We start from the raw sequence: 57,671 nt of genomic DNA, 5'->3' as shown, positions 1-57,671 counted from the left end.
CAGAAATGCGCCCGAAGCCGCTCCCATGGTCTCTCTGCCCGATTGCGCTCTCTTCTGACCCACAGTCAAACCATCATCTTCGTGAAAGACCTTCAAGGGCGGTACCTCGAGGTCAGTGAACAGTACCTGACCCTCATCGGCGCTCCGGTCGAGATGGTCATAGGAAAGACGGATCATGAGCTATTTCCCCCCGACATAGCGGACAGCTACCGACAACATGATCGTGAGGTCGTACATGCCGGCGAGGCGATGAGCTTCGAGGAGGGCGCACGGCTCAATGGTGATCCTCGCTTCTACGTGGTTCGCAAGTTCCCTCTGCGCGACGAAGCCGGTCGAATTGTTGCGGTCGGCGGTGTGGCAACGGATATGACGGCCCGCTTGCAGGCTGAGGTCGCTCGGCATGAAGCGCAGGATCGCCTGGATTTGGTGCTGGCCGCGACTCAGACCGGTATCTGGGACTGGGATTTGCGGACGAACACAACGTATTACTCCACGCGTTGGAAGTCGAGCCTGGGATATGAGGAGGCGGAGATTTCAAACTCGCCGTCCGAATGGGAATTCCGGCTGCATCCGGACGATAAGCAGCGCGCCTTTGGCTTGGTGGACGATTGCTTTTCCGGCCGGATAGCCTCCTACGAACTGGAACATCGGTTGCGTCATAAAGACGGGACCTATCGATGGATCCATACCTGCGCCGTGCTCCAGCGAGACGACCAGGGGCATCCTCGACGCATGACAGGTTCGCATGTGGACATCACGGAGCGTAAGCGAGCGGAAGAGGCGCTGTCACGGAGCGAGTCCACGCTCCGAAGCTTTTTCGAGAGCGATGTGATGATGATGGGTATTGTGGAATTGCAGGATGGCGATATTCTGCATCTCTCGGACAATCGTTGCGCGGCGAGGTTTTTTGGAACACAACCGGAGTTCATGCAGGGGCGGCTGGCCTCGGACCTCGGGGTTTCGCCGGACGTCATCGCATTGTGGCGTCGATACTACGAGACCAGCAGGGAGAGCGTACAGCCGGTGCGGTTCGAAGGCAGTTATCCGCATCCGACCTCCGGCGCCGAGCGGCGCTTGTCCGTCGCGGTTTGCTGGATTGGTGCCGGGCCTGGCGGCCGGGACCGGTATTCTTATGTGGCCGAAGATATCACGGAAGCACGGCGCACCGAAACGGCGTTGGGTGAAACGGCAGAGCGGTATCGAGGACTTGTGACCGCGCTGGCGGAGGGCGTGCTTCTGCATGATGCGCAAGGATCGATTATCGCGTGTAATCCAAGTGCCGAGCGGATTTTGGGTGTCACACGCGACCAGTTGATGCAGAGCACACCGGTGGATCCCTATTGGCAGGCTATCCATGCTGACGGGCGGCCGTTCGAGCAGGATTTACGGCCTCCCATGGTGACACTCCGAACCGGTCGGCCTTGCGCCGACGTGATCATGGGCGTGTGTCGCCCGAGCGGGGAGCAACGATGGCTCTCGGTTAATACGCAGCCTCTCAAGAAACCCGATGACGAACACCCGTATGCCGTCGTGTCATCATTCCATGACATCACCGACCGCCGCCGGGCGGAACAGGCGTTGCTGGAGGTGCAAAGTGAGCTGGAGCAACGGGTGCGGGAGCGCACCGCGAGGATTCATGAGTTGGAGTTCCAGCGGTCGCAAGCCGAGACGGTCGCGGCGCTGGGTCATCTGGCGGCCGAAATTGCCCATGAAGTCAACAACCCGCTGGCGGGGATCAAGAACGCGTTCCACCTCGTCAAGCAAGGAATCAGCCCCGACCACCGGCACTATCGATTTGTCGAACTCATCGATCGAGAGATCCAGCGCCTCGTCGCGATTATGAAAAAAATGTACACCCTCCATCAGGGTGGGGCTTCGGACCAATGGCAGGCCACGAATGTGGGCGACCTGCTCCAGAATGTTGCGACCCTGCTGGACTACAAGCTGGCGTCACGACGAATCCGGTTGCGGACGGAAATGGAGATTACCTGTCCGGTTGTCGCGTTGCCTCGCGCGGATCTCTTTCAGGTGTTGCTCAATCTCGTGCAGAACGCCATCGATGCGTCCCCTGCCGACACGGACGTGGTGCTTAAGGTGGCCCAGCGCGGTGATATGTTCCATTGGAGCGTGATGGATCAGGGAACCGGAATTGCGCCGGAAGTGTTTCCCCGTATGTTTGAACCATTTTTTACGACGAAATCCGCCGACGATCGTCAGGGACTAGGTCTTGGCCTGTCCGTCTCACGGCGACTGGTATGTGCCATGGGTGGCAGGATTGAGGTCCACATGCAGCCTGCCGGTTGGACAACCTTTACGGTGATACATCCCCTTGATGCCACAGATAGTAAGAAACAGCAGGGTGCATTGCCAGAGATGAACAAGGAGCAGGAAGATGCCGACTACGCAAAAACGCATTCTCATTGCTGATGACGAGGACACGTTTCGGGAATCGACGGTCGCTTTTCTCGGCGAGGCAGGGTATGCCTGCAATGCCGCCCGGGACGCAACCGAGGCTGAGCGGCTCCTTGAAAACGGATACGATTTGCTCCTTGCGGATGTCCGAATGCCGGGAAACTCCCAATTGGAATTTCTTGAGACGGTCTCCAGGCGACATCCCGACCTCCCAGTGGTGGTGATTACGGGATATCCGTCAGTGGGAACGGTGATTGAATCGTTTCGTCTGTCCATTGTGGACTATTTGATCAAACCGGTCGATCTGGATGAGCTCAAGAAAGCCGTGGACCGAGGGCTTCGCCGAAGGAGCATCGCGCGTGCCGTACAGGAGGCCATGAATGAAACCGCAAAGATGGCCGGCATTTTTGAACGTCTGGGGCGATCGATGAGTGAATTCGGGAGCGGGGGAGCGCAGGTGGAATGGACTGCTCAGGAGTATATGGCTCGGGCTATGGGACATATCAGCCAGTTATCGGCCCTGGTCGGTCGAACGCTGGACGCGTCCCGCAGTGCCAAACCGCAAGGTCCTACCGATATCTGCGCCTTTATGAAATGCCCACGACTGGGCCGGTATGAAGCGGCAATTGAAGAGGCCATCGAGGTCATGGAGCGCACGAGAGCTTCTTTTAAATCCAAAGAGATCGGTACATTGCGGCAGCAGTTGGAGAGCGTGTTGCGGGAAGGCCGCCGATAAGCCGGGTTCTCACAGAAATGGCATTCGCTCATGACGCAGGACGGCCCAATACTGAGATGAGTAGCGCGGCCCGCCTGGACGGTAGGAACAAGCCCGCTAGTGGTAAGCGCATATGTTTTTTCGAAAGCAGAGGAATTGTACATCACAGAGGCGCCGGCTGGCGCCATGACTCACCCAGTCTGCTGGCAGACTGGGCCTACCGCTCTATGATCCCGCTGGTCGGCGGGTACGAATAAGGTCCGAAATGGGAAAGCCAAATCGCTTGGCCTGTTCGACCAGGCGTTGGTACGTAGGCTCATCGAGTTGGCGTGAGCGTGAGAGGATCCAGAGAAACCGGCGATCCGGTGTGCCCACCATCGCGGTCTGGTACTCAGGATCAAGCGCAAGAATCCAATAGTTGCCTTCGCGCAACGAGCCGAACAGCCGCGCAAAGAAATTGTCAAACACCACTCTCAGCCGGGCATTCGTGCTCGTATCCACCACTGTCGCCACGCCCTCGATTCGGTCATGCCCTCCCGTATCGGTGATGCACTCATTGCGCACTCCGATGGCGCCATCGGCACGCACCGTGTAAGTGGCTTTCGAGTCTACGCAATGCCGCTGAAACCACATCGGCAGGCGCGCGATCTCGTGCCAGGTTCCGGCGTATCGTGCGAGATCGACAGAGGCCACTGTCAGCAACGTGGTCCCTGGGCCCATTCCGGCACAGGCGGATAAGACCAAGCATAGTGCCGTGGCGGCAAACAGGGTGCGTATTCTGGCCTGACGGGTGAGGATTTGCCGCATCGTCTCATCTGTAATACCAAGGCAGGCTTTAGTTTACATTGGCAACGCATGGCAGGGGAAGGATGAGTGGCGCGTCGGCCTGGTTGACCATGAACTTCCAGAGGATCACATAACCCTGTATTTTCATGCAAGAAAGTTATCGGCGAAAATCAAGCTGCCGCACTGATGTAGGCCTGTGAACTGCCACTCTGCCTGTCGCGCAGGAATGAGGCCTCAGGAATATAAGTATATTCTTGGCCTACCAAAGTTTTCGTCAGCGCCCATCCTCCGGGGAATATTCCACTCAACGACCGTCGAATAATATCGCCCGTGTTTGGGCAGAGGGTATCTATCTCGGTGTATCGTTCATGTTCTTAGAGGAGGGAGCGCATGGCCGTTGTAAGCAGTCCCAAGCAGAATGGTAACAAGTCGGTGGCGGTGAACGTCCGTCTGAAATCGATCGAGGATGCCGACCAGCCCATTCTGGCGAACTATTCGCAAGCGAGTCTCGCACAAGGGTTGGCCTACATTGATTTTGGATTTCTCGAGCCGGGCCTGATCGGTGCGGTCGCTCAGTGTGCACAAAAAGGCGAAGCACTTCCGAAGCAGCTTGTGGGAACCAGAGCCGTTCGATTGGCCTTGCCTGTTGATGCGGTGATTCGCTTGCATCAACAACTTCAGCAGATGGTCGCCAGTCTCCAGCCTGCCCAACAGAAACTGTCCTAAATCATTTCTCGCCATTTCGTCATGGATGTCTCAACTCCCGATCTCGATTCTTGCTCAACGGCGGCACGTCTGCCCGATACGGGTTTACTGTCTCTGCTTCTGATTGCGCGGTTTTATGACGTGCCGATGGATGGTGGCCAGATTCAGCATCAATTCGGCCAGTCCGGGCGGACGTTGACGTCGAACGCATTGTTGCGCGCAGCGAAACACGTCGGCCTCAAAGCCGGTCTTGCGACGTCCTCATGGGACGAACTGGCGGCGACACCGCTTCCGGCGATCGCTCAACGGACTGACGGGCGGCATGTGGTTCTGGCGAAAGTGCAGGGAGAAAAGGTGCTCCTGCAGGATCCGTTGGAGGAGCGGCCGCATATTCTCTCGAAAGAGGAATTCCTCGCGATCTGGAGCGGCAGGCTACTGCTTGTTACGAAACGTGCACGCCTGCGAATAGAAGATCTGACCTTCGACATCACCTGGTTTATCCCTGCCGTGCTTAAGTACTGGAGACTGCTGGGTGAAGTGGTACTGGCGTCGTTCTTTCTCCAGCTGTTTGCGTTGCTCACCCCGCTCTTTACCCAAGTGGTCATCGACAAGGTCCTTGTGCACAAAGGATTCACGACACTGCACGTGATGGCTGTCGGCATGCTGGCTCTCACCCTGTTCGATGCGCTGCTTGGCGGGCTGCGCACCTACCTGTTTGCCCACACCACGAATCGGATTGATGTGGGGCTGGGAGCGCAACTGTTCCGTCATCTGTTAGCGCTGCCGCTGGCCTACTTTGAAGCTCGACGGGTCGGCGAAACGGTGGCGCGGGTACGAGAACTCGAACACATTCGCCAGTTTCTCACCAGCAATGCTGTCACCGTAGTATTAGACCTGGTGTTTATCGTCGTGTTTGTGGTTGCGATGTGGATCTATAGCCCCACACTCACATTGGTGGTGATGGCCTCGCTGCCGCTGTATGCCCTGCTGTCGATGCTGATTACGCCGGCCACTCGCGCGCGGCTCCATGAAAAATTTAACCGTGGTGCCGAGAATCAGTCGTTTCTGGTCGAGGCGGTGAGCGGTATTCAAACCGTGAAAGCGCTCGCCGTCGAACCTCCTCTCCAACGCCGATGGGATGAACAATTGGCCGGGTACGTCCGGGCAAGTTTCCGTGCCACCAGTCTCATGACGGTAGCTGGGCAGGTGGCGACGGGTATTCAGAAATCGACGACCATTGCCATCATGTGGGTGGGCGCCTACCAGGTGATCGACGGCGCGTTAAGCATCGGGGAGTTGATCGCCTTCAACATGCTGTCTGGTCAGGTGACTGGTCCACTGTTGCGTATGGTGAATCTCTGGCAGGAGTTTCAACAAGTCGGCATCTCGATTCAACGGCTGGGAGATGTCCTGAATGCCAAGCCGGAACCGTCCTACAATCCCAACCGCACAACTCTTCCGCAGATTGCCGGACAGATTACATTTGACGACGTGGTTTTCCGGTATCGTGTCGATGGGCCGCCCGTGCTTCAGCAAGTCTCTCTCACGCTGCAACCGGGACAGATCGTCGGCGTGGTGGGGCGTTCAGGGTCGGGGAAAAGTACCATTGCCAAATTGGTGCAACGGCTTTATGTGCCGGAGCGCGGCCGCGTGCTTGTGGACGGCGTGGATCTCGCGCAGGTTGATCCTGCCTGGCTGCGGCGCCAAGTCGGAGTGGTGCTGCAGGAGAACTTTCTCTTCAACCGCTCGGTGCGGGACAATATCGCACTGACCGATCCCGGGCTCTCCATGGATCGTGTCATGCACGCGGCCAAACTTGCCGGCGCCCATGAGTTCATTCTTGAACTTCCGGATGGATACGATACGAATGTCGGAGAGCATGGCTGCGCGCTCTCAGGCGGCCAACGGCAACGCATTGCCATCGCCCGCGCCCTAGTGGCCAACCCTCGTGTTCTCATCTTCGATGAAGCGACGAGCGCCTTGGACTACGAGTCCGAAGCGATCATCCAGCGCAACATGGCCCAGATTTGCAAAGGGCGTACGGTGATCATCATTGCCCATCGGCTCAGCACGGTTCGTCCTGCCCACAAGATTTACGTCATTGATCGGGGACAATTAGTTGAACAGGGCACGCATGATGAATTGCTCACGCGCAATGGAATGTATACGCGACTCCACCAGCATCAGGAAGGACGGGCGGCGTAATGATGAGTGCCCTGCGACGAAATCTTCCAGGGGGGCGAGCCGCTTGGCGCTTACGGTCGGGCCAATCATCTGGGCCCGAAGCCAACGGCCAGGCGCTCGAATTCCTTCCAGCGGTTCTTGAGATTCAGGATGTCCCACCCTCGCCGATCGGCCGCGCCATTCTCTGGACTATCATGCTGGTATTTGCGTCAGCCGTGGCATGGTCTTCGTTGAGTCAGGTCGATATCGTGGCGGTGGCGCCGGGGAAAATCATTCCCAGTGGCTATTCCAAAATCATTCAACCGTTCGAGACCGGCGTGATTGCTGCCATTCATGTGCAGGACGGCCAAGCGGTCAAGCAGGGAGACGTTCTGATCGAACTCGACGCCACACAAAATCGTGCCGACCGTGATCGGTCTTCGAGCGAATATCGAGCCGCTCTGGTTGAGGCGGCTCGTTTGCATGCGCTGATCGCTGGGCAGGGTACGTTCACCGCGCCTGGTGACGCTGATCCAGAATTCGTGTTGTTACAACAGCAGCTCTTACGAGACCAGATGGCGGAATATGCAGCCCGGGTTGATGCCGCACGCCATCTCATCGATCAGCGTCAAGCGGCTGTGGATGCGACGAAAGACAATCTCCGACGCCTTGAAGCCACGGTTCCGATTGAAAATGAGCGGGCCGCGGCCTACCGGGCATTACTGGCACAACAGTATGTGTCGAAGATGGACTATCTCCAATTTGAACAACAACGTATCGATAAGGCGCAGGAATGGGCGGGGCAGAAGAGCAAGTTGCGTCAGGATCAAGCGGCCTTGGCGGAAGCAGAACAGAACTATCACGCGCTCATCTCCGAGTTTCAACAGAGTAAGCAAGCGGAGCTTGCGGCCATGGAGGTGAAAGCCGCATCGCTCATCCAAGAGGTGCGAAAAGCCGGACAAAAAACGGAGCTTCAGAAACTGGTCTCTCCGATCGACGGCGTCGTTCAGCAATTAGCGGTGCACACAGTGGGCGGAGTGGTCACGCCTGCCCAGGCGCTGTTGACGATTGTCCCTCAGGACCACCCAGTTGAGGTTGAGGCGCAGCTCGAAAATAAAGACATTGGGTTTGTGAAGGAAGGGCAGCCGGTTGAACTTAAGATCGAGACGTTTCCGTTTACTCTGTATGGGACGATTCCAGGAAAGGTGTTGACCGTCTCGGACGATGCGGTACCGTTGGATAAAGAGAGGGGCGGTCTGGTCTATGCGAGCCGGGTGAGTATGGATCGAGCCACCATGCAGGTGGAAGGGAAGCACATTCATCTCACCCCCGGCATGGCCGTCACGGTGGAGATCAAGACTGGACAGCGACGAGTGATCGAATTTCTGCTAAGTCCATTATTGAAATCGATGAAAGAGAGTTTGCGGGAGCGGTAGGAGTCACAATGAAGAGGGATGTGCGATGGGATGGAATGAACCTTCAGGAAGAGGGTTATGTATGAAACAGAATAGAAGAATATTGGGCATGTTGGCGCTTACCGGCCTGCTATTGCTGGCAATGACGAGTGCCAGTAGTGCGGGATTATTTGAAAAAGATGAGACAGTTGGTGAGCGCTTTCGGAAAGCTGTTGAGAAGATCAGGCAGAGTTGTGAGAGTCGAAAGCTGGCGCCAGGAGAAGTGTGCGGGGAGGTGGCCAAGCTCAAACCAGCAGATCCGTTAGCGACGGAAGAAGGTAGATTTGCTCATTCGATCAGGATTCCGAATCCTGTGCCAGAGGACAGTGGTTATAGACCAGGGATGACGAGCCAGGAGTATTTTGACCATCTCTGTAAAACCGAAGCTGGGGAATTCATCTACAAGACGGTGGAGAATGTAGAGGGCATCTTCATGATGCGGCCGAGGAGGGAGGCCACAGATTGGGAGCTAGAGCATCTGTATGCGCTGGAGGATCCGTACGGTTATGTCACAGAAGGAAGCGCCGAAACTGGACGAGAATTGCTCGTGAGGCTTGGGGCCTATGTATTTCTTGAAGAACGGTCTCCAGATCTGACAAAGAAAGCAGCTTACCGACGATACACAGCGGAGTATAGCAGCGACAAGAAGACGCTAGTTCGAGAAGACGTTGCAGTCCTTGGGAGTCGATATGGTTACGTTTGGAGGGGGATTACACGACCACATGCCCGCGAACTGGGTATTGCAGGTGGAGAGTTAATCGTTTTCGATACCCAAAGCCATGAAGTAGTGGCGGTTCGTCGTGGGTTCATCCGCAGCGGAGACGTGCGCAACCGCCTAACGGGAGTCTGGTGGCTAGGGGGACACACTTGTCCGAGTGGGAGGCTTGGAAGAACTGATTTCTATACTTATGATTTTCTCGGAGAAGTATTACCACCGCCTAGTTTAAATGTGAAGATGAAGGGACGTCAGAATGCCGCAAAATGACATTTCAAATTGGCTCAGATTCGCGTTGCAACAAATAGCAGCAGAGAGCTATTTGAATAATGTGGATTTAAACAGCCCGGAACAAGTGACTCGACGTTTGCTGCTTGGCAATAATACAGAAGGCTTTCCTGAAATAGGCTTTACCCGCTTTACTGGAACGCTTGCCCAGGGGCAAGCTCACGATTTTGTCCAGCGGTTTCAGATCATTGACCACCACGCCAACGACGCCACAGGGTTCTCCGCGACATTAACCCGCGATACGCTCACCGGCGAGTACACGCTCTCTTTCCGGAGTACGGAGGCTAAACATCAAGCTGCCGGCGGTGATTGGGAGCGGGACGGCTTGCCTGGAGCTGATGGTGAAATTGCAGGGACCGGATTTGCACTGGCTCAATTAGTGAGCATGGAGAAATATTACCAAGCCCTCAAAGCCGATCCTACGAAGTTGCCGCCGGGGGCCGTGTTGAATGTCACTGGCTATTCTTTGGGTGGCCATCTGGCGACCGTGTTTACTGAACTCCATGCCAACGAGATCCAGGCTACTTATACCTTTAATGGGGCCGGGCGTGGTCGGATCAATGGCGGCACGGTCGGGCTTTCCGAAGGTGAACGTATCCGAGAGATGTTGCAGTTGGCCGAGACGCAACTTGATGCTATCGATCCCACTTGGTTTGTCAGTGGAAACACAGGAAATGTATACACAGATGAGCGCTATCGAGACGTTCGACAAGCCACCATCCTCAATTTCGGCACTACCAATTCGTTTCTGCCGCCGGGTGAGATTGGGGCTGGACCGGGTTTTGACAAGATCACTCAGTTGGTGGGGTTAGCGATCCACAACGATCAACCCTATGTGGCCAATTCAGGCATTCACGGTAAACCGACCACCATCTTTATTGAGGATCAGCCGAATGTCGATGGACTTGGAGGGTTGTTTGGGCAGGACGGCAGTTTCGGCACGACTCATAGCATTACGCTCATCATCGACTCGCTGGCAGTCGCGGAAAGAATCCAGGAGTTTGCACCCACTCTCGGTCGAGAAGCCATTGAGCGTTTATTTGCCGCATCGTCCAGCTTCACAGGTTCGGGCTTCGTCGGGGTATCCGGACTTGCGGAAGGTAACTCATTAGAGAATATATTGGACAGTTTGCGCAGAGCGTTTGACCCAAATGCCGTGCCCACTCCTTTTGGTCGCCTGACCAATGATTTCGGTCAGCTTACATTTCGTAATCCCTTCTATGAAAATCTGGACGAGTTGCGAGGTAAGAACGCTCAGCTGATCAGTCTTGTTGATCTTAGTTCGAGTGAAGTCCTTGCAAAAGCAAATAGCGCGAGCCCTGAAGCAATGGCCTACCGGTATGCGCTGCGTGAATTAAATCCATTTGTGATGATCGGCATAGATTACGAGGCCCTTCATAATCAGGACCAGTCACTGGACATGTACGACGCCAATACCGGCGCTGGTGCTTGGACTCAAATGGCCCTGAGTGACCGAGCGGAGCTTTTGGTGGAAAAGTTGCGTTTCAATCAGACCGATGGGACCCCCAGTAGCCCAACTCTCTTTGTCGATGAGACATCCAATTTTAACAATCAACGCGGGGCCACGGCGGCCGAAGCAGTCATATTCGGAGATGCCGAAGGCCGAGAGTATCTGGGGCGTAGAGGGAGTGACCACATCTATGGCGGGGCAGGAAACGATTTTGTCCATGGCGCAGCGGGGCAGGACTATCTCGAAGGCAATGACGGTAATGATGAACTGTATGGCGAAGGTGAAAACGACATTTTGCTTGGACAACAAGGCGACGACAAATTGGATGGCGGCACTGGCGCTGATCGCATGAGTGGTGGCGTCGGCGACGACATCTACATTGTCGATAATTCAGGCGACAAAGTCGTGGAGTTTGAAAATGGCGGACGTGATCAGATTCTCGCTTCGGCCAATTTTTCCCTTGGCGCACAGGTAGAGGATCTGACCCTCACTGGAACCGGAAATACTTCAGGAACAGGCAACAATCTGGACAACAGAATCATAGGCAATAGCGGCAACAATCGGCTGAGTGGCATGGGCGGCAATGACCTCCTCGAAGGCGGCATCGGCTTTGACACGTATGTTTATCATTCCGGCGATGGATTGGATCGGATTGAAGATAGCGATGCGCAGGGGCAGATTATTTTTGACGGCCGTGTGCTGCAAGGCGGTATTCGTCGTGCAGGAGATGCCACGAATACGTATATAAGTCTCGACGGCCGAACCACCTATGTGATGTCAGGAACCGATTTGATCGTCAACGGAGTGCTGATCGTCAACGAGAACTTCCAAAGTGGTCAGATGGGTGTTGAGCTACGCGACGTATCCCAGCTTCCGATCAATACAGGCATGCCATCAGGCCCTTTCGGGAACGTGTTGGTGGGAGATGCTTCGAATGAGACGCTTGTCGCGACCAGTCCGTATTCGTATGCCATGTATGGCAACGAAGGAAGCGATGTGCTTACTTCACAGGTGCCGCTTGCGGTCGATGCATTTGATGATCTTCGTGATGGCGGACCGGGGGATGACATATTAGTCGGTGCTGGGGGGAATGATTATCTTGTCGGCGGCAGTGGCGACGATTATGCCGATGTGTCGGACGGAGATATCTTTCTCGGAGGGGACGGCAACGACATTGCCGTGACGGATACGCGTATAGACAATTACTCATGGAGCTACATCGGCGGTGGCACGCATTACGTGGACGGGGGCGCGGGAAATGATGTGCTATTGGGGGCTCTTGGTGTTGATGTCTTGTTCGGTGGGGAAGGCGATGACGTTCTGAGAGGAGAAAACCGTCCAACCGGTTGGATTGCAAAGGTATATGACACCGACCTCGTCCTGAAAAGTTTCCCCATGCAGGGTTTCGCCTCGACGGTCGGTGCAGATGATTATCTGGACGGCGGCGGGGGCAATGACTTGCTTGTTGGCGATGGCGGGGATGACCTTCTTCTTGGCGGAGCGGGTGATGATCGTTTATATGGCGAATCGGATTTCACTCCAACGATCGCCGGCGATGATTGGCTTGATGGGGGCGAGGGAAACGACTCGCTGTTCGGAGGCGCCGGGGCGGACATGCTTTCCGGAGGTGATGGGGATGACCTCTTGGTCGGCGATTTTTCCGGCGATCCAGGGGCCGCCGATATTCTTGATGGCGGCGCCGGAGCAGATGAGCTGCAAGGCGGCGGAGGGGACGACATTCTGTATGGTGGAATTGGAATGGATCGGCTGGCTGGATTTGCGGGAAATGATTTTCTCGATGGCGGCGCGGATGACGATGAGTTGCAAGGTGGCCTTGGCGACGACACGCTCTGGGGCGGTGTTGGCAATGATCGTATGATTGGGCAGGAGGGCGACGATACGCTCTTTGGTGACGTAGGGGATGATGAACTAGAGGGAGAGGTTGGCAGTGATGTGCTGTTCGGCGGGGATGGGTATGATGCGCTGTTTGGCCAAGATGGGGATGACTTGCTGTCCGGTGATGCTGGGGACGATTTGCTGAACGGAGGGGTGGGAAATGATCAACTCGATGGTGGCGATGGGATCGACGATGTGCAGGGGCGGGAGGGAGATGATTTTCTGGTCGGTGGCGCCGGGAACGATTTCCTGTACGGCGATGGTAACAATCCTACCGTTCTGAGTCTCGCAGGTGGAAACGATACGTTGGATGGCGAAGACGGTGACGACCAGCTGTGGGCTGGTGCGGGGCAGGACCAATTGTTTGGCGGGGAGGGGGCGGACCAGCTCGTCGGGGATGCTGGGGACGATCACCTAGTTGGCGAATCTGGCAATGACATTCTCTACGGAGATTCTCCATTCTTTCCCAGCCAGGCAGGCGCAGATGTTCTTGACGGTGGCGAGGGCGACGATGCGCTCTACGGCGGAGGTGGCGATGATGATCTCCAGGGCGGTGGTGGCGACGATCAGCTGGTTGGGGGAAGCGGACTCGATACGTATCGATTTAACCTGGGTGACGGTACCGATACGATCCAGGATGATGGGGTGCAAAGCAATCGACTCATCTTTGGGGCGGGTATCACTGCAGAATCACTGAGTTTGGATGTAGCATCGGCAGACACTCTAGTTTTGCGCGTGGGAAATGGCGGAGACTCAATTCAGATCACCGGGTTTGGATTGAACGCTCCCGCTGAGTTTCATACCATTCGTCAATTTGAGTTTGCCGACGGGACGGCGTTGTCGGATGGCGAGTTGCTTGCCCGAGGTTTTCAGTTATCCTCCCCAGCCACTGGCGGGTCGCTGCAAGGCACGAGCTTTGCCGATCGTATACAAGGCAGTCAAGTCGCGGATTGGCTGTATGGGCGTGGGGGGAACGATGTGTTGCTCGGTGGGTTAGGCGATGATGTGTTAGAGGGGGAGGATGGTGATGATGAGTTAGACGGTGGCGCTGGGAATGACCGACTGTATGGAAACGAGGGATACAACGTGTTGCGTGGTGGTGAGGGCAATGACATTTTAGACTCGGCGGGTTCCGGAGACCAGCTCTTCGGTGGTGCGGGGGACGATGCGTACCACCTTCGGTCTATGAGCCAAGTCATCACCGAGGATGTGAATGCAGGCCGCGACACGGTGTACCTCACTCCGGCCGAGTCGCTTACATTTCAGGCGCCGGATAACGTGGAGAACGTGAGTATTGAGGACGATGTGTACCTGAGTCCAACGATTCAGGTGAATGTGGTCGGAAATGCGTTGGATAATGAACTGTCTGGCTCCCACCGGCTCGATGGACAGGCGGGCAACGATACGCTAATCGGCACTGGCGACAATACGTTTGTGTTCGGCCCTGGGTATGGGAAGGATGTGGTACGGATGGGAATGCAGATGTATGCCCATTCCGGACTCGACCAAGTGCAATTTCTCGAAGGCGTGGCACCGTCCACTCTCAGTCTCGAGAGGCAGGGGAATGATCTGGTCGTGCAGGTGAACGGAACGGCCGACGAGTTACGTGTGCAATCCTACTACGAGTCTCCCGTGAACATGGTGGATCAATTCGTTTTTTCAGATGGGACCATCTGGACCTCCGGAGAGATTGACGCCCGCGTGCGAACCTTTACCGGCGTCGGGGCTGACGAATCATTCTATGGTTCTACTGGTGACGATACTATTCGAGGTATGGGAGGGAATGATCAGATCCGAGCTGACGCCGGGAATGATGTTCTTGACGGCGGCGTCGGAAACGATTTTCTTGAAGGATACAGTGGAAACGACATCTATGTGTTCGGTCGCGGCTATGGGCAGGATACGATTGATGAGCAAGGTGCGAGCGCGGATATCGATACGCTTCAACTTATCGATGGGATTACGCCTGGCGATCTCACCTTGCAGGCCACGCCTGATTTTGGAACTGATGCCCTTCTGACCATCAAGAATACTGCAGATCAAGTGACCCTCGGAGGATTTTTCTTGTCCGATGGGATGCGCGTGGATCGAATTCAATTTAGCGATGGGACGATGTGGGACTACAGCGCCATGCTGACCCACACGGAAGGCATCAATCTGGTAGGCACCGAAGATACGGACTATTTCTACGGAAGTGTGATGAACGATACACTGTTGGGGTTAAGTGGAGACGACATTCTCTCGGGTGGCGCAGGGAATGACACGCTGGACGGAGGTACGGGCGCAGATAGCATGACCGGTGGAGCCGGAAATGATCTGTTTGTTGTCGACAATGTCAGCGACGTGGTAACCGAGCAAGCCGGACAAGGTGCGGATACGGTGCAGAGCAGCCTGACCTACGCGCTGGGCGCGAATTTGGAAAATCTGACCCTCACCGGCAGCGCCGCCATCAATGGTACCGGCAATGCCTTGAGCAATGTTTTGATTGGGAATAGTGCGGCAAATGTTCTGAGTGGTGGGGCCGGGAACGACACATACGTGGTGGGCGTTGGCGACACGGTTGTAGAGGCGGCGAGTGCCGGGACCGACACCGTCAAGTCTGATATGAGTTGGACGCTGGGCACGAATCTCGAAAATCTCGTCTTGACGGGCATGGCTGCGATCAACGGAGCCGGTAATACGCTTGCTAACACTCTGACTGGTAACAGCGCGGCCAATGTTCTCAATGGAGCGGCTGGGGCAGACACACTCATTGGAGCGCAGGGGGATGACCTGTACATTGTGGACAACGTCGGCGACAAGGTCACGGAGCTACCGGGTGAAGGCCTGGATACGATTCAGAGCTCTGTGACCTATACGTTGGGTGCCAATGTAGAAAATCTTACGCTGAGCGGCACTTCCGCGATCAACGGGGCTGGAAATGGACTGGACAACGTAATGATCGGGAATAGTGCCGGCAATCGATTGACCGGAGGCGCGGGAAACGACACGTACGTTGTTGGCGCCGGTGATACCGTCGTCGAAAGTGTGAATGCCGGTGTTGATACTGTTCAGAGTTCCGTGACCCATACGCTTGCTGCCAATGTCGAAAACCTTACCCTCATGGGCACAGGCGCGATCAACGGGACAGGTAATGCGCTCAACAATGTTCTGGTTGGTAATAATGCCGCCAATACGTTGACCGGCGGTGCCGGAGATGACACCTATGTGGTCGGAGCCGGCGACACGGTTGTCGAGGCAGTGAACGCCGGCATCGATACGGTGCAAAGCTCGGTAACCTGGACGTTGGGAGCGAATGTCGAAAATCTTACTCTCACTGGAATGACCGCCATCAACGGAACGGGCAATGCCCTGGCCAATGTTTTGATTGGCAACGCCGGCAGCAACGTCCTGACGGGTGGGGACGGCAACGATACGTTGTTGGGTGGAAAAGAGAATGATGTGCTCAATGGTGGGGCGGGCAATGACGTGTTTCAACTTGCTCGCGGGGATGGCCAGGACACGATTACAGATGCCAGTGGGACCAGTGATCAATTGAGTTTTGCGTCGGGTATCGATCCTCTGGATCTCATGTTGAGTCAGAGTGCCAACGACTTACGGATTGCAGTGTATGGCTCGACGGATCAGGTGACGATTGCCAATTGGTATGCTGGGGCAGCCAACCAAGTTGAAACGGTCCTGGCGGGCAACGGTCAACAATTGATGAGCACTCAGGTGAATCAACTTATCCAGGCCATGGCCGGATTTACGCAGCAGACCGGGCTAAGCTGGGATCAGGCTATAGCCCAGCGCCCACAAGACGTGCAGCAGATCCTTGCCGCAAACTGGCACTAAAACCGAGCGTTCGTCCCGCAAATCAGGCCGGGGCGAACGCGTGTTTCCCACCTCACGTTCTCCCTTCCCTGAGGGCCATCAATCCATAGCCCATTTTGTGACTCCTTGCGAATAACTAGGCAGCCATCGGTGATGCGTGGCGTGGTGCAGCTGCCCCGTACCGAAGAGGTACCGCCTCCGCGTAATGGCCGAACCGGGGTTCGATGGTACATTCAGAGCATCGATGCAGGCCACATACAGAGCATTGTCATCGCCCCCAACCGATGAGCGCGAGTTTAGGAGGCTTACGATGTCGCAACGCACGGTTCTCTGCTTCACCTTTTTCATGTTGATGGCCGGCGGAATCGAGGGGTGCACAACGATGCAATCCGGCTCTTCCACGACCCTGCCGAGCAGCGCATTTTTCCCGGTCGATGCCTTGGAACTAAAGCCGCTTCAGGCGATTGCCCAGGTGCAGGATGTGCGAATGAAGAATTGCCATAAAGGACCAGCCTGCGAAGATGCGTACTACACGCGGGCTTTGGTGGCGTTGTTTGAAAATCGAGCGGATGCCATCACGGTGTTTCAGGAATTGCGCACCGCTATGCCGAATAGCCGGTATGAGGTGGCGACGATGGGCTGGTTAAATCTGCTTCAGGATGCATCGCTGTCTTCAAACCACAATAAAGCCCTCATGATTCAGTTGAAGCAGGAGGTGCTCCACAACCTGTTAGATCGGTCTGAGATAGCGACGGCGAGACCGGTAAAAGATCATGACCGTCGTGTCGCAGAGCTCGCCCGCTAGCCGCCGTGTCAGCCTGAATCTTCTCCCGCCGGCAAGAAACTTCTTGCCGGCGGACGCTGCTGCCGCAGATTATCCCGCATCTCTCCCAGTCATTCGCCTTTCCCAAGGCACCATCGCGCCACGTCGATATCAACATCACCGGCATCATTCGTGCGCGCCTGTTCATGCAGTTGAGTTTGACGGCCAGCACGGCTACACTTTGCCCGGGCGTGGTGACCTGCCTCTGGATCTATCGCAGATGGGAGGAATGTATGCGACTTTTAAGTGTAACGGCCGTGCTATCTGCCATCTTGCTTGGTGGATCAGGGCTGGCCTCGGCGGGCGAACCACAGGCCGCGGTCAGCGGTACTTCTGCGGAAGATGTGAAAGGAAAGGATGGCGCGCCCATGGCGCTCATTCCGGCCGGGTCATTTACGATGGGGAGTAACGACGGGCTTCCCGCTGAACGACCGGAGCATGTCGTCACGCTTGACGCTTTTTACATCGACCGCTATGAAGTTTCCATGCAGCACTATCGGGCGTTTCTCGTGGGCGCGAAGCACGATGCTCCTCCCACCTGGGATGACGAAGCTGCAGAAACGGTTGGTGATCGTCCGGCCGTAGGAATGGGCTGGGCTGATGCGGGGGCGTATTGTGTGTGGGCAGGGAAACGGCTTCCGACCGAAGCAGAGTGGGAAAAGGCGGCGCGTGGGACTGACGGGCGACGATACCCCTGGGGGCAGATGCAGCCGTTCGTCGACATTGCGAATTACAATCGCGGAGTATGGGTGAGTGAAGCGGTGACCCTAACACGTGTAGGTGGTGGTGTCGAAGGGATGAGTGTTCGCCATGGGCTGAAGGAAGGCGGGCGTAGTCCGTATGGCCTTCACCACATGGCAGGGAATGCCGCTGAATGGGTGGCCGACTGGTATGACCGGGAATACTATTCCAAGAGTCCTGAAAAAAACCCCACTGGTCCGGCGACCGGAGAGAAGAAAGTGATTCGTGGAGGGTCCTGGTCTGATCTGCCGGTGGCGTTACGATCGTCTGCACGGGTCTCAGCGGACCCGGATTTCCAGGATCGGTCAGTTGGATTCCGTTGCGCAATGAATCCAGCCCAGTAGCTGCCGCTGCCTTGGGTCACTATTATCCGGGAAGTGGCCGGCCATGAGGCGCATCATGGCGTGTCTTTTTAATGTCTTTGTAAGGTTTATGGTGCCGGTGCATGTTCGGTCCAAACGATTCCCCGTCGGTCTCGCCATCACATCAGAAACACAAAGCGATTGCCGCATTAGTCGCTGGATTGGTGTTGCTGCTCGCCTTGGTGGGAATTCAAAATGCCCCGCCCCCATCCGCATTATCTCCGGCTGTTCCGAAGATAGATCCGAATATGGTGCCGTTGGTGACGGGGGAGGAGCCGATTCAAGAGCTTTTTGTTCGCGCCGGTTGTGTCGTCTGCCATCGGATTCCAGGTATTGCGGGGGCCGACGGGAAGGTCGGTCCTCCGCTCTGGCTGGGCAAGACCGGAGCGGCTCGTCTGGCTGATCCTCAGTATCGGGGACAGGCTCAGACCGTTCGGGAATATATCGTCGAATCAGTGGTGTCACCGGGTATGTATGTGGTGCCCGGTTTTCCTGCGGACACGATGCCGGTGTGGTATGGAAGGAAATTGACCGCAGGAGCGCTGGCTAAGATTGCCGCGTATCTCGAGCAGACTATGGATGAGCCGTAGCGAAGGTTCGGTTGACCTGGTTGCCCGGTGGTATGCCTGGACCGTCGTTCACCGCTTCTTGCCGCCGCCTTGACTCATCTGCCCCTGGATTTGGAAGCCCTTTTCATCTCTCTCGTTTTTGTCGAGCAAGGCCGCTACCGCGTCGTCGCCTTTCAAGCCCGCCAGTTTAATCTTGAGACGAAGGTTGTTTGCGCTATCAGCGTTGATCAAGGCCTGTTCGATGCTGATTTTGCCTGCTTTGTAGAGTTGCAGGAGAACATGGTCAAAGGTCTGACAACCTTCCTCAATGCCTTGTTCCATCGCTTCTTTTAACGTATCGATTTCCGAACGCTTAATTAGGTCTTTGATACGGGGGGTGTCGAGCATGATTTCCAATGCGGGAACCCGGCGGCCATCGAGGGAGGGGATGAGACGCTGAGAGATGATGGCCCGCAGGTTGAGTGAGAGCTGGAGGTAGATCTGCGCGTGGCGCTCCACCGGGAAAAAGTTCATGATGCGTTCGATGGATTGATTGGCATTGTTGGAGTGCAGGGTTCCGAGACAGAGATGGCCGGTTTCGGCGAAGGTGATGGCGGCCTCCATGGTCTCGGTGTCCCGGATTTCACCGATGAGAATCACGTCCGGGGCTTGGCGCAAGGTGTTCTTCAGGGCGTTTCCGAAGGAATGGGTGTCAAAACCCACCTCGCGCTGGGTCACGATCGATTTTTTGTGGTGATGGACAAACTCGATCGGGTCTTCCACGCTGATAATGTGACCGGCGTGCACGGTGTTCCGGTGGTCGATCATCGCCGCCAGGGAGGTGGATTTACCGGAGCCGGTGGCTCCGACGACGAGGACCAACCCTCGTTTCGTCATGGCGATATCTTTGACGATAGGAGGCAAATCCAACTGCTCGACCGTCATGATCTCCGCTTTGATGTGTCGAAACACCAATCCGACGTTTCCCTTTTGCCGGAAGATATTCACGCGGAACCGTCCCAGGTCTTTGTAATACAGGGCGAGGTTCATCTCCATTTTCTCTTCGAATTCGCCCCGCTGCTGGCCGCGCATCAGAGCCAGAGCCAACGACTCCAATTGTTCATTGGTAAACGGCGGCGCATCCGTCCGATGGGTCGAGCCATGGATGCGATAAATGGGAGGAGCATCGACAGTCAGATACAGATCGGACGATTCCTGTTTGACCATCACTTCGAGGAGCGTGCGAACATCCATGAGACGCCTCTTATCCTGCTATCGGTAGACCGTTAAGATGCACGGGTATGTTAGGCCGCGCCTGCCGCGTTGAAGAGGTTTGGATTCATGCTCCGGGATTGAGCCTCGGCTTTGGTCACCATGCCGCGCGTGGCGAGGTCGACCAGGGCCATATCCATGGTCTGCATGCCGTCTTTCTGACTCGCTTGCATGATGCCAGGAATTTGATGGAGTTTGCCCTCGCGGATCAGGTTGCGCACCGCCGTGGTGCCGACCATGATTTCCACCGCTGCAATCCGGCCACCACTCTTCTTTTTGAGCAGCGTCTGGGTCAGTACCGCTTCCAATGTTTCCGACAGCTGCGCGCGGACCTGCGCTTGCTGGTTCGGCGGAAAGGCGTCGATGATGCGATCAATGGTTTTCGGGGCGCTGGAGGTGTGGAGCGTCGCAAAGACCAGGTGCCCTGTTTCGGCGGCGGTCAAGGCCAGCTGAATTGTATCCAAGTCGCGCATTTCGCCGACGAGAATAATGTCGGGATCTTCGCGGAGCGCGGCGCGGAGCGCATTGGCGAACGACAAGGTGTGCACGCCCAGTTCGCGCTGATTGACGAGGCACTTTTTCGATTTGTGCACAAATTCCACGGGGTCTTCAATGGTGAGAATGTGGCCTTCGAAGGTATTGTTCAGATAGTCGATCATGCCGGCGAGCGTGGTGGATTTTCCGGACCCGGTCGGGCCGGTGACAAGAATCAGCCCCTTTTCGCGGTCACAGAGTTGCCGGAGAATGGGCGGCATACCGAGCTTTTCGAGCGGAAGAATCTCGGTCGGAATGGTCCGGAAGACCGCGCCTAACCCGCGGCCCTGGACAAAGACGTTCACGCGGAATCGAGCGATATCGCCCAGGTCGAAGGAAAAGTCGCATTCGCGGTGTTCTTCAAAGTTCTTGCGCTGTGCATCACTCATCATGTCGTAGATGAGGGCGTGCGTTTCATCCTGAGTCAGCGGCGGATGGTCGAGTTTCTTCAGGTCGCCATGCAGGCGAATCATCGGCGGTTCACCGGCGCTGATGTGACAGTCCGAGGCGCCTTGCTGAACACCAAAGGTCAACAGTTTGGAGATGTCAATCATCGGGTCGCTCCATTAATTACGAATGTAAGCTGATAAAACGAATGTAATTACGGGTGGATGATCAGGGCCCGCTGGACAGTTTCGATCATGCCATAGGAGGGAGAGAAAGCAAGAAAATATCCAGAAGAGGTGACGAAGAAATGTCGGTCGCACACGCTCCGGAAGCGCGTGCGATTGTGATCTGATGAAAACCACGTATGATCAAATGAGATTGAGGGAGCGACCAGCCCGTTCCAACACCGCCAGCGCTCGATCAATCTGCTCATCGGTATGGTCAGCGGTGATGGTCAGGCGAATTCTGCTGGTGGCGGGCGGGACTGTCGGGGGGCGTATGGCGGGTGCATATACGCCTTGCGTGAGGAGGGCCTGTGCTAAGTTCATCGCGCGATCGGGGGCACCGACGATAACCGGTAGGATTGGACTTTCCGATGCAGCCAAGCGGAAGCCAAGTCGAAGGAGCCCTTGCGCAAGACGTTCGCGATTGCGCCACAAGCGGGCGCGCCGTTCTGGTTCCTGCTCAATGACCTGGATCGCGGCGGTTGCCGCAGCCGCGTTGGAAGGTGGAGGGGCGGTCGTATAGATGAAGGCGCGGCAGGTGTTGACCAAATAGGCAATGAATGTGGCCGGACCCGCCACGTATCCCCCCGCGCTCCCTAGCGCCTTGCTCAAGGTTCCCATGTGGTAGCGAACGCGCGATTCGACCTCGCAATGTTCGAGGGTGCCGCGCCCGGTGCGTCCGAGAATGCCTGTGCCATGCGCATCGTCGACATACATCTCTGCGCCGTACCGTTCCGCCAGCTGCGCCATTTCTTTCATTGGCGCAATGTCCCCGTCCATGCTGAAAATCCCGTCGGTCACGATCAGGGTGCGTCGGGCCGCGGGCCGGCGGGCGAGCAGGTGCTCAAGATGGTCCATATCTCGATGACGGTATACGCGAAAGGTGGCTCCGCTCAGACGGCAGCCGTCGATGAGGCTCGCGTGGCAAAGACGGTCGGCGAAGATCACTCCGTCTTTTCCGATCAAGGCAGGAATTGCGCTGATATTTGTCAGATACCCGGCGGCAAAGGTGAGCGCCGCCTCTGTGCCTTTGAAGCGGGCGAGGGTGGTTTCAAGCGTGTCATGAGGCGTCAAGGTGCCGCAGACCAGGCGTGCCGCGCCGGAGCCGGCTCCGTACCGGCGGGTTGCCTCGATGGCGGCATCCACAACAGCCGGATGCGTGGCCAGGCCGAGATAATTGTTGGAGGAGAGAAGAATGATTTCACGGCCGTCCAGTATGACTGTTGGGCCTGTCGCCGAGCTGATCGTCCGAAGCCGGCGCAAGAGATGCTGGTCATTCAATTTTTGAAGATGTTGTTCGAACATGGGCGCCTGGACTTCGGCGGGGCCGAACATTTGACAAGGCTGACTGGTCCCTAGTATAAGGCGCGAGGCCTTGAGAAACGACCTCCTTTTGCAACCGAGACCATTGTTCGACTATGAGTTATCGAATCAGAGTTCCTGAAAAAGTTGACCCGCTCGACGAAGCCCATCTCTTGACCGGGGTTGATCGGTTTCTCCATGTGTTGCAGGAACAACGGCGCGCCGTGTTAGCCGGGCTCGGGGTTGTTCTGGTCGCGGGGGCGGTCGTCGCCGGTGTGATGTGGTACGACTACCAATCTACGTTAAAAGCACGAGAGCTTGATCAGGAAGCCACGCTGCATTACCTCAACCGGCCCGCAGATGATCCAAAGAAAAGCCACGAACAGCTTTCCCAGGCCATTACGTTGTATAAGCAGGTGGTGGATCAATACCCACGAAGCCCTGCCGCGCCCCTGGCCTTGTTCCACCTGGGGAACGCTCAGGTGCTGGCTAATGAAGTTGATGCCGGGATCGAAACGTACAAACGCTTCATGTTGTTGTATGGCTCCAATACTTCGCTCTTAGGATTAGTCCAGCAACGCTTGGCCTATGCCTACTTAGCCAAGGGTGATCGTGACCAGGCGGTGAAGGCCTTTACCGGCATTCTCGATGTCCCCGGGGCCCTCAATAAGGACCATGTGTTGTTCGAGTTGGCAAAAATTGAAGAGTCGCAGTCCCGTCCTGAGGGAGCCCTCGCGCATTACCAGGATCTGATGAAGAATTATCCCAACTCGCCCTTCACCAGTGAAGCGGCGGTGCGGGTGAAAGTATTGGAAGTGAAGAAGACTCCGGAGACCCCGGCGGCGGCTCCCGCATCAACCCCGACCGTCAGCGCGCCTGCCCCTCAGCCTGAACAGCCTGCCAAGACCTCGTCCGGAAAGTCGGCTGCGCCGGCATCCAAGAAAAAGCCGTAGCGGTTCTCCTCGGAACACATGGGAGTGATGCGTCTCGCTAGTGCGCGATCATCAGGCGGCTTCCTGCCTTGATGGTAGGACCCGTCAGGTTGTTATTGGACTTGAGCGTTTTGACGGAGATGTTGAATCGCCTGGCAATTTTCTCAAGGGTGTCGCCGACTCGAACTCGATACCAATGTCCGGATTCTGGTTCTGGCTTGACGCGCCGGCCCTTGACTGGAACAGGTAGCGGGGAAAATTTGTGGGTCGGAGCTCGCCGTAACAACTGTTCCACTTTCTCACTGGTGCCCACGGGGACCTTCAGGCGATATTCTGGATCATCCGGGGGCGTCGCATCACGCCGTAATTCCGGATTGAGCACCTTCAGTTCCTGGTATGAAATTCCAGTGACATTGGCGATGGCTTTGAAGTGGATGGGGCGCCGGACAACCACCTCTTCAAACTGGTGTGGCCGGACATCGTTTTGAGGGAAGCCATAACGATCCGGGTTCTTGGCGATGATGGTCGCCGCCATAAACCGAGGCACATATTCTTTTGTTTCCCGCCGGATGAGCCTGGTTTTCGCAATGTCTGAAAAACTCTCTGCTTGCGCCGTATGCAGGGCCCGCATGACCTTACCCTCACCGGCATTGTACGCGGCCATGGCCAGCGGCCAGGTGCCGAACAAATCGTAGAGGTCGCGCAGATAGCGCGCGGCCGCTACGGTCGACTTCACCGGGTCCCGGCGTTCATCCACATAACTGTCCACTCGCAATCCATAGACCTTGGCAGTGCCTTTCATGAATTGCCAGGGGCCGGCAGCCCGCGCGCGTGAGTACGCGTGCGGATTGAATCCGCTTTCGACCAAGGAGAGATAGATCAGATCGCTCGGCAGCTGAAATTCGGAGAAGATGCTATCGACCAGCGGTCGGTAATGGCTGAGTCTGATGAGCCACTGCTCAAATCGGTTGCGGATCGACACATTAAAGAAACGAATGTGGCCTTGTACGGAAGGGTCGAGCACGATCGGGACGTTGTATTCGGATGCATTGTCCGATTCGGCTGCTTGCTCGGCCGCCGCTTCTTGGATGACCTCTGCCGGAGGCGTCAGCAAGTCGGCAAACCTGGCGGTCGTGCCGCTAAGCGGCTTGAGTTGAAGCAAGGCTTCGGCTGGCGGGACTTCCGTGGATGGTTCGCTGGCAACGGCAGCCGCGGTCTCGGCAACTTCTTCTTCCGCGGCAGCGGTGCGATCCTCTTCTTCTACAACATCGTCAGGTTCTTGCGTAGCGGGCTGGAGGTCTTCTTGTGGCGGAGACTCTAATGTGAGGGCCGGCTCCGGTTGCATCGTGATCGGCGACTCGGCCCCTCCAGATCCAGGCCAAGAAAGACAGAGGAGGCAGGCAAACAGCAGCGAGAGGGGCGGAACGCCAACGCCGGGACAACGTGCGTGCATAAGGTACCCACTAGATGGTTCAAGGAAGGTGAGATGATTGACTCTCGAAGGGTAGCCTATCGAGTAGGTGAGAACTTGTCAAGAAATTGAGGAAGCTGAGTGACCGTCTCAGCGCGTGCAGAAGGCAAGAGCAGAGTCGTTTTCGCGAGAAGGTCCCGGAGGCACCCCTTCATTCAGATGCAGTGAAGTTGCTGAAAAGATAAGCATCTTCGCAGGACGTTACCTTGACACCTCTGGGGGGCTATGGTAGCGTACGCGCCTTCTAAATCCCTGACATTGTTCGTTCCGCACAGCGAGGAGGATCGTCCCATGCTCAAACGGTATTTGCTGGCACCCGGCCCCACCCCCGTTCCACCGGAGGTGCTGCTGGCCATGGCCAGGCCGATGATTCATCACCGGGCTCCCGAGTTCGATAAATTGTTTGCCGAAGTGCGTGAGGACCTGAAGTGGCTTTTCCAGACGCGAAATGATGTCTTGATCCTCGCGGCATCCGGTACCGGAGGCATGGAAGGATCGGTGTCAAATTTTCTCTCTCCTGGTGATAAAGCCCTGACGATCAACGGCGGCAAGTTCGGTGAGCGGTGGACAAAACTCTGTAAAACGTTCGGCGCGCAGGTGACCGAGTTGAAGGTCGAGTGGGGGCGTGCCATCGACCCGCAAGCCGTGGCCGATGCCTTGAAGAAAGATTCCTCGATTAAGGCTGTGTATGTGCAGGCGAGCGAAACCTCCACGGCTGTCGCCCACGATGTCAAAGCCTTGGCTGAAATCGTGAAGCCGTACGAAGACACCATCCTGGTGGTGGATGCGATCACGGCCCTTGGAGTGCTTGATCTCAAGACCGATGCCTGGGGTCTGGACGTGGTCATCACCGGCTCGCAGAAGGCGTTGATGCTGCCCCCGGGATTGGCGTTTGCCAGCGTGAGCGAGAAGGCCTGGCGCCTGGCCGACAAGGCGAAGAATGCCGCCTTCTATTTCAACTTCAAAAGGGAGCGGGAGAATCAGCAGAAGAGCACCACCGCCTATACGCCGGCGGTCTCCCTGATCTTAGGCCTGAAGGAAGTGATGAACATCCTGAAAGCCGAGGGATTGGAAGCGGTCTTCGCCCGTCACGCGATGTTGGCGACGGCCATGCGAGAAGGCGTCAAGGCGGCGGGACTTTCCATTTTCCCGCAGGAGCGGCCAAGCGACGCATTGACTGCCATTTCGGCGCCGCAAGGCGTGGACGGACAGGCGGTGTATAAGAATTTGCGGACGCAATACGGTATGACGGCTGCGGGTGGCCAGGACCATCTGAAGGGCAAGATCTTCCGCATCTCGCATATGGGATATATCGATAGTTTTGACGTTATCACCGCTCTGGCGGCGGTGGAGATGGTCATCAAGGGGCTCGGGTATCCCGTGAAGCTTGGCAGCGGGGTGGCCAAGGCTCAAGAAATTATTATGGGGAAGTCATAGACTCACCTTCAGGTAAGGCGCCACGACAATGAAAATCTTGGTCAGCGATAGTCTTTCGAAGCAGGGTGTAGAGGTATTGGAGAAGGCCGGCTTTACGGTCGTGGTGAAAACCAAGCTGCCTAAAGAGGAGCTGCTGAAGGAGATCAAGGATGCGGACGGCCTGATCGTCCGTTCTGGAACGAAAGTGACGGCAGAACTCATTGCTGCGGCGAGTCGTCTAAAGGTGGTCGGCCGGGCTGGTTCCGGCCTGGACAATGTCGATACCCCCGCCGCAACCCGTCGCGGCATCGTGGTGATGAATACGCCGGGGGGCAACACCGTGACTACCGCCGAGCACACGATGGCCATGATTTTTTCGATGTCACGCCGCATCCCTCAAGCGACTGCTTCGACGAAGGGCGGGAAATGGGAAAAAGAAAAGTTCATGGGCGTGGAGCTGTATAACAAAGTGCTGGGGATCGTCGGCGTCGGACAAATCGGCGGGTATTTGACTAAGCTCGCCCAGGGAGTCGGCATGCAGGTGATGGCCTACGACCCCTATCTCGCGCCCGAGCGTGCGCAAAAAATGGGTGTATCCATTGTGGAGTTGGAGGAATTGTTCCGGCGGGCCGATGTGATCTCCGTTCATACGCCACTGACCCCGGAAACCAAGTCGCTCATCAACGCCCAGGCGATCGCGAAAATGAAAACCGGCGTGATGATCGCCAACTGCGCCCGTGGCGGAATTGTGCACGAAGGGGATCTCTGCGAGGCACTGAAATCCAAAAAGGTGGCCGCAGCGGCGTTTGACGTATTCGAAGATGAACCGGTGAAGCCGGATAATCCCCTTCTGGTGCTGGATAACTTCATTTGTTCCCCGCACATCGGCGCGTCTACGACTGAAGCGCAGGAAAATGTCGCGGTCGGAATTGCCGAGCAGATTGTTGAATACTTTACGAAAGGGATCGCCCGTGGCGCGGTCAATATTCCTTCCGTGTCTCCGGAGCTCTTGCCGCAGCTCCAGCCCTACCTCTCGCTGGGAGAACGGGTGGGCTTGCTGCAGGCGCAATTATTGGAAGGCGGATTAGAGCGGGTGACCGTCGAATATAGCGGCGAGGTGGCTGGATTAAATGTCGCTCCGTTGACGATTGCGGTTCTGAAAGGGCTCCTGACCCCCATCCTCGAAGATCCGGTCAACTATGTGAATGCGCCGGTGGTCGCCAAAGAACGCGGGATCGAAGTGAAAGAAGTAAAGAGCAACGATGCCGGCGATTTCACCAGTGTGATTCGTGTACGGGTTGAGGCCGGGAAGAAATCCCATCAGGTGGCGGGGACCCTGTATCACCGCAAGGATCCGCGTGTCATTGAAATTGACGAGTTCAAGGTCGAAGTGGTGCCGGACAACCATCTGTTATTGATCCTCAATGAGGATCGTCCGGGAGTGATCGGCACGGTTGGGCATATTCTTGGCGACCACAACATCAATATCGCGCGCATGCAGTGCTCACGTGAAGAGCGAGGCGGTAAAGCCCTCTTGATTTTTGGGCTCGATGCGCCTCTGCCTGCGCCGGTGCTCGGTCAGATTACCAACAGCAAGCACATCCTTTCCGTAAAGGTCGCCGACCTGTCGAAAGGTCTGTAGATTGCCCGGCAGTCGATCATGGGCTCCCTTTCGTTGAAGGCCTCTGCTTCCTCCACGTCCCTGGTGGCGGGTCGGGAACGGTCGCTTATTCCGGTTGGAATGAGCACCATCCTTCCTGCTGCTGCGCGACGTATTCGGCATCTTGAGCAGACCCTGCTTTCCGTTCTGGCCCGCGGTGGATACGACGAAATCATCCTGCCGATGTTCGAGTATCTGGACGTCCTCGCGCCCGGTCTTGAACCGGAACTTCTCGAAAAGTGTTATCAACTGGTCGATCGGACGACGGGCCGCCTGATGGTGCTGCGTCCGGACGCAACGGCACAGATCGCCAGAACCGTCGCGATGGGAATGATGGGCGAACGGCTTCCACTACGCTTGTGTTATCGCACGTCTGTGTTTCGGTACGAACGAGAACATGCAGGCCGAGACCGGGAAATTTTTCAAGTCGGCGCTGAACTCATCGGGATCAACGGGGTGGCCGGAGATGCCGAGGTGCTGACACTTCTCCTGGACTGTTTAAGTCAGGTGGGACTCACGTCCTTTAAGGTTGCCGTCGGACATGTCGGGTTCTTTACCGCTCTGCTTGTCCGCTCTGGTCTCTCTGCCGACGGGCAAAAACGCGTAGAGCACGCGGCGGCTCGAAAAGACATTCCGCTCCTCGAAGAATTGCTGGCGCGAGAGGGTGTGAGCCGATCAACAGGGCGCGTCATTCTCGAGGTCCTGGAATTATGCGGCGGTTCGGAAGTCCTGTCGCGCGGACGTAAGCTGGTAGGGCGCGATCGGACGCTGTTGAAACCGCTCGACCGGCTGGCGCAAGTGTATGAACGGTTGGTTTCGCCGGGACAGGAATCGGTCTTGATCGATCTGGGAGAGTTCCGCGGCTTTGAATACTATGACGGGATTGTTTTTGATGTCTTTGCCCCGGGTATAGGGGCGGAATTGGGTGGCGGCGGCCGTTATGACCATTTGATGGGCCGCTTCGGACGCACGGCGGCTTCCTCCGGGTTTGCCCTCGACGTTGACCGGGTGTTTCGAGCCATCGACTCGTCGGTCCGGTCCCTCCCGCCCGAGGCGACGGTATCCGAAACGGCTCGCACGAAATCGACATCTTCCGCGCCGCGACGGACAAGGAGACGGGCATGAAATCGCTCTCGGCCGTTGACCTGACGGCTCCACGACTTCCGCCACAGAACATCGAGGCCGAACAGTCCGTGCTGGGCGGGATACTGTTGGACAACACGGCGATGGCCAAGGCCATGGAAGTCCTGACGGATCAAGAGTTCTATCGGACTGCCCACCGCAAGATTTATCAGGCCATGTTGGAACTGTCCGATCGTGGCGAGGTGATTGATCTGATCACCTTGACGGAATGCCTGAAGGGACGCTCGGAGCTGGATGCGGTGGGCGGATCGGCCTACCTTGCCGAGCTGGTGCAGGCGGTTCCAACCGCCGCGAACATTCGGTATCACAGCAAGATTGTCCGAGACAAAGCCCTGTTGCGGGGACTGATTGAAACCTCCACGGAAGTCATTACTCGCGGGTACGACGGCACGGCGGCAGTCGATGAGTTGCTGGATTTTGCCGAGCGTTCGGTCTTTGGGCTCGCCCAGGGCAAGCTCGATCGCTCTTTTACTCAGGTCAACCACATCATCAAGGAAAGCCTTGATGTTGTGGACAAGTTGTCCAAGCGGAAAGAACGAGTCACCGGGGTGCCGACCGGATATATTGATTTGGATGATCTGACCGCCGGGTTGCAACCTTCGGACTTAATCATCGTGGCCGGACGTCCGAGTATGGGTAAGACCAGTTTGGCTCTTGGCATGGCTCAACATGCCGCTTTGCATGCCGGGACGGTCGTCGGCATTTTCAGCCTCGAAATGTCCAAACCGCAATTGGTGCTTCGTATGCTGAGCTCCGAGGCCCGTGTCGATTCGCACGCGCTTCGTACTGGGAGGCTGCAAAAGGAAGACTGGTGGCGATTGGCCGAAGCAGCGGGCAAGCTTGAGCAGGCGCCCATCTTCATCGATGACTCTGGCGCCGTGACGGTGCAGCAGATGCGCGGAAAAGCCAGACGGCTGAAGGCCGAGCGGGGCCTTGATCTCTTGATTGTGGACTATCTCCAGCTCATGCAGGGGAAGAGTGATTCCGAATCGCGGCAGCAGGAAATTTCAGACATCTCGCGATCCTTGAAAAGTCTGGCCAAGGAGTTGAATGTCCCCGTCATAGCCTTGTCGCAGTTGAGCCGGGCCGTCGAAGCCAGAAAACCGCCGGTGCCGATGCTGGCCGACTTGCGCGAGAGCGGCGCCATTGAGCAGGATGCCGACGTGGTCATGTTCATCTACCGGGAAGAAGTGTATGAGCCGGCCACGGAACGGAAAGGAATTGCGGAGATTCTCGTCAGCAAACATCGCAACGGGCCGATCGGCAAACGGGAATTGTTTTTTCACGACCGGTTCGCCAAATTTGAGAACCTCGAAACGCGTGAGACGGTTTGACGCGTTCTTTCGCGGGCCGGTATAATTCCGCAGCGTTTTCGTGACCTCGACCATTCCCCCTGCAAGTTGAGCGGATGAATTGTGCAACCATTGAGTGAAGAGCGTCGGTATTCCTGCACCCTCCGTGGACCTGTGGGCGCACGTGCTGCGGCTGTTCTCCTGATGGCGCTCTCTTGTGTCACTGCCGCTTGCCAGAGTGCGCCTCCGGCTCGCTCCGCTCCGCCTGTCGTTCCGACGGCTGCGCCGCAGGCGCCTCGCGCGCTGCCTCCCGCGTCTGATTCGCGTGCCTCCTATCACTTCCTGCTGGGATATCAGGCCGAGCTGGAACAGGAGACGGAACAGGCGATCAAAGAGTATCAGCTGGCTCTGCAAACAGACCCTTCTTCGAACTATCTCAAGGCTCGATTGGCGGTGCTCTACTTTACGGCGGGCGACGTGCCGGCCGCGGTGCGATTTGCCGATGAAGTTGCGGATGTGCCGGGCTTAGATGCGCAGATGCTTGGCCAAATCGGGGGGATGTATGCGGCAGCGGGAAAGCCGGACAAGGCCTTGCGGTTGTTCAATCGCGCAATCGAGCAGGAACCGCAACGCAGCGAACATTTTTTTGCCAAAGGGCTGTTGTTGGCAAATCAGAAGCAATACGTCGAGGCCGAAGACACCATTCGTTCCGGGATCAAGGTCAGCCCAGACTCGGCAGTCGGGTATTACTACTTGGGCCGCATCGGTGTCGAGGCCAGGGATTTCGACAAGGCGACGGCGCATTTCGAGCAGGCGGTCACGCTGAATCCGGCATTTGAGCCGGCCTATGTCGCTCTGGGTTCTGTGTACGAAGCCAAGCAGGATCGCGAAAAGGCCATCGATATCTACCGCCGCTACTTGCAAGGCGTAAATCCCAAGAACCGTGAAATCCGTCATCATCTCATTCGTCTTCAGGTATCGGCGAAGCAATATGACGAAGCGTTGCGGGAGTTGCAGGAGATGCTGGCAGAGGATCCGTCCGACCTCGATGCCCAGTTGCGAATGGGACTTGTCTACGGGGAACAAAAAAACTATCCAAGAGCGATTCAACAGTTGAAACAGATTCTCACCGTGCGTCCGTCTGAACTGAAGGTGCGGGATTATTTGGGCTATCTCTACGAGGAGACGAAGGATTACGCCCATGCGATTGAGACGTACCGTCACAACCTCACGTTAGAGCCGTCGTATTTTGAGGGGCATTTACACTTGGGGGTGTTGCTCTATCGAACCAAGCAGTATCCCGAGGCCATCCAGCATCTCCGGGAAGCCAGCCGGTTGAATCCTAAACAACCTGAGGCCCATATCGTGCTGGGGTTGTCGCATTTTCAAGTCGAAGAATATGAACCATCCCTCCAAGCTTTTCTGGAAGGGATCCGTCACAACCCGGAGAATGCCGACCTGCATTTCAACGCGGGAACGGCATACGACAAACTCAATCGTTTTGATGACGTGGTGAAGTCGATGCAGACCACGCTCACCTTGGATCCTCATCACGCGGATGCGCTGAATTACCTCGGGTATAGTTATGCGGAACGAGGCGTCAAAATCGAGGAAGCCATTGCGCTGACGAAGCAGGCCGTTGCGCTCAGGCCGACCAACGGCTATTACGTGGATAGCCTCGCCTGGGCCTTCTTTAAGAAGGGCATGCTGAGCGAAGCTTTGGCCGAAATGAAGCGGGCGGTGGCACTGGTCGGCGACGATCCGGTGATCTATGAACATTTAGGCGAAATCCATTTAAAGCAGCAACATCTCTCAGATGGTCGAGAAGCCCTCCTCCACGCTCTCGAACTCGATCCGTCAAATGACAAGCTCATGCAGCGGTTCCGCGAACTCGGTTTGGGCGATCCCGCCAAAGAAGAACGAATCCGTCAAGCCATCCGGCGTGTGACAGAGCGGAAAATGACTCCCTCGGCTCAGTAGCGTCCCTTCTCTCCCGAGTGAAGTCCTTGTGCCCCTTGCGCCGCAAGGCATGGCGCACGGTTTTTCACCATCTCATCACCTCTCTCATTGATCGCGAAATAGTGGTTCAGAGGTTTGCCCCCGGCAGGTTCTGGTCTGCGTGGCTATGAGCGATGACTGTTCGATTCAGTCAATTTTTGGCATTTTCCCTCATGGGCTGAGCCTTCCTGCCTGAGTGAAGCCTGCCAGGAATTGAAGAACGAGCAAAAATATCCTGTTCTGACAGTAGGTTACGAGGGGATCTCCAACTCGATCCTGTTGTGGCATAGGGCCTGCTTATAGACGACATGTCCGCGGGGCACGGGCGCTCGACAAGGAGCATGTAAATGAGTATCCGGAGCAGAAATGATCGAGCCTCATGGTGACTGAGCCAAAGCAAGCGGGGTTCACGCTAATCGAACTCATGGTGGTGGTGGTGATTGTGGGGATATTGGCCGCATTCGCCATCCCGAACTTTCTTCGATATCGTGCGCAAGCCATGCAAGCCGAGGCACGGACGAATCTGGCGGGAATTTTTGTGGCCGAGATGTCCTTCTTCACTGAACGAAAAGAGTATGGAAACTTCACGGATATTGGTTTCGCAGTGAGCGGGACCGGAACGAATCGCTATACGTATCGAACGGGGCTAGGGCTCGGGGCCGGGCTAGGACCGAATGGAGGCAATCTGTGCGGGTCTGTCAGCAGTTGCGACACAATCCAAACAGAAGCACCGGCAGTAGGCACCATCAGCTTTACCGGAGGCGCAGGTATCGCCACCACGTCTTCGGCAGGGTTTACCGCTACGGCCGCTGCTGATCTCGATGGGGATTCGACGCATGATGGCTGGTACGTCAACGATTCAAAGCTAGGGTTGAGTGCCGCCGACCCCAATGATGTGTCCAGTTAGATGCCGGTGCCGGCGCCAAAACTTGTCACCAGGCGACGGAAAAAGGAATCTGATTCAGATGAACGCCAGAAGCCCCGGATCGATCGCAGGCCTAAATGATTGGAAAATTAATAGAATGATACGCAACTATAGGAAGGAGGTGTTGGGCATAGAACCTGCTATTCCCAAGATCTGTCAGGCGTGAACACGCAGTTCCGAATGAAGTGACAGGAATGAAGAACGTGTCGGATGAAGTGGCAACAATAGGAAAGGGAGGCATTATGTTGAAGCAAGTGAAGGGTCAGAAAGGTTTTACATTGATTGAGTTGATGATTGTCGTGGCGATTATCGGAATCTTGGCGGCCATCGCCATTCCGAACTTCTTGCGCTATCAAGCCAAGTCGCGCCAGTCTGAAGCCAAGACCAACCTGGGCGCAATTTTCGTGGCTGAGACGGCGTACCTCAGCGAAAATTCACGCTACGGCAGCTTCTCCGAAATCGGGTATGCGCTTGCCGGCACCACCAACCGGTATACGTATCGTAGCCCTGCGGTTCTCGGCAACGCTGCTTCGTCCAACGCTGTTGGCGTCGACCAGATTCCCTGTGGCGCTCCAGTTGGCTGCGCGGTGCAAACTGATGCGTCTCCCTCCCAACCGTCCCTCGCCAGCTCGGCGGCGGGTTCGGTCGGCTTCACCGCTTCGGCGGTGGCCAGCATCGACAATGACCCCACCATTGACAGCTGGTTTGTTAATGACATCAAGGGTGGGTTGAGCGCCGCTTTTGTTGACGACGTGATCAGCTAACGATCACGTGCAGGAGTGCTCAGAAGCGGGGGAGGAACGATGTTCCTCCCCCGTGTTCATTTTGGGAGACCTGACGATGCCTGTTCACTGAGTAGCTAGTTGTTGGTTTCGCTCTGTGTCACTCCTGCCGTAGCAGCCAATTTCACTTTCACTTTGCCAAATCGCCGGTCTCTGATAAAGCAGGAGGTATCGGCTGCGTCAAGTCAGTCAAGCACACCTATGCGACTCCTGTCTTTCATGCCACTAGTCGTGATCAGCGCGCTCGTGATCTTTTCGCCGCTACAGGAGGGCGGGACGACGCATCCGGCGCAAATGATCATACGACTTCTCATTGTGGCCTGGCTTGGCGGGGCCCTCATTGAGGGCATCCGAGCAGGCCGCTTGGTTATTCCGAGGCATGGAATCAGATATGCCCTCCTGGCGTTTTGGGGCTTAGCGGTCATGGCCACGATTTTTTCGCCTTATGTCCATCAGAGCCGGCAGTGGCTGGTGATGATCACGGGATATGCGACGTTGTTCTATTTACTTGTCGCCTTCGTGGACCGATGGGAGCGTGTTCGTACAGTGACGATGATCATCGTGCTGATGGGATTGGCCGAGGCTGCCTGGACGATTGTGCAGGGTGTCGTCTGGAATGTCGTCAGGCCCAGCGGTACATTTTTTAATCCGAATTTTCTCGCCGGCTATCTGACCGTCAGCTGGGCAATCGTCTTAGGCATTGCAGTGTATGGATATCGGAAATGTGAAATAGTTTTCTGGCCGCCGCTGTCGCCTGCGTTGTGGCGGCTTGGCATGACTTCGGCACTATGCGCCCTACTTGTCGCGATAGTCCTCACCCAGTCGCGTGGAGGCATGGTCGCATGGCTCGCAGCCACCGTCTGTATCCTGACGGCGCGATATGGCTGGAAAGTGGCCGGTGCCGGCGCCGCTACGATTCTGCTCGCCGTCATTCTATTCCCGACGCCGCTCAAAGAACGGGTGCTGACTGAACATGAACAGAACCCCGTTTCTTATGCCCGTTGGCAGATGTGGCAAGGGGCGGTCGCTCAAATGGCCGATCATCCTCTCGGGATTGGATTGGGACTCTATCAATATACGTATCCGTTGTATGCGTTTCCGGTCGAAGGGGAAATTACTCGATATGGAAAGGTCGCCCAGACTCCTCACAATGACTATCTTCAAATAGGTGTGGAGATGGGAGTCGGGGCGTTGTTTGTCTTTCTGGCCGGCATAGGCCTGGTCATACGGGAGTTCATGCAGCTGCTTCGAGCGAGATTGTTGCGATGGCAGAGGAGCCTCATGCTCGGGGTAGGAGGCGGAGGAATCGCGCTGCTTGTCCATGCCGCGCTGGACTCCAGTTTGCGCGAGTCGGCTCTCGCGATCCTGCTCGTGCTCTGCGCCGGCCTGGTTGTGTCGGCTGCGCGTGTGACCAGCCACAGCACCGATGCCGTACATATCATTCCTATCCGATCTCGCCTGGTGTGGGGAGTGAGCGCCGCCTGCCTGTTGCTCCTGGGGGGCGCGGAAGTCAGCCGGTTGGGGATGGCCTGGCTGACCTTCGACGCCGCATCGCGGCGGGCTGTGGCAGGGGAAACAGATGCCGCCATTCAAGGATTACAGGACGCGATTGCGTTGGACCCAGGCAAATCGCTGTACCACCATGGTCTCGGGTCGGTCTACGCCAGAGCGTTCGACGCATCCCGCGACAAAGAGATGTTCCGGCTGGCGCATGCGGAGTTTAAACAGGCGATAGAGTTAAATCCATTGGACAGTCGGTTATTGGGACTCTTGGCCCAGCTGTATGTGTCGGCGTCGCAGACGTCATCTTCGTCAGGCGCCATCGACGAACAGCAGAAATCCTGGTTGCGTGCGGCAGTGCGCGTGTACGAACGGGCCGTCCGGCTTGCGCCGTTTTCCGCTCCCTACCGATATGAACAAGCACGACTCTATTGGATGCTTAGCGAGCGGGCGGCGGCTGAACAGCAGGCGAAAGAGGCCGAACGGCTGGAACCGAATTTTCTGCCTGCCCGTGCGTTATTGGCTCGTTTGTGGATCGATGCGGGGCAGGTGGAGCAGGCGAGAGATCAGCTGCGTGAAATTCTGACGCGGCAGGCACGGTACAAGCAGTGGAGCAAGAATAGTCTCGATCAGGCATTTTTGAATGTCGATGTAGCTCCGCTCCTTGCCGCGGTCGGAGAAAAGGCGGTGGCCGGATGAAGGTCGTTCGACCCCTATCGACCCTGAAACGGGGGCTGGTCCAGGCCGTCTTTGGGCTGATTCTGCTCGCATGTTCCTCGGTGCTGCTCTATCTCCTGGATGGTCAACGTACTGCGGTTGCGCGAGCTGAACAATTGGCTTACCTCCCGAAGGGGGAGTACTTGAGGCTGGCGGTGCTTGGTTATCGGCAGATCGTCGCCGATTTGATTTGGCTCCAGGCGGTTCAGCATATCGGTGCGAAGCGTGATACGCAGCTGGGCTATACCTGGACGTATCATGCCGTTGACGTGTTGACGGACCTGGATCCCACCTTCATTCCCCCATATCAAGCAACCGGTCTCTTCCTGGGTGTGTTGGTCGGTCGACATGACGAAGGCCTGGCCATCCTAAAAAAAGGAAGTCGGCACAATCCATCGAATTGGCGACTGCCATTTCTGGCCGGATATATCTCGTACTATGAGCGCTGTGATGCGGCTGGAGCGGGAGAGTTTTTTCGCCTGGCTGCGCGGGTGCCGGGCTCGCCTGCCTATCTTCCCCAGTTAGCCGCTCGCATGACGGTAGAGAGCGGGGATCCAAGTGCGGCACTGGAGTTTTTGGACCGCTTCTCCCGAAGCGTAGCAGATGAGCGGGTTCGTGAGGCGTTGTTCCAACGAATGAAAGAGATTGTGCAGGAGCAGGATCTGCGTTTCCTGGAAGAAAGCATCAAGCGATATCGGCTTAAGTATGGGCGGGCGCCGGCGAAGTTGGAAGATCTTATGCTGCATGGAATCATTTCACGACTCCCCGTGGATCCTTTAGGCGGGCAGTATGAAATTGACGGTCTGACCGGTGCCGTCAGTGCGTCCTCAAAACGAGACCGGCTCCGTATCCATGAGAAGGTCGCATGCCACTTGAGAGTTGCGACGACGCCTTCGACACACACCAGTGCAATCGAGACGCTGCAACCCGCTGTGCAGTAAAGACGGAGGAGTGCCGTGGACGATATCGTCACAGAGAATCTCACCAAAACCTACGCGTCCGGATGGCCGGGACGCCCGCCATTCGTGGCGCTGGATGGACTATCCCTTACTGTGGGGAGGGGAGAAATTTTCGGATTCCTTGGCCCGAACGGGGCGGGAAAAACCACCACGTTGAAGATTCTGATGGGACTGGTGCGTGCGACGAGCGGAACAGCCTTGCTGTTGGGACAACCGGCCGGCGATGTGGAAACGCGCCGTCGAATCGGCTTTCTGCCGGAGTCGCCATACTTTTACGACTATCTTACAGCCGAGGAGTTTCTTGGGTTTTACGGACGGTTGGCCGGTTTGAGTCGCGCGGCAATCACTCAGCGGGTGACGGATCTCCTGGAACTGGTGGGGCTCGTGGAGGCACGCACGAGACAGTTGCGGAAGTTTTCCAAGGGGATGCTCCAACGCATCGGGCTGGCTCAAGCCCTCATTCACGATCCTGAATTGATTATCCTCGATGAACCTATGACCGGGTTAGATCCAGTCGGACGCAAACAGGTGCGCGATCTGATTTTGAGTTTGCGCGATTGCGGCAAGACGGTTTTTTTCAGCACGCACATTCTGCATGACGTCGAGATGATTTGTGACCGTGTCGGCATTGTAATGAAAGGGCGTCTCGTCGCCAGCGGGCGTGTCGATGAACTCGTCAGCCAGGATCATACCCAGTCTGTCGAGGTGGTCTGTCAGCAGCTCAAGGTGGAGGGAAATGCATTTATTCACTCGCTGGCCACCCGTGTGTTGCAACAGGGGCAGCAATGTCTGATCGTGTTGCCAAGTCCCGATGCGGTGGATGCACTTGTGGGAGAAATTCGCCGCCAGGGGGGACGGCTACTGTCTGTCACGCCGCACAAGGCCTCGCTGGAAGACTTGTTCTTTCAAGAGGCCGCGCATGAAGGACCGAGGGTGTTGCCGCATATGACCAGTGGGAGGGTGTCCTGACATGGGTGCGATCGGCGTCATTGCTGTCAATGCGTTCCGAGAAAGTTTGCGAGACAAGATTTTGTATAACCTCGTGTTGTTCGCAGGGTTGCTCATCGGGCTGTCCGTGCTGCTGGCAGACCTATCCATTACCGAGCACCACAAGGTGATCGCAGATATGGGTTTGGCGGCGATCAATCTGATCGGCGTCATCATCGCCATTTTTGTCGGCATCAGCCTGGTGAACAAGGAAATCGAGCGGCGAACGATTTATACGATCATGGCCCGGCCCATCAGCCGGACGTTTTTCATCCTGGGCAAGTATCTCGGGCTGGCCCTGACGCTCTTCGTGAATCTGGCCATTATGATGGCGGTATTTCTGCTCACCCTCTGGCTCTATCATGTGCCGGTCGAACGCTCTCTGTTCCAAGCCGTCGAACTCATCTTTGTGGAAATTCTTGTAGTGACGGCGATCGCGCTCTTTTTCTCGACCTTTACCTCCACAACATTGAGCGCCATTTTCACGCTGGGCCTGTATGTCATCGGCCATCTGACGGCGGATTTGCGCTCGATGGTGGTCAACAGTGAAAACGGAACCGTGAAGGCGGTGGTCGATATGTTGTACTACCTCTGCCCAAATCTGGAAATGCTCAATATCAAGGGGCAGGCTGCGGTAGGAATTGTTGTGGCTCCGGAGTATCTCGTTCTGGCCTCGCTATACGGCTTGCTGTATGCCGGCCTCTTGCTGGCCGGAGCGTGCTTGGTATTCCAGCGACGTGATTTTTAGGTTTGTCTTGTGGGCGGCCTGTTCAGCGTAGCCATGAAGCCAGCAGGTCATCAGCGAAGAGTCACTCGTGCTTCCGATCGGGTGTGTGGCACATTTCTCAACTAAAGGCTAGAACATGATCTCCCAGCGATACGGCCTTTCTCCCGTCATGGTCTTCACGAGCATGTCTGCGCATTGGAATCTGATTCGTCAATTGACCAAGCGGGAGATCGTCAGCCGGTATCGAGGATCATTCCTGGGACTGTTGTGGGCATTCCTGCACCCGATGGTGATGCTGACGGTCTACACACTGGTCTTTCGGGGAGCCTTCGGAATGCGATGGGGACAGCAGGAGGAGAGCGCGTTCGATTTCGGACTGCTGCTGTTTGCCGGGCTGATCATCCATGCGTTGTTTGCAGAAAGTATTCACCGCGCGCCTTACTTGATCGTCAACCATAGCAATTACGTCAAAAAAATCGTCTTTCCACTGGAAATCCTGGCGTGGACGTCGCTTGGTTCGGCGCTGTTCCATGCGGCGGTCAGCGCGTTGGTGCTGATCGTTGTGTATGGCCTTCTCCATCATGTCTTGCACTGGACGATGTTGCTGCTGCCCCTGCTCCTCCTGCCGCTGTCGCTCGTGACCCTCGGCGTGTCATGGTTTTTAGCATCCGCGGGAGTGTTCGTGCGTGACATTGGACAAGCGAGCGGGCCTTTGACGACCGTCATGTTGTTCCTCTCGCCGGTCTTCTATCCACCTGCGGCATTTCCGGAGGCCTATCGAGTTTTGCTCTATGCGAATCCGCTGACCTTTCTCATCACGCAAGCCCAGGACCTGCTCATTTGGGGCAAGGCCCCGTCATGGGTCGGAATCAGCCTTTATTGGGCAGCCAGTTACCTCATCGCGTGGTGCGGGCTCCTCTGGTTTCAGAAGACACGGAAGGCGTTTGCCGATGTCCTCTGAGTGGGCGATCCGCGTCAGGCATCTCTCCAAGACGTACCGGCTATACGATCGTCCGCTTGACCGAGGGAAACAATGGATCCTTCCTCCGCTGCAGAAATGTCTCGGTCGATCGCCCTCACAGTATTACCGCGAAGTACATGCCATCGACGATGTGTCGTTCGAAGTCCTGAAGGGAGAAACGCTCGGCATTATCGGTCGGAACGGTTCAGGCAAGTCGACCCTTCTCCAGTTGATCGTCGGCACGTTGAGCCCGACCAGCGGCACAATTGAGACCAACGGTCGCATTGCCGCCTTATTGGAACTGGGTGCTGGATTTCATCCCGAGTTTACGGGGCGCGAAAATGTATTTTTGAATGCCACCTTGCTGGGTCTTTCGCAAACAGACATCGACGCACGGTTGGATGACATGCTCGCCTTCGCCGATATCGGGGCGTCGATCGATCAGCCGGTAAAAACCTATTCGAGTGGAATGGTGGTGCGCCTGGCATTTTCCGTGATGGCGCATGTCAGCGCCGACATACTGGTGATTGATGAGGCGTTGGCGGTCGGGGACGCGTTTTTTGTTCAGAAATGCATCCGCTTTCTTAGGACGTTTATGGAACAAGGCACGGTATTGTTCGTCAGCCATGATTCCGCAGCGGTGTTAAGCCTCTGCCGCACGGCCTTGTGGTTGAAACAGGGGCGGATGGCCGGTAGGGGGGAAGCGAAGGTGATCTGTGATGGTTATCTCCATGAACCGTCCGATCTACAGTCATCGCGGAAGGAAATGGAGAAAGCCGTTGCCTTATCGAACAGAGTCGATCCTGCGACGTCGGTACAGAGTGATTCGTCGAGGCCGGCTGTGCTGCCGCATCAAGAGAGCGTGCCGGGATCACATGGCCGCCAGGCATGGATTGAAACCATGACGCTGCACAACGTTGCAGGGCACACCATTCACACGGTCACGCAACGTGAGCGGATGACGCTTCGTGTCTGCGGTGCAACTTCAGTCGAATTGGCGAGTCCGATCGTCGGGTTCCTGGTACGCAATCGATTCGGCCAATCATTGTTCGGGGCGAATACCTGTGGAGTGAGCAAGATCACTGATAGAGGCGTTGCGCCGGGGACACGCTTCGTCGCCGAGCTGGAGTTTGTCATGCCGATATTGCATCCGGGTGAGTACACCATGAGCATCGCGCTTGCCGACGGGACTCAGGAGGAACATGCCCAGCATCACTGGTTGCATGATGCCTTGGCATTTGCCTCCGCCCCGTCGGAATGGTGCTTTGGACTGATTGCCGTAGAAGTCGTCCGCGCGCAGATCTGCGGTATGGAGGCTCAGGATTCTCGACATGAACAGATCCCTGATTCCATCGCCATGTAAGGTGTGTGGCGGCAGCGCCTTTTCTCATCACGACGTGTTATGGGGCGACTTGATCGACCAGTGGGGTCTCTCGCCTCATGAAGCTGAATATATCAACGTTCAACAGGGAACCGCCTGTACCGGCTGCGGCTCGAATGTGCGGTCCATTGCCCTGGCCGATGCGTTGCTTCGATGGACCCGCGCGACGACGACACTGCAAGAGTGGGTCCATACACCGGTAGCCTGCCGATGCGATGTTTTGGAGATCAATGAAGCTGGATCGTTGACCGGCACGCTTTCGGCGCTTCCGGGACATCGCCTGGTGCGATATCCCGAGTACGACATGATAGCTTTGCCGTTTGAGGACCGCTCGTTCGACATCGTGCTCCATTCCGATACCTTGGAACATGTGCCGGATCTGCTGAGAGGACTGCGGGAGTGCCGGCGTGTACTTCGCCCCGGAGGAGCCTGCCTTTTCACGGTGCCCGTGGTGGTGGGGAGGCTCACGCGAGGAAGAAGGGGATTGCCGCTGAGCGTGCATGGGAGTGAAGGATGTACGGACACAGCCTTGACCGTGCATACGGAATTCGGCGCGGATGTCTGGTGCCAAGTGCTCGAGAGCGGCTTTGATGAATGTCGGATCGTGCCCTATCGGTATCCCGCTGGAATCGCGCTCATCGCAGAGGTAGCCGAATCGAGGCCGGCAAAAGGGGGCCAGTGGTGAACAAGACAGCCAACCAATCGACTGAGCTTGAGGCGACCGGGGAGCGATTTCTTCCTGAGATGCAGGGGACAATCGCACTGGAGCATTTGCATCGCTATGCCTTGGCGAAGGATTTTTCTCCGGGGAAAGTTGTTCTCGATATCGCCTGCGGAGAAGGGTACGGCTCAGCAGTGCTTGCGGGCGTGGCGTCGCGAGTCTATGGGGTAGATATTGCGCCGGATGCGATTGCCCATGCCAAGGCGTCCTATCAGCGGTCCAATCTCGAGTTCCTGATCGGTCGATGCGCGGAGATTCCGCTCCCGGACTGTGCCGTCGATCTGGTGGTGAGTTTCGAGACTATCGAGCACCACACGGAGCACGAGGCGATGTTTGCGGAAATCAAACGCGTCTTGCGACCTGGCGGGGTCATGATCATGTCCAGTCCGGACAAGCTGGAATATACAGAACGGAGCAATCACGCCAATGCCTATCATGTGAAAGAATTGTATGCGGAAGAATTCCAGCGACTTGTTGAGCGCTACTTCAAGCGGGTGGCGATGCTCGGGCAGCGGGTACTGTATGCATCGGCAATTCTGCCTCAAGGGGTGACAGGAGAAGCGGCTCACTACTCCCGAGAACAGGGTTCGGCAGTACAGAAAGCAAGCGGACTCGTGCGTCCCTGTTATCAAGTGGCAATAGCTTCGGACGCCGTCTTGCCTGCAGTAGCCTCCAGCCTGTTTGAACAAATCGGCGAATCAGATCCTGAAATTCATGTGCTCCAACATCAGCTGGAGCATGCCGGCCGGAAAATCCTGGGGCTGGAGGAAGAGGTGGCAGGGTTGAAGACGGCAATCGAACTGATGATGAATTCACATTCCTGGAAAGCGACACGACCTCTTCGCGTTGTCGCAAATGCACTTCGGGCTGTCAGCGGAAGCCGGGCCGAGAAGGAACCGTAGAGTGTTTACACGGAGGCTCATTCGGACTGAGCTTGCCTGCGTCGATCGGCGATCGAGGTAGGGTGGCAGCCGTCTTGCCCACGGTCTTATCATGAGCCCATGAATTATATGATGCAGCGATTGATCAAATCCCTCCGGTTTGCACGATTCTCCATCGTCGAAGGCCTCTGGTGGTATAGACGTCACGGTCGTCTGCCCAGGAGAGCCGAGTGTGCCGATCTATTCCGGAAAGCCTTCTTTCGATTCAAAATACTCGCCCAACGAATATCGCCTGCTCCAAAAACAATTGAGCCGGTGCTCCAGCCTTATGAGGCCTGGTTGCGAGTCAATGTCTGGAACCGGCGGAGGCGTGATGACCTGCTCGACCGCCTGAGCCAACATGCGGGCCGGTTGCCAACGATTTCGGTGGTCATGCCAGTGCACGACCCGCCGCTTGAGTTTCTCACCAGAGCCATAGATTCAGTACGGGCGCAGGTGTGTGGAGAATGGGAACTGTGTATCGCGGACGACTGCAGTACGAATCCAGCCGTGCGGGATGAATTGGAGCGATTCCGCGAGAAAGACCCTCGTATTCGCATTACGTATCTGGAGCGAAACCTCAATATCAGTCTCGCTACCAACCGCGCCGCTGAGCTGGCGACCGGTGAGTTTCTTTTATTCTTCGATCACGATGATGAGTTGACGCCGGATGCTGTCGGCGAAGCAGTTCTGTACCTTGCGGACCATCATGAGACCGATGCGCTCTATTCGGATGACGACAAGATCGACCTGTCGGGACGGCGGTATGCACCACAATTCAAGCCGGACTGGTCGCCGGAGTTGCTGCTCTCCTACATGTACATGAGTCATGTGTTCGTGGTGCGCCGGTCATTATTTGAATCCGTCGGAGGCATGCGGGCGGGATTTGAAGGCGCTCAGGATTATGACCTCGCGCTGCGTGTGGCGGAGCGAACGGGCGCGGTCGGGCATATTCCGAAAGTACTTTATCACTGGCGGGCATTGCCGGGTTCGACGGCCTCCAGCGGCGCGGCGAAGCCGGCCAGCCTCGAGGCAGGCCAGCGGGCGGTTGCCGAGACTTTCGAGCGGCGAGGCATCGCGGCCCGTGTGACGCAACCGGAATTTGCTGCTGCAGGAAACCTGGGTATTTATTGTCACGAATTTCCTGATGATGGACCGACCGTGACGATTCTCATTCCGACCAAAAATCAGGTCGCTGTGCTGCGTCAATGCGTTGAGTCTCTTCGCGCGACCACTTATCGACAGTATGAGATCGTCATCATCGACAATGAGAGTGACGATCCCGAGACGGTGGCCTATCTGCGTTCGCTTCCCCACCGAGTCATTCGCATCGACAATCCGTCCGGACGGTTTAACTATGCGGCAATCAATAATCGGGCTGTAGAGCAAGTAGCCGGCGAGCTTGTCTTGTTTTTGAACAACGATACGGAGGTAAAGTCTCCACGCTGGCTGAGTCAAATGGTGGGATACGCGCAAATGTCGGGAGTCGGCGCGGTCGGGGCCAAACTCATCTTTGCCGACGGCCGCATTCAACATGCCGGTATTGTCCATGGCTTGTACCATGGAATGGCCGGCCCCGCATTTAAGCTGACGCCGTCATGGGAACATGGGTATCTGGCCTATGCCTCCGTTGTTCGGAATTGCTCGGCCGTTACCGCGGCTTGTCTTCTGACATCTCGTCGGCTTTTTCTGGAATTGGGTGGCTTCAATGAGGCGGAGTTCGGCGTCGCCTACAATGATGTGGACTACTGCTATCGTCTGGTGGACCAGAAGTATCGCTGCGTCTACTGCCCCGAAGCGCAGCTCATTCACTACGAGGGTTACTCGAGAGGGTTCCGAGACGATCCAGCGGAGGTCGCCGCATTCAAGCAAATGTACAAACGCCGCCGTGATCCCTGGTATAGCCCGCATTTGTCCTTGGTCGATGAAGGCTTCAATTTTGTGCCGCGCACCATTGCGGCGCGGCGACAGAAGCCGATTCCGATGGTGATGACCGCATTGAGCTTGAACTGCGAAGGTGCGCCCTGGAGCCAATACGAATTGACGAAAGAGCTGGTTCGCCGGAAGGTCATTCAGCCCATTGTATTTTCCCCCGTGGACGGCCCGTTACGGTCACTCTATGAAGAAGAGGGGATTCCGGTCATGGTCGATCGGCATCCGCTTTGGGGTGTGACAACGCTGAAGGAGTATGAAGAGGCCGTACGAGCCTTTTCGTCCAAGTGCCTTTCGTGGGGGGCGGAACTGGCATACGCCAACACACTTCAAAGTTTCTACGCCGTCGCGGCGGCGCATGAAGCCGGATTGCCTTCCGTATGGAATCCACGAGAAAGCGAGCCCTGGCAGACCTATTTTGACTATTTGCCTGACGGCGTTGTCCAAAAGGCCTACGATTGTTTTGCGTTGCCCTATCGCGTGGTTTTCGTTGCTGATGCCACCCGAGACGCCTATGCGGCGCTCAATACGCGCCACAATTTTACCGTCGTTCGAAACGGTCTCGACCGGACGCGCATCGAACAGGCGAGCAGGGAGTGGCTCCCTGCGCAGGCACGCAAGGCCCTCGGCGCGCGTGATGGTGAAGTGGTGATATTGCTTCTTGGAACGGTCTGCCCCAGAAAGGGGCAGCAGGATCTTGTCAAGGCCCTGTCTCAGCTTTCTCCAGATCTCCAGGCGCGGGTTCGATGTTACATCGTAGGGGATCGGCCAAGTGAGTACAGTGTAGCGCTACATGCTCTTGTCGCGGAACTGCCGTCTGAGTTGCGCGGCCGAGTGCATCTCATTCCGGAAGCACGCCAAACCACACAGTACTATCGTGCTGCGGACCTCTTTGTGTGTACATCACAGCTTGAGAGCTACCCACGGGTGGTATTGGAAGCGATGGCCTATGGCCTGCCGATCGTGACGACTCCCGTATTTGGGATCCGCGAGCAGGTTCGAGAAGGAGTGAATGCCTTGTTTTATGAAGCGGGTGACAGCGGCGCGTTGGCCGATCGCCTTAGGAGTGTACTTCTGGATGAGGCGCTTCGGGTCCGATTGGCGTCGAAGAGCGCCAGCGTGCTGGCCATCGGGACTGATTTCGATGAGATGGTCGGGCATTATGCGGACATCTTTGCCGAAGCCTGGCTGAGCGGCGGAGGACTCTTGTCATGACGGCACAGTTTAATCTGGAGACGCCAGGCGGACCGCAGTTGGAGACGATCAACCGGTTCTCTGGTTGGTATATTCCGGACCATGGCCGTCGTCCACAGTTGTACGTGGCCTGCAATGGAAAACGAGCGGCGTCGTTGGAGTGGGGAAGCGTCCGAAGGGATGTGTCGTCGGTCTATTCGAATCACTCGCAAGCCATCATTAGCGGGTTTCAAGGCGATCTCCTCATGGCCGAACAGGATCAGGCACAGGCGGTCGAGGTGGTGGTCCTCGATGCAGCTGGGCAGGATCGGGAATTGTTTCGCCGAACCTATGCCGTCGGGGCCTATCACCCGCCGGTCATGCGCGACCGATCCTTCAATCTGTTTGATCTTCTCGTCTGCCCGGAATGCCGATCTCCTCTGGCGAGCCAGGAACTTGGGTGGGGCTGCCCTCGTTGTGCCAGGCTCGTGCCTCTCAGAGGACGTGTTCCGCACTTTCTTCAGGAGCAGGGAACGCCCTGTCTGCATGTCACGGAGCAGACACACACCCATCCCTATTCTACCGATGTGCTCGAGATCCTTGGCCGCCACCGTGCGGGGCTGGTGCTGGATTTCGGGGCCGGGCACACGCCAAAAGAATTGTTGCGGCCTCATGTGGTCTACCTCGATGCGGTCCAATATGAATGGACCGACCTGGTCTGCACGCGCGCGCGGCTGCCATTTCGCGATCACACCTTCGATGCGGTGGTCAGTCAGGCCGTATTTGAGCATCTTGAGGATCCGCATTTTACGGCGCGAGAGTTGTGTCGTATCCTTCGCCCAGGGGGCATCATTCACCTCGACACCGCCTTTATGCAGCCATTACACGGAGACCCTTGGCATTTTTTCAATATGACCCAGCATGGCCTGCGGAAAGTGATGGCTCCCTTTGAGGAACTCCGATGCGGGATCAAGAACTACCAACATCCCTCAGCGAGCCTATTGATGCAATTCGAGGCGATTGCGCCCTTCATCACATCAAGAAAGTGGCGCAACACGATGGCCAAATGGCGCAAAGAGTTACAGGCTGGAGCAGGGGAGTTCGATGACGCGCTCGGTGAAGCCGGACGAACCATCTTGGCAGCAGGATTCTTTTTCGAAGGACGGCGACCGTAGCGATCGCGCTAGTTCGTCCACACTGAACAATCCCAAAAGGTATCGTCCAGAAGAGCGCATGGATCAGGAAAAGAACTGCAGCGGGAGTTTGACGGGGCGAAATCTCTACGTGGGGATTGCGGGAGAACGGTCTCGTAACGTCGGGCTTGATGCGTGTCGGGCTGTGGCTATTAGCTTGGTGGTGTTCAGTCATGGCGTTGGCTATTTGGAACCACTTATTCCCCATGTGACGGAATCGCTGAAGTTCGGAGGATTTGTCGGAGTCGAGTTGTTTTTTGTGCTCAGCGGGTTCTTGATTGGGCAGATGTTACTCCGCGCTGCAGATGAGTCGCGCTACGGTTGGCTCAAGACATTTTATTTACGGCGGTTCTTCCGGACGCTTCCTAGCTACGTGTTGTTTATGGGAGTCAATATCGTATTCGCACTGCTGGTGATGCGGTCGCCCGTCCCCGATGATCTCTGGAGATACATGATATTTGTTCAAAACATGAGCACACCCCATCCGAACTTCTTTCCAGAGGCCTGGAGTCTCGCGATCGAAGAGCTGTTCTACATCGGGTTCCCACTGTCCTTTCTGATATTGTCTTGGGCGTTGAGCATCAAGCGGAGGGCGGCAATTCTCGTAACGGCGCTCATCGTCATTCTGGGATCGCTCCTCGCTCGCGGGATTCTGGCGTCTGAATCTGTCTCTTGGGATGCGGAAGTTCGAAAGGTTGCTGTCTTCCGGTTCGACAGCTTGATGGTCGGAGTGCTGCTCGCTTGGCTGGATCAGGCTGATGCTAGGATTCTCAGAGAAAAGGCAGTGACACGGTCTCTTATGGTGCTGCTGGTGCTGTGTGGTATCTATGTCTCACTTACACCGATGGAGGTAATGGATGACTCGCATTTCAGCAAGACGGTTCTCTTTACCTTCACGTCCTTCGGTTGCGCGGCCGTGGTGGTTGCATCGCTTCCTCTACAGCTGCCATCCAGCCTGACATCGGTCGTTACTTTGATCGCGAAGATTTCCTATTCAGCCTACCTGGTGAACCTGCCAGTTCTGATCCTGATCAATTGCTTCATCGTAAATGACGGAGTGGACGGAGTGGCATGGTTTCTGATGTTTCATTTTGCAACATTTGCTTCGGCGTTCGCTCTATATCGGTACTACGAAGTCACATTCTATCGGTTACGAGATCGTTATGTCCCTGAGAACGGGCGCACTGATCAGTCGCAGCTTCAACTGGCTGCGTAGGAAACGAGCGAAGGTAAGGATATTGCGTGCGCGGGAGGATGATGTTGGGACCTAGTTTCATGGAACAGCGATTGCGGAGCATGCTGCTCCCAGGAATGAGGCGGCTGGGGCTGGTGCCTCTACTGCGAAAGCTCCGAGCGAGCGTCCGTCCTCCTCACGAATCTGGACCTCTTGCTGCTGGCAATGCTGGGAACGACCAGGACCGGGTATCCGACTATTGGGGACAACAGTTTCAAGCGATGAGAGTGGACAATTCCTACTGGCTCAATAACAAGCTGGTCGAGGAGTCTACCTATCGCCTGATGACCGATACTCCCCAGCATTGGTTGAGGTGGCTGATGAACGACTATTTTTCCGGGCGGACGTTCGACCGGTCCCTGAGCGTGTGTTGCGGAGATGGGGCGCACGAGATCCAACTTTATACATCGGGTAAGGTGCGATTCGTGAGCGGGGTCGATATTTCAGAAGGGGCCATCAAGCAGGCGGCGGCGAGGTTTGAAGCGGCCGGCGCGTCGTCGGAGTGCTACCGATTTGAGGTGGGGGATGTCAACTCGCTGCGCATTGAGGACACCTTTGATCTGATCTTCTCGACCGGCGCGCTGCATCACACGACCAATCTGGAAGGACTTATCTCAACGGTAGAGCGCGCCTTGGCGCCGGACGGATATTTCGTGGTGGTCGAGTTCATCGGCCCCAATCGGTTTCAGTGGACCGATCAGCAGATCGAGATTGCGAACCAGGTGCTCAGCGTCCTCGACCCTGCCTATTTACGGGATGGCAGACAAACCAAGTTCGAGAGGCCGACCATAGAGAGCATGCTCAGGTGCGATCCGTCAGAAGCGGTGCGATCGGCCGAGGTCTATCCACTGGTGAAAAAGTATTTCAACGTCCGTTACGAACGGTTCTATAACGGCACGCTGCTGCATCAGTTGCATCCGCTCCTGCGTACTGAATTGGCGAACCAGGGGAAGCGGGATTTTGATTCGATTGTGAAATTGATTCTTCTCCTGGAAGACCTGCTGATCAAAAGCAATGCCCTGCCGTCAGACTTCGTGTTCCTCATCTGTCAGAAACCGGTGCCGGGCACCCGGCGAACGGAATAACCAGGGACCTCAACGCATGTGCGGCATTGTCGGCGTGTGTGATCGCATGGAGCCACAACAGGCACGCCATGTCCTGTCGCGCATGCTGGCAACGATGGCAGCACGCGGTCCTGACGGTGAAGGCCAGTTCGTTGATCACCATATTATGATGGGTATGCGGCGGTTGGCGGTGATCGATGTCCAAGGCGGTGGACAGCCGCTTCTCAGTCGAGACGGCCAGGTCGTAGCCTTTCAAAACGGGGAAATCTATAACCATGCCGCCCTCCGACGGGAGCTGACACAAGGCGGTGCGGAATTTCTGACGGCCAGTGACACGGAAGTGTTAGCGCACGGATACGATTATTGGGGCATGGATGAGTTGCTGGCACGTCTCGACGGCATGTATGCGATCGCCATTCTTGACCGACGGAATCATCAGCTGCACCTGGCGCGTGACCGATTCGGAGAGAAGCCCTTGTACTATAGTGCCTCAGGCGGCAAGTTCGCGTACAGCTCGAATACGACTGCCTTGGCATGGTTGCCCTGGGTCGATCGTGATATTGATGCGGACAGTGTCGATCGGTACCTCGCGCTGCATTATGTGCCCGGCCGTCGCACGATTTTTAAAGGGATTCAACGTGTCCTGCCCGGCGAACGACTCACGCTATCCCTTGATTCGCTCCGGGTCACCCACGAACAGTATTATCGCCCCGCTGTCGGGCCGGTCGAAACAGTCGATACACGGACGCTTGTCGAGCGGATCGAGGTCGCAGTCACGAGTCGATTGGTCGCGGATGTTCCTGTTGGCGTCTTCCTGTCTGGAGGTATCGACAGCTCGATTGTGGCGGCGGTCGCCGCGAAGCATCATCCCGCAATCGATACGTTCTCGATGGGCTTCAAAGATGTGCGTTACGATGAGTCGCCACATGCTCAGGTGGTGGCGCGCGCCATCGGCTCATCTCATCATCATTTCACTTTTGACGAAGCGGCCTTCCACGAGTTGCTGCCGGCGGTGATTGATGGGCTGGATGAACCGCTCGGTGATCAAGCATTGCTTCCGACCTATTGGCTCTGTCGGGAAGCTAAGCGGCACGTGACGGTGGTGTTGTCAGGAGAAGGAGCCGATGAGTTATTCGCGGGGTATGAGTACTACGGTGCCCTGTTGTCGCGTTGCTCGTGGCGTGCTCGTCTGAGAGCCTGGATGACAGGACGAGTGTCTGCGGTGCCCCTTCAAGAACTCTGCGATAACGTTTGGCCCGTGACGCCGTCCGGATTTCCGCTTGTCATGGATTCGGCGGGAAGGCGAAGGTTGCTTGGCGGGTATGTTCCAGATTCCGATCCCTGGGAAGATGTGTTGCAGTCCACGCTCCAACAGTCGGAGAACTCCCTCCAACGAGCCACCCTTACCGATATCCTGACCTGGTTGCCCGATGATCTCTTAGTTAAGCTGGATCGCATGGCCATGGCGAATAGTCTCGAGGGGCGTGCGCCATTTTTGTCTCCGGCGTTGGTCGAGACGGCCCTTCGGCTGCCTGAATCCCGACGGATGACCTTGACGCACAGCAAGGTCGCGCTCCGCGAAGTTGCCGCCCTGTTGCTGCCCCGCGATATCGTTCAGCGCAAGAAGCAGGGATTTATCTTGCCAATGGCGACGTGGCTGCAGCAATGGTTACGGAGGGTGGGGAACCTGTCTGAGTATTTTGATCTGCAGCGCATTGCCGCCTTCGATGGGAAGGCGGCAGCATCCCTAGTTGAGCGGGAACTGGTCTCCACCTGTCCGAATGAGCGCCTTCTGTTTGCATTGGTGATGCTGGCTGAATGGCATCATTCATTCTTTCGTCGCATTCCTTCCGATTTAAAATTCTAAAGAGCCGGGCTGTCGACCATAGGCGTGGATCCGGCAGGATTTGTGGCCGTACCTCGGCTCTGTCTGATCCGTCAAAAAAATCGAAAAACCTATCCTTGTCTGAGAACTCCGGTACTATTTGACTAGCCGGGTTTCCCTGCACAAACAGTGGATATTGCGAGGCAACGGGACGATAGACGCGCCATGACGGTTACCTATTTTTCCAAAAGCTCGCCCATCGGCCCGAGTAGTCGCTACCGCGTCTACCAATTCTTGCCTCATCTTCAACAGTCGGGCATCGATTGCCATGTAGATCCGCTGTTCGGCGCCACCTACTTCTCGATTCTTCAAGTGCGCTCATCAGTCTTACAAACCTGTCTGAAAATTCCCTATGTCCTGGCCCGCTTTCTCAAACGTTTGGGAACGCTCCTGACTCTGGGGCGACGGGACCTGATCGTGATCGAAGGGCAACTCTTTCCCTATGCGCCTCCCCTGATCGAACGGCTGTTGCGCTGGTTGCGGTATCGGTTGGTGTTCGAAATGGATGACGCCATTTATCTGACTCGTGGCCATGAACGGAAGATGCCTGTGCTCTTCAGGATGGCGATGGGCGTCATTGTTGGAAACGATCGGTTAGCCGCCTACGCCACCCAATATTCCTCTCAAGTCACGGTGGTGCCGACGGTGGTGGACACTGAGCGATTTGCCCCCAGGCCCTTGCGACCGACCGCCGCATCCGATTTGGTCGATGACCCTATCACGATTGTCTGGATCGGCCTGGCTTACAACCTCAAGTATTTGAACGTGCTTGCGCCTGCACTCCGCCGGCTGCAAGAGCGGTATCGCGTGAAGCTTCGCGTCGTCTGTTCTCAGCCACCGGTGCTCGACGGGTTGGACATCGAGTTTCGATCCTGGGAGTGGCGGCGTGAAGTTGAGGATCTTCAGGATGCCACCATCGGCGTGATGCCGCTGGAGGATACAGAATGGGCCCGGGGCAAGTGCGCGCTCAAGCTGTTGCAATATCTCGCGGTAGGGTTGCCGGCGGTGGCCTCGCCTGTCGGGGTCAATCGCGAGATTCTTGTGAATGGGGACAATGGATTTTTCGCCTCGACCGAACAAGAGTGGTATGAGCGCCTCGAATCATTGTGCCGGGACCCACAATTGCGCGCTCGCATGGGACAGGCAGGCCGCCAGACCGTAGAGACGCGGTATTCCCTGGCGGTATGGGGGCCCAGGCTGGCCGATGTCTATCGCACCTTTGTCCAGGGCGAGCCTCATCTTCTGATGCAGCGGCCTGTCGGCCTGCCTCTGTCTGACCGTAGACATTCCACAGGTGCGTGATGATCCTCCTGGCGCTGACATTCCTGGTCGCCGTTTTGCTGTCGGTGTATGGCGTGCCGATTGCGCGCCGGGCCGCGTTGAAGTTCGGCATTGTCGATAGCCCGGATGGCCGGCTCAAGCATCAGGGAGAGCCGGTTCCGTATTTGGGCGGATTGGCGATCTACCTCTCTTTTCTCGTGAGCCTGGCGTTTACCTTCGAGTTCCGGCAGGACGTGCTCGGCATCGTGCTCTCGGGAACGTTGATCATCATGCTGGGATTGATCGACGACTTCGGAGTGTTGTCGCCCGGCGCCAAGTTGGCGGGACAGTTCCTGGCGGTGTTTGTCTTGATCAAGAGCGGCATACGTATCGAGATTGCGTCTCTTCCCGATTGGGTCGATATCCTGCTGACCGTGTTCTGGATGATCGGCATCATCAATGCCTTCAATCTTCTGGACATCATGGACGGCTTGTCGGCCGGGGTTGGCGTGATCAGCGCAGCGTTTCTGTGCGTGGTCGCGATTTTGAACGGTGACCAGACGATCGCTTTTATGCTGGCCGCGCTGATGGGAAGCCTGCTGGGTTTTCTGCGATACAACTGGCGGCCGGCGTCCATTTACATGGGGGATTCCGGCGCCATGTTCATCGGCCTGATGCTGGGTGCCCTGTCGATGATCGGCAAGTACACGGAAGGTCATTCCGTCTCGCTGTTGACGCCGGTTTTGATCCTGGGGATGCCGATTTTTGACACGCTGTTCGTCATGTACATCCGATTCTTGCGCGGATTGCCGGTCTTTCTCGGCAGCCCCGACCACATCGCGATACGGTTGCGTCATTGGGGGCTCTCGGTCACGCACGTGGTGTTGCTCAGTTACCTTGGCGCGGCAATCTTAGGCGGGATCGGATTGCTGGTCATGGCCGTTCCGCAGGATCTCGCCGTGATCTTGAGCGGCGTGACCGTGCTGGGGCTGGCCGCCGCTGCGGTCGCGCTGACGCGGGTGAATGTGTGCAGCGGAGTCGTTGCCGTGAGCCCTGAGGTCGTCCCGGCACGTTCGACAGAAAGGACCGACGCGGTATGATTGTGATCGTCGGGGCGGGGTTGGCAGGGCTCAGCGCGGCCTATCACTTGCGCGGGATGCCGTACAAGATTCTGGAACGGGAACGCGAAGTCGGAGGACTCTGCCGGTCGTACGTCAAAGACGGATTCACCTTCGACTATACGGGACATCTGCTCCACTTTCGCCAGACGGCGATCAAGGCATTGGTGGAAAGCCTTCTCCCCGATCGGCTTCAGCGGCACGCGCGCAAATCCTATGTGTTTTCTCACGACACCTATACGGAGTACCCGTTTCAGGTCAATACGTACGGACTTCCGCCGGAGGTGGTACGTGAGTGCCTGTTGGGATTCATCGCCACACTGACACAGTCCGCATCTACGCCGTCGGTCGAGAGTCCATCGTTCAAACAATGGATCATCGACAGCCTGGGCGAAGGGATCGCCAAACATTTCATGGTGCCATTTAATGAAAAGCTCTGGCAGGTGCCGCTCGATGACCTCACCTCAGACTGGGTGTCGTGGCTCGTGCCGAAACCGGATGTCAAGGATGTGGTCAGCGGGGCATTGGGCATTAAGGACAAGGCATTTGGCTACAACCCATCGTTTCAGTATCCGGTGAGCGGCGGCATTAAGGTATTGCCGGAAGCGTTCCTCCCGTCGGTCGAAAACCTTTCGTACGATTCCGATTTGGTGGAGATCGAAACGGGGAGGCGCCGCGCTATTTTCCGGAGTGCTCAGGGGGAGCGCACCGAGGAGTACGACCGTCTCATTTCGACGATTCCATTGCCGGAGCTGGTGCGGCGGTGTGTTGATCTTCCGGCGTCGATGCGGGAATTGGCCGGGTCGCTGCGTTGGGTGTCTGTGTACAACGTCAATCTGGCCGTCGCCCGGGAACGCATTTCCGACACACACTGGATCTATTTCCCGGAGCACCGGTACCCGTTCTATCGGGCTGGGTTCCCCATGAATTTCTCTGCCTCCATGGGACGGCCCGGATGCAGTTCGCTCTATGTGGAAATTTCGCACCGGCCGACGGAGAAAGAGTCGGAGGCCGCGCTGATCGAGCGGGTTCGCCGCGGGTTGGAAGAGGCGGGCGTGCTGCAGCCGACTGATGAGCTGGTCATGTCGGACGTCAAAGATTTGTACTACGCCTATGTGCTGTTCGACCGGTACCGCGGCCGCGCTGTGAAAGAGTTACTGGCTGAGCTGGAACGGCGCGGCATTTCGTCAATCGGGAGATATGGCTTGTGGGAGCATACGTCGATGGAAGACGCAATCGCCCAGGGGCAGCAGATTGCCATGCGATTGCGAATGAGGGCCGCGGCCTGAGCGCATCAACAGCATGGATGTAATCTGTCACGTCATCACCAAACTCGAATTGGGCGGCGCACAGGAAGTGGCGATGCGGGTGGTGTCGAGTCTGGATCGACGGCGATTCCGCCCGGTGCTCATCGCCGGGCCCGGCGGTTTGTTGACTGAGGAGGCGCATGCGCTCGAAGGCGTCGAGCTTCGTCTGATTCCCTCGCTCGTTCGAGACATTCGCCCCCTACAAGATTTGCGCGCGTTATGGGAACTGGTCGCCACGTTTCGGCGGCTCCGGCCAAAGATTGTGCACACCCACAGTTCAAAAGCTGGTATCCTAGGGCGGTTGGCCGCCTGGCTTGCCGGGGTTCCTTGCATCCTGCACACGATACACGGGTATGGCGTGACACCTGCCCAGCCACTGTGGCTCCAACATATGGTCATCGGGCTTGAATGGATGGTCGGGCGCGTGACTACCCATTGGATTGCGGTCTCTCAGGCCGATCGCCGTCAGGGACTCGAGTGGGAGCTCTTCAGCGCGTCGAAGGTATCGGTGATCAGGCCGGGCGTTGATCCGACAGCATTCGCGGCGCGCATCGAGCCGGCGGAACGAGACCGCCTTCGAGCCTCGCTGGGAGTAGGACCTGAGCAGCTGCTCGTAGGAACGGTCTCGTGCTTGAAACCGCAAAAATCTCCCGAAGACTTTATCCGCGTCGCCGCGATCGTCTGCCAGCGTATGCCTGCAGCCAAATGTGTGTTGGTCGGCGACGGCGCGTTACGGCCGCAGATCGAAGCGATGATCCAAGCGCAAGGGCTTCAGGAGCGGGTCACGTTGCTCGGCTGGCGACGGGATGTGGCTTCATTGCTGAAGGCGTTCGATGTCTTCGTGTTGACGTCTCAATGGGAGGGATTGCCCTGCGCGATTCTGGAAGCGAGGGCGAGCCGGATTCCCATCGTGGCGACCAGAGTAGGCGGCTCCGCCGAAGCGATTGTTGAGGGCATCCAGGGCACGCTCTGTCCCGCGGGCGATGTCCGGGCTATAGCGAGTCGCGTGTGTCAATTACTGGGCGATGAGCGACTTCGTGCGGATCTGCGGAACGGGACGCAGGAATTGCCGGAAGAGTTTACGATTCAGGAAACGGTCAAACAGTATCACTCGCTTTACACGTATCTCCTGCACGCCACGCGGCCGGCAGAAGATATGATGAAGTTGCAGCCCAATCGAATGTGAAGAGGGAACCGGTTAAGACGATGAATATTCCGCTACTTGATCTGAAAGCCCAGTACCAATCCATGCGCAGTGAAATCCTGGCGGCTATCGAGGCCACCTGCGATGAGCAGGGCTTTATCCTCGGGCCGCGAGTGGCGGCGCTCGAACAGGCAGTGGCGGCCTATGCGAACAGTACGTATGCGGTGGGCGTGGCCTCAGGCAGCGATGCCTTGCTGCTTGCGTTGATGGCGTTAGGAGTCAAGGCGGGCGACGAAGTCATCACGGTACCCTTTACCTTCTTTGCGACGGCGGGAGCGATTTCCCGGCTAGGCGCCAAGCCGGTGTTTATTGATATCCGCCCTGATGATTTCAACATGGATCCGAAGCTGCTGGAACGAGCGATCAGCGGACGGACCAAGGCCATTATTCCCGTGCATCTGTTCGGCCAATGCGCGGAGATGGGCGCGATCAACGACATTGCGCGACGACACAAGATCGGCGTGATCGAAGACGCCTGCCAGGCTATCGGCGCCGCGCAACACGGACGGCGCGCCGGTGTGTTGGGAGATGTGGCCTGTTTCAGCTTCTTCCCGTCGAAAAACCTGGGCGGTTTCGGTGATGCCGGCATGGTGACGACCAATGATAAGGAGCTGTCGGAATCCATCGCCATGTTGCGGGTTCACGGGAGCCGCGTGCGGTACGTGCATGAAGCGATCGGCATCAACAGCCGGTTGGATGCCTTGCAAGCGGCCGTCTTGCTGGTAAAGTTGAAACGGCTCGATCAATGGGCCGAAGGCCGCCGGAGGAATGCTGCGCGGTATACACAATTGTTTGCCGACGCGCAATTGACCGATTATGTCACGCTGCCGGTTACACGTCCTGATAACTTCCATGTCTTCAATCAATTCACACTTCGTGTCCAGAAGCGCGATGAGTTGCGGGCATACTTGAAGGATCACGGCGTGGGGTCGGAAGTGTATTATCCATTGCCGTTGCATCTGCAGAATTGTTATCGCGACTTGGCCTATCAGAAAGGCGCGTTCCCGCAATCGGAACAGGCCGCGGAGGAAGTGTTGTCGATTCCGATTTATGCAGAACTGACCGATGAGCAGCTTCAGTACGTCGTGCAGATGATCGCCTCCTTCTACCGCAAACGATAACTCAGGCATGCTTCCTCAGAGTTGAAGGCTCTCCGCTCCAGGCCTCCTCATTCTGATCGACATCAATCATTCTCTGT

The 57,671-nt window shown here is 56.7% G+C and carries 41 protein-coding genes (1 of these 41 running past the window's edge); 36 read left to right on the top strand and 5 right to left on the bottom strand.

Going from position 1 to position 57,671, the window contains the following annotated elements:
• Both GDA65_10005 and GDA65_10000 read left to right on the top strand, forming a co-directional pair.
• Positions 1 to 2,427: the 3' portion of a PAS domain S-box protein gene (locus GDA65_10005; GenBank protein MBA5863027.1), read on the top strand. Its footprint begins 285 nt before the window's first position; the window shows 2,427 of its 2,712 coding nt (coding positions 286-2,712); the start codon falls outside the window, past its left edge; its stop codon occupies positions 2,425 to 2,427.
• Positions 2,393 to 3,148: a response regulator gene (locus tag GDA65_10000; GenBank protein MBA5863026.1), complete on the top strand. Its 756-nt coding sequence runs from the start codon at positions 2,393 to 2,395 to the stop codon at positions 3,146 to 3,148. The genes GDA65_10005 and GDA65_10000 overlap by 35 nt, the downstream gene beginning before the upstream one ends.
• 204 nt (positions 3,149 to 3,352) lie before the next feature.
• Here GDA65_10000 and GDA65_09995 read toward each other — a convergent pair whose 3' ends face one another.
• Positions 3,353 to 3,934 carry a hypothetical protein gene (locus GDA65_09995; protein MBA5863025.1) on the bottom strand — a complete coding sequence of 194 codons (582 nt, stop codon included), beginning with the start codon at positions 3,932 to 3,934 and terminating at the stop codon, positions 3,353 to 3,355.
• 369 nt (positions 3,935 to 4,303) lie between these two features.
• Between GDA65_09995 and GDA65_09990 the strand changes: the two genes are divergently transcribed.
• The 8 genes from GDA65_09990 (at position 4,304) to GDA65_09955 (ending at position 18,934) form a co-directional block, all read left to right on the top strand.
• On the top strand, positions 4,304 to 4,639 hold the full coding sequence (locus tag GDA65_09990) for a hypothetical protein (protein ID MBA5863024.1): 336 nt from the start codon (positions 4,304 to 4,306) through the stop codon (positions 4,637 to 4,639).
• Positions 4,640 to 4,660: 21 nt separating this feature from the next.
• A complete protein-coding gene (locus GDA65_09985; protein ID MBA5863023.1) occupies positions 4,661 to 6,823 on the top strand; it encodes a type I secretion system permease/ATPase in 2,163 nt (720 codons plus the stop codon).
• Positions 6,823 to 8,217: an HlyD family type I secretion periplasmic adaptor subunit gene (locus GDA65_09980; GenBank protein MBA5863022.1), complete on the top strand. Its 1,395-nt coding sequence runs from the start codon at positions 6,823 to 6,825 to the stop codon at positions 8,215 to 8,217. Before GDA65_09985 ends, GDA65_09980 begins: the two co-directional genes overlap by 1 nt.
• A gap of 61 nt (positions 8,218 to 8,278) precedes the next feature.
• Entirely contained in the window at positions 8,279 to 9,220 is a 942-nt protein-coding gene (locus GDA65_09975) for a hypothetical protein (protein MBA5863021.1), read from the top strand.
• On the top strand, positions 9,207 to 16,439 hold the full coding sequence (locus tag GDA65_09970; GenBank protein MBA5863020.1) for a hypothetical protein: 7,233 nt from the start codon (positions 9,207 to 9,209) through the stop codon (positions 16,437 to 16,439). The genes GDA65_09975 and GDA65_09970 overlap by 14 nt, the downstream gene beginning before the upstream one ends.
• Positions 16,440 to 16,728: 289 nt before the next feature.
• Positions 16,729 to 17,223, top strand: coding sequence for a hypothetical protein (locus GDA65_09965; protein ID MBA5863019.1), 495 nt, complete (start codon positions 16,729 to 16,731; stop codon positions 17,221 to 17,223).
• A 251-nt stretch (positions 17,224 to 17,474) separates the two neighbouring features.
• Positions 17,475 to 18,326 carry an SUMF1/EgtB/PvdO family nonheme iron enzyme gene (locus GDA65_09960; GenBank protein MBA5863018.1) on the top strand — a complete coding sequence of 284 codons (852 nt, stop codon included), beginning with the start codon at positions 17,475 to 17,477 and terminating at the stop codon, positions 18,324 to 18,326.
• Between the two features lie 101 nt (positions 18,327 to 18,427).
• Positions 18,428 to 18,934, top strand: coding sequence for a c-type cytochrome (locus GDA65_09955; GenBank protein ID MBA5863017.1), 507 nt, complete (start codon positions 18,428 to 18,430; stop codon positions 18,932 to 18,934).
• 48 nt (positions 18,935 to 18,982) lie between these two features.
• Here GDA65_09955 and GDA65_09950 read toward each other — a convergent pair whose 3' ends face one another.
• The 3 genes from GDA65_09950 to bioF all read right to left on the bottom strand — a co-directional run bounded on the left by GDA65_09950 (position 18,983) and on the right by bioF (position 22,614).
• Positions 18,983 to 20,146, bottom strand: coding sequence for a PilT/PilU family type 4a pilus ATPase (locus tag GDA65_09950; protein ID MBA5863016.1), 1,164 nt, complete (start codon positions 20,144 to 20,146; stop codon positions 18,983 to 18,985).
• Between the two features lie 50 nt (positions 20,147 to 20,196).
• The gene (locus GDA65_09945) at positions 20,197 to 21,249 is read right to left on the bottom strand and encodes a PilT/PilU family type 4a pilus ATPase (protein ID MBA5863015.1); all 1,053 of its coding nucleotides are present in this window, start codon (positions 21,247 to 21,249) and stop codon (positions 20,197 to 20,199) included.
• A gap of 204 nt (positions 21,250 to 21,453) precedes the next feature.
• Positions 21,454 to 22,614: an 8-amino-7-oxononanoate synthase gene (gene bioF / locus GDA65_09940; GenBank protein ID MBA5863014.1), complete on the bottom strand. Its 1,161-nt coding sequence runs from the start codon at positions 22,612 to 22,614 to the stop codon at positions 21,454 to 21,456.
• Positions 22,615 to 22,727: 113 nt separating this feature from the next.
• Here bioF and GDA65_09935 point away from each other — a divergent pair, with 113 nt between their 5' ends.
• Positions 22,728 to 23,564, top strand: coding sequence for a tetratricopeptide repeat protein (locus tag GDA65_09935; protein MBA5863013.1), 837 nt, complete (start codon positions 22,728 to 22,730; stop codon positions 23,562 to 23,564).
• Between the two features lie 37 nt (positions 23,565 to 23,601).
• Here GDA65_09935 and GDA65_09930 read toward each other — a convergent pair whose 3' ends face one another.
• Positions 23,602 to 24,996, bottom strand: coding sequence for a transglycosylase SLT domain-containing protein (locus GDA65_09930; protein ID MBA5863012.1), 1,395 nt, complete (start codon positions 24,994 to 24,996; stop codon positions 23,602 to 23,604).
• A 309-nt stretch (positions 24,997 to 25,305) separates the two neighbouring features.
• Between GDA65_09930 and GDA65_09925 the strand changes: the two genes are divergently transcribed.
• From GDA65_09925 to GDA65_09805, 25 genes are all read left to right on the top strand, one after another.
• Positions 25,306 to 26,451 carry an aminotransferase class V-fold PLP-dependent enzyme gene (locus tag GDA65_09925; GenBank protein ID MBA5863011.1) on the top strand — a complete coding sequence of 382 codons (1,146 nt, stop codon included), beginning with the start codon at positions 25,306 to 25,308 and terminating at the stop codon, positions 26,449 to 26,451.
• Between the two features lie 28 nt (positions 26,452 to 26,479).
• Complete coding sequence (locus GDA65_09920; protein ID MBA5863010.1) at positions 26,480 to 28,072, top strand: phosphoglycerate dehydrogenase; 1,593 nt, start codon at positions 26,480 to 26,482, stop codon at positions 28,070 to 28,072.
• Between the two features lie 18 nt (positions 28,073 to 28,090).
• Positions 28,091 to 29,215 carry an ATP phosphoribosyltransferase regulatory subunit gene (hisZ, locus tag GDA65_09915; GenBank protein MBA5863009.1) on the top strand — a complete coding sequence of 375 codons (1,125 nt, stop codon included), beginning with the start codon at positions 28,091 to 28,093 and terminating at the stop codon, positions 29,213 to 29,215.
• Positions 29,212 to 30,567, top strand: coding sequence for a replicative DNA helicase (gene dnaB / locus GDA65_09910; protein MBA5863008.1), 1,356 nt, complete (start codon positions 29,212 to 29,214; stop codon positions 30,565 to 30,567). Before hisZ ends, dnaB begins: the two co-directional genes overlap by 4 nt.
• A 162-nt stretch (positions 30,568 to 30,729) precedes the next feature.
• On the top strand, positions 30,730 to 32,505 hold the full coding sequence (locus GDA65_09905) for a tetratricopeptide repeat protein (GenBank protein MBA5863007.1): 1,776 nt from the start codon (positions 30,730 to 30,732) through the stop codon (positions 32,503 to 32,505).
• 397 nt (positions 32,506 to 32,902) lie between these two features.
• A complete protein-coding gene (locus GDA65_09900; GenBank protein ID MBA5863006.1) occupies positions 32,903 to 33,430 on the top strand; it encodes a prepilin-type N-terminal cleavage/methylation domain-containing protein in 528 nt (175 codons plus the stop codon).
• Between the two features lie 260 nt (positions 33,431 to 33,690).
• Positions 33,691 to 34,212, top strand: a complete 522-nt coding sequence (locus GDA65_09895; protein MBA5863005.1) for a prepilin-type N-terminal cleavage/methylation domain-containing protein — start codon at positions 33,691 to 33,693, stop codon at positions 34,210 to 34,212.
• A gap of 219 nt (positions 34,213 to 34,431) precedes the next feature.
• Positions 34,432 to 36,429, top strand: coding sequence for a hypothetical protein (locus GDA65_09890; protein ID MBA5863004.1), 1,998 nt, complete (start codon positions 34,432 to 34,434; stop codon positions 36,427 to 36,429).
• A complete protein-coding gene (locus GDA65_09885; GenBank protein MBA5863003.1) occupies positions 36,426 to 37,388 on the top strand; it encodes a hypothetical protein in 963 nt (320 codons plus the stop codon). The genes GDA65_09890 and GDA65_09885 overlap by 4 nt, the downstream gene beginning before the upstream one ends.
• A 15-nt stretch (positions 37,389 to 37,403) precedes the next feature.
• Positions 37,404 to 38,375 (top strand): ATP-binding cassette domain-containing protein, encoded by a 972-nt coding sequence (locus GDA65_09880; protein ID MBA5863002.1) that lies wholly within the window; start codon positions 37,404 to 37,406, stop codon positions 38,373 to 38,375.
• Position 38,376: 1 nt separating this feature from the next.
• The gene (locus GDA65_09875) at positions 38,377 to 39,141 is read left to right on the top strand and encodes an ABC transporter permease subunit (GenBank protein ID MBA5863001.1); all 765 of its coding nucleotides are present in this window, start codon (positions 38,377 to 38,379) and stop codon (positions 39,139 to 39,141) included.
• A 115-nt stretch (positions 39,142 to 39,256) separates the two neighbouring features.
• The gene (locus GDA65_09870; GenBank protein MBA5863000.1) at positions 39,257 to 40,081 is read left to right on the top strand and encodes an ABC transporter permease; all 825 of its coding nucleotides are present in this window, start codon (positions 39,257 to 39,259) and stop codon (positions 40,079 to 40,081) included.
• Positions 40,071 to 41,444 carry an ATP-binding cassette domain-containing protein gene (locus GDA65_09865; protein ID MBA5862999.1) on the top strand — a complete coding sequence of 458 codons (1,374 nt, stop codon included), beginning with the start codon at positions 40,071 to 40,073 and terminating at the stop codon, positions 41,442 to 41,444. The genes GDA65_09870 and GDA65_09865 overlap by 11 nt, the downstream gene beginning before the upstream one ends.
• Positions 41,413 to 42,147, top strand: coding sequence for a methyltransferase domain-containing protein (locus GDA65_09860; GenBank protein MBA5862998.1), 735 nt, complete (start codon positions 41,413 to 41,415; stop codon positions 42,145 to 42,147). The genes GDA65_09865 and GDA65_09860 overlap by 32 nt, the downstream gene beginning before the upstream one ends.
• Positions 42,057 to 43,085 carry a methyltransferase domain-containing protein gene (locus tag GDA65_09855; GenBank protein ID MBA5862997.1) on the top strand — a complete coding sequence of 343 codons (1,029 nt, stop codon included), beginning with the start codon at positions 42,057 to 42,059 and terminating at the stop codon, positions 43,083 to 43,085. The genes GDA65_09860 and GDA65_09855 overlap by 91 nt, the downstream gene beginning before the upstream one ends.
• Before the next feature lie 99 nt (positions 43,086 to 43,184).
• Complete coding sequence (locus tag GDA65_09850; GenBank protein MBA5862996.1) at positions 43,185 to 46,250, top strand: glycosyltransferase; 3,066 nt, start codon at positions 43,185 to 43,187, stop codon at positions 46,248 to 46,250.
• Positions 46,247 to 47,383, top strand: coding sequence for a methyltransferase domain-containing protein (locus GDA65_09845; GenBank protein ID MBA5862995.1), 1,137 nt, complete (start codon positions 46,247 to 46,249; stop codon positions 47,381 to 47,383). The genes GDA65_09850 and GDA65_09845 overlap by 4 nt, the downstream gene beginning before the upstream one ends.
• On the top strand, positions 47,313 to 48,617 hold the full coding sequence (locus GDA65_09840; GenBank protein ID MBA5862994.1) for an acyltransferase family protein: 1,305 nt from the start codon (positions 47,313 to 47,315) through the stop codon (positions 48,615 to 48,617). Before GDA65_09845 ends, GDA65_09840 begins: the two co-directional genes overlap by 71 nt.
• 26 nt (positions 48,618 to 48,643) lie before the next feature.
• Positions 48,644 to 49,720, top strand: a complete 1,077-nt coding sequence (locus GDA65_09835) for a methyltransferase domain-containing protein (protein ID MBA5862993.1) — start codon at positions 48,644 to 48,646, stop codon at positions 49,718 to 49,720.
• A complete protein-coding gene (asnB, locus tag GDA65_09830) occupies positions 49,650 to 51,566 on the top strand; it encodes an asparagine synthase (glutamine-hydrolyzing) (protein ID MBA5862992.1) in 1,917 nt (638 codons plus the stop codon). Before GDA65_09835 ends, asnB begins: the two co-directional genes overlap by 71 nt.
• Before the next feature lie 183 nt (positions 51,567 to 51,749).
• On the top strand, positions 51,750 to 52,886 hold the full coding sequence (locus tag GDA65_09825; GenBank protein ID MBA5862991.1) for a glycosyltransferase: 1,137 nt from the start codon (positions 51,750 to 51,752) through the stop codon (positions 52,884 to 52,886).
• A complete protein-coding gene (locus GDA65_09820; GenBank protein MBA5862990.1) occupies positions 52,886 to 53,944 on the top strand; it encodes an undecaprenyl/decaprenyl-phosphate alpha-N-acetylglucosaminyl 1-phosphate transferase in 1,059 nt (352 codons plus the stop codon). Before GDA65_09825 ends, GDA65_09820 begins: the two co-directional genes overlap by 1 nt.
• Positions 53,941 to 55,251 (top strand): NAD(P)-binding protein, encoded by a 1,311-nt coding sequence (locus GDA65_09815; GenBank protein ID MBA5862989.1) that lies wholly within the window; start codon positions 53,941 to 53,943, stop codon positions 55,249 to 55,251. The genes GDA65_09820 and GDA65_09815 overlap by 4 nt, the downstream gene beginning before the upstream one ends.
• A gap of 13 nt (positions 55,252 to 55,264) precedes the next feature.
• The gene (locus tag GDA65_09810) at positions 55,265 to 56,455 is read left to right on the top strand and encodes a glycosyltransferase (GenBank protein MBA5862988.1); all 1,191 of its coding nucleotides are present in this window, start codon (positions 55,265 to 55,267) and stop codon (positions 56,453 to 56,455) included.
• Between the two features lie 20 nt (positions 56,456 to 56,475).
• Positions 56,476 to 57,594 carry an aminotransferase class I/II-fold pyridoxal phosphate-dependent enzyme gene (locus tag GDA65_09805; protein ID MBA5862987.1) on the top strand — a complete coding sequence of 373 codons (1,119 nt, stop codon included), beginning with the start codon at positions 56,476 to 56,478 and terminating at the stop codon, positions 57,592 to 57,594.
• Positions 57,595 to 57,671: the final 77 nt, after the last annotated feature.

Source organism: Nitrospira sp. CR1.1 (assembly GCA_014055465.1).
Classification (GTDB): Bacteria; Nitrospirota; Nitrospiria; order Nitrospirales; family Nitrospiraceae; genus Nitrospira_A.
Note: the sequence above shows the minus strand (reverse complement) of the source record. Positions and strands in the feature narration are given on the sequence as shown.

Excerpts from the sequence above, each read along its gene's own strand:
- GDA65_09895 (MBA5863005.1), top strand. The coding sequence starts at position 33,691 with ATGTTGAAGCAAGTGAAGGGTCAGAAAGGTTTTACATTGATTGAGTTG.
- GDA65_09900 (MBA5863006.1), top strand. The coding sequence starts at position 32,903 with ATGGTGACTGAGCCAAAGCAAGCGGGGTTCACGCTAATCGAACTCATG.
- GDA65_09930 (MBA5863012.1), bottom strand. The coding sequence starts at position 24,996 with ATGCACGCACGTTGTCCCGGCGTTGGCGTTCCGCCCCTCTCGCTGCTG.
- GDA65_09985 (MBA5863023.1), top strand. The coding sequence starts at position 4,661 with ATGGATGTCTCAACTCCCGATCTCGATTCTTGCTCAACGGCGGCACGT.
- GDA65_09860 (MBA5862998.1), top strand. The coding sequence starts at position 41,413 with ATGAACAGATCCCTGATTCCATCGCCATGTAAGGTGTGTGGCGGCAGC.
- GDA65_09820 (MBA5862990.1), top strand. The coding sequence starts at position 52,886 with ATGATCCTCCTGGCGCTGACATTCCTGGTCGCCGTTTTGCTGTCGGTG.
- GDA65_09935 (MBA5863013.1), top strand. The coding sequence starts at position 22,728 with ATGAGTTATCGAATCAGAGTTCCTGAAAAAGTTGACCCGCTCGACGAA.
- GDA65_09845 (MBA5862995.1), top strand. The coding sequence starts at position 46,247 with ATGACGGCACAGTTTAATCTGGAGACGCCAGGCGGACCGCAGTTGGAG.
- GDA65_09850 (MBA5862996.1), top strand. The coding sequence starts at position 43,185 with ATGAATTATATGATGCAGCGATTGATCAAATCCCTCCGGTTTGCACGA.
- GDA65_09975 (MBA5863021.1), top strand. The coding sequence starts at position 8,279 with ATGAAACAGAATAGAAGAATATTGGGCATGTTGGCGCTTACCGGCCTG.
- GDA65_09825 (MBA5862991.1), top strand. The coding sequence starts at position 51,750 with ATGACGGTTACCTATTTTTCCAAAAGCTCGCCCATCGGCCCGAGTAGT.
- GDA65_09995 (MBA5863025.1), bottom strand. The coding sequence starts at position 3,934 with ATGCGGCAAATCCTCACCCGTCAGGCCAGAATACGCACCCTGTTTGCC.
- GDA65_09855 (MBA5862997.1), top strand. The coding sequence starts at position 42,057 with ATGTCGGATCGTGCCCTATCGGTATCCCGCTGGAATCGCGCTCATCGC.
- GDA65_09810 (MBA5862988.1), top strand. The coding sequence starts at position 55,265 with ATGGATGTAATCTGTCACGTCATCACCAAACTCGAATTGGGCGGCGCA.
- GDA65_09815 (MBA5862989.1), top strand. The coding sequence starts at position 53,941 with ATGATTGTGATCGTCGGGGCGGGGTTGGCAGGGCTCAGCGCGGCCTAT.
- GDA65_10000 (MBA5863026.1), top strand. The coding sequence starts at position 2,393 with ATGCCGACTACGCAAAAACGCATTCTCATTGCTGATGACGAGGACACG.
- GDA65_09965 (MBA5863019.1), top strand. The coding sequence starts at position 16,729 with ATGTCGCAACGCACGGTTCTCTGCTTCACCTTTTTCATGTTGATGGCC.
- GDA65_09970 (MBA5863020.1), top strand. The coding sequence starts at position 9,207 with ATGCCGCAAAATGACATTTCAAATTGGCTCAGATTCGCGTTGCAACAA.
- GDA65_09990 (MBA5863024.1), top strand. The coding sequence starts at position 4,304 with ATGGCCGTTGTAAGCAGTCCCAAGCAGAATGGTAACAAGTCGGTGGCG.
- GDA65_09925 (MBA5863011.1), top strand. The coding sequence starts at position 25,306 with ATGCTCAAACGGTATTTGCTGGCACCCGGCCCCACCCCCGTTCCACCG.
- GDA65_09870 (MBA5863000.1), top strand. The coding sequence starts at position 39,257 with ATGATCTCCCAGCGATACGGCCTTTCTCCCGTCATGGTCTTCACGAGC.
- GDA65_09875 (MBA5863001.1), top strand. The coding sequence starts at position 38,377 with ATGGGTGCGATCGGCGTCATTGCTGTCAATGCGTTCCGAGAAAGTTTG.
- GDA65_09905 (MBA5863007.1), top strand. The coding sequence starts at position 30,730 with ATGGCGCTCTCTTGTGTCACTGCCGCTTGCCAGAGTGCGCCTCCGGCT.
- GDA65_09920 (MBA5863010.1), top strand. The coding sequence starts at position 26,480 with ATGAAAATCTTGGTCAGCGATAGTCTTTCGAAGCAGGGTGTAGAGGTA.
- bioF (MBA5863014.1), bottom strand. The coding sequence starts at position 22,614 with ATGTTCGAACAACATCTTCAAAAATTGAATGACCAGCATCTCTTGCGC.
- GDA65_09805 (MBA5862987.1), top strand. The coding sequence starts at position 56,476 with ATGAATATTCCGCTACTTGATCTGAAAGCCCAGTACCAATCCATGCGC.
- GDA65_09960 (MBA5863018.1), top strand. The coding sequence starts at position 17,475 with ATGCGACTTTTAAGTGTAACGGCCGTGCTATCTGCCATCTTGCTTGGT.
- GDA65_09885 (MBA5863003.1), top strand. The coding sequence starts at position 36,426 with ATGAAGGTCGTTCGACCCCTATCGACCCTGAAACGGGGGCTGGTCCAG.
- GDA65_09865 (MBA5862999.1), top strand. The coding sequence starts at position 40,071 with ATGTCCTCTGAGTGGGCGATCCGCGTCAGGCATCTCTCCAAGACGTAC.
- GDA65_09980 (MBA5863022.1), top strand. The coding sequence starts at position 6,823 with ATGATGAGTGCCCTGCGACGAAATCTTCCAGGGGGGCGAGCCGCTTGG.
- hisZ (MBA5863009.1), top strand. The coding sequence starts at position 28,091 with ATGGGCTCCCTTTCGTTGAAGGCCTCTGCTTCCTCCACGTCCCTGGTG.
- dnaB (MBA5863008.1), top strand. The coding sequence starts at position 29,212 with ATGAAATCGCTCTCGGCCGTTGACCTGACGGCTCCACGACTTCCGCCA.
- asnB (MBA5862992.1), top strand. The coding sequence starts at position 49,650 with ATGCCCTGCCGTCAGACTTCGTGTTCCTCATCTGTCAGAAACCGGTGC.
- GDA65_09950 (MBA5863016.1), bottom strand. The coding sequence starts at position 20,146 with ATGGATGTTCGCACGCTCCTCGAAGTGATGGTCAAACAGGAATCGTCC.
- GDA65_09840 (MBA5862994.1), top strand. The coding sequence starts at position 47,313 with ATGACGCGCTCGGTGAAGCCGGACGAACCATCTTGGCAGCAGGATTCT.
- GDA65_09890 (MBA5863004.1), top strand. The coding sequence starts at position 34,432 with ATGCGACTCCTGTCTTTCATGCCACTAGTCGTGATCAGCGCGCTCGTG.
- GDA65_09955 (MBA5863017.1), top strand. The coding sequence starts at position 18,428 with ATGTTCGGTCCAAACGATTCCCCGTCGGTCTCGCCATCACATCAGAAA.